The 57,671-nt window shown below is 71.4% G+C and carries 49 protein-coding genes (1 of these 49 running past the window's edge); 20 read left to right on the top strand and 29 right to left on the bottom strand.

Going from position 1 to position 57,671, the window contains the following annotated elements; all coding sequences use genetic code 11:
- Positions 1–22 carry the 3' portion of a hypothetical protein gene (locus BXA11_RS23090; RefSeq protein WP_076437755.1) on the top strand. Its footprint begins 1,454 nt before the window's first position, so the window shows 22 of its 1,476 coding nt (coding positions 1,455–1,476); the start codon falls outside the window, past its left edge; the stop codon is at positions 20–22.
- 22 nt (positions 23–44) lie between these two features.
- Here BXA11_RS23090 and BXA11_RS23085 read toward each other — a convergent pair whose 3' ends face one another.
- The 11 genes from BXA11_RS23085 to BXA11_RS23035 all read right to left on the bottom strand — a co-directional run bounded on the left by BXA11_RS23085 (position 45) and on the right by BXA11_RS23035 (position 12,927).
- Entirely contained in the window at positions 45–806 is a 762-nt protein-coding gene (locus BXA11_RS23085) for an HNH endonuclease family protein (protein WP_231513762.1), read from the bottom strand.
- A 213-nt stretch (positions 807–1,019) separates the two neighbouring features.
- The gene (locus BXA11_RS23080) at positions 1,020–1,970 is read right to left on the bottom strand and encodes an ABC transporter substrate-binding protein (protein WP_030506446.1); all 951 of its coding nucleotides are present in this window, start codon (positions 1,968–1,970) and stop codon (positions 1,020–1,022) included.
- 174 nt (positions 1,971–2,144) lie between these two features.
- The gene (locus tag BXA11_RS23075) at positions 2,145–3,125 is read right to left on the bottom strand and encodes an ABC transporter substrate-binding protein (protein ID WP_030506447.1); all 981 of its coding nucleotides are present in this window, start codon (positions 3,123–3,125) and stop codon (positions 2,145–2,147) included.
- Positions 3,122–5,059 (bottom strand): ABC transporter permease, encoded by a 1,938-nt coding sequence (locus BXA11_RS23070; RefSeq protein WP_076437753.1) that lies wholly within the window; start codon positions 5,057–5,059, stop codon positions 3,122–3,124. Before BXA11_RS23070 ends, BXA11_RS23075 begins: the two co-directional genes overlap by 4 nt.
- Positions 5,060–6,127, bottom strand: a complete 1,068-nt coding sequence (locus BXA11_RS23065) for a quaternary amine ABC transporter ATP-binding protein (protein ID WP_308441039.1) — start codon at positions 6,125–6,127, stop codon at positions 5,060–5,062.
- A 491-nt stretch (positions 6,128–6,618) separates the two neighbouring features.
- A complete protein-coding gene (locus BXA11_RS23060; RefSeq protein ID WP_239104948.1) occupies positions 6,619–7,380 on the bottom strand; it encodes an SDR family NAD(P)-dependent oxidoreductase in 762 nt (253 codons plus the stop codon).
- Positions 7,381–7,449: 69 nt separating this feature from the next.
- Positions 7,450–9,726 carry a tetratricopeptide repeat protein gene (locus BXA11_RS23055; RefSeq protein WP_076437750.1) on the bottom strand — a complete coding sequence of 759 codons (2,277 nt, stop codon included), beginning with the start codon at positions 9,724–9,726 and terminating at the stop codon, positions 7,450–7,452.
- Between the two features lie 66 nt (positions 9,727–9,792).
- Positions 9,793–10,560: an SCO6745 family protein gene (locus tag BXA11_RS23050; protein WP_076437747.1), complete on the bottom strand. Its 768-nt coding sequence runs from the start codon at positions 10,558–10,560 to the stop codon at positions 9,793–9,795.
- 72 nt (positions 10,561–10,632) lie between these two features.
- A complete protein-coding gene (dapF, locus tag BXA11_RS23045; RefSeq protein ID WP_076437745.1) occupies positions 10,633–11,445 on the bottom strand; it encodes a diaminopimelate epimerase in 813 nt (270 codons plus the stop codon).
- Positions 11,446–11,454: 9 nt separating this feature from the next.
- Entirely contained in the window at positions 11,455–12,366 is a 912-nt protein-coding gene (gene miaA / locus BXA11_RS23040) for a tRNA (adenosine(37)-N6)-dimethylallyltransferase MiaA (protein WP_076437743.1), read from the bottom strand.
- A gap of 27 nt (positions 12,367–12,393) precedes the next feature.
- Positions 12,394–12,927 carry a methylated-DNA--[protein]-cysteine S-methyltransferase gene (locus BXA11_RS23035; protein ID WP_076437741.1) on the bottom strand — a complete coding sequence of 178 codons (534 nt, stop codon included), beginning with the start codon at positions 12,925–12,927 and terminating at the stop codon, positions 12,394–12,396.
- 42 nt (positions 12,928–12,969) lie between these two features.
- Between BXA11_RS23035 and BXA11_RS23030 the strand changes: the two genes are divergently transcribed.
- A complete protein-coding gene (locus BXA11_RS23030; RefSeq protein WP_076437738.1) occupies positions 12,970–13,674 on the top strand; it encodes a class III extradiol ring-cleavage dioxygenase family protein in 705 nt (234 codons plus the stop codon).
- Here BXA11_RS23030 and BXA11_RS23025 read toward each other — a convergent pair.
- From BXA11_RS23025 to miaB, 3 genes are all read right to left on the bottom strand, one after another.
- Positions 13,647–14,597, bottom strand: coding sequence for a ribonuclease Z (locus BXA11_RS23025; RefSeq protein ID WP_076437736.1), 951 nt, complete (start codon positions 14,595–14,597; stop codon positions 13,647–13,649). The genes BXA11_RS23030 and BXA11_RS23025 overlap by 28 nt on opposite strands.
- A gap of 679 nt (positions 14,598–15,276) precedes the next feature.
- Positions 15,277–15,492, bottom strand: coding sequence for a hypothetical protein (locus BXA11_RS23020; protein ID WP_143734463.1), 216 nt, complete (start codon positions 15,490–15,492; stop codon positions 15,277–15,279).
- A gap of 176 nt (positions 15,493–15,668) precedes the next feature.
- Positions 15,669–17,117, bottom strand: a complete 1,449-nt coding sequence (miaB, locus tag BXA11_RS23015) for a tRNA (N6-isopentenyl adenosine(37)-C2)-methylthiotransferase MiaB (RefSeq protein ID WP_373320555.1) — start codon at positions 17,115–17,117, stop codon at positions 15,669–15,671.
- Between the two features lie 409 nt (positions 17,118–17,526).
- Here miaB and BXA11_RS23010 point away from each other — a divergent pair, with 409 nt between their 5' ends.
- The 3 genes from BXA11_RS23010 (at position 17,527) to BXA11_RS23000 (ending at position 21,844) form a co-directional block, all read left to right on the top strand.
- Complete coding sequence (locus BXA11_RS23010) at positions 17,527–18,885, top strand: sensor histidine kinase (protein ID WP_239104947.1); 1,359 nt, start codon at positions 17,527–17,529, stop codon at positions 18,883–18,885.
- A gap of 183 nt (positions 18,886–19,068) precedes the next feature.
- Positions 19,069–21,234, top strand: a complete 2,166-nt coding sequence (locus tag BXA11_RS23005) for a sensor histidine kinase (RefSeq protein WP_143734462.1) — start codon at positions 19,069–19,071, stop codon at positions 21,232–21,234.
- A complete protein-coding gene (locus tag BXA11_RS23000; RefSeq protein WP_076437723.1) occupies positions 21,206–21,844 on the top strand; it encodes a response regulator transcription factor in 639 nt (212 codons plus the stop codon). The genes BXA11_RS23005 and BXA11_RS23000 overlap by 29 nt, the downstream gene beginning before the upstream one ends.
- Positions 21,845–21,889: 45 nt before the next feature.
- Here the strand turns inward: BXA11_RS23000 and BXA11_RS22995 are convergent, their stop codons facing one another.
- Positions 21,890–22,534 (bottom strand): hypothetical protein, encoded by a 645-nt coding sequence (locus tag BXA11_RS22995; RefSeq protein ID WP_076437720.1) that lies wholly within the window; start codon positions 22,532–22,534, stop codon positions 21,890–21,892.
- A 172-nt stretch (positions 22,535–22,706) separates the two neighbouring features.
- Here BXA11_RS22995 and BXA11_RS22990 point away from each other — a divergent pair, with 172 nt between their 5' ends.
- The 6 genes from BXA11_RS22990 (at position 22,707) to BXA11_RS22965 (ending at position 28,868) form a co-directional block, all read left to right on the top strand.
- Positions 22,707–23,462: an amino acid ABC transporter ATP-binding protein gene (locus BXA11_RS22990; RefSeq protein ID WP_076437717.1), complete on the top strand. Its 756-nt coding sequence runs from the start codon at positions 22,707–22,709 to the stop codon at positions 23,460–23,462.
- Positions 23,463–23,507: 45 nt separating this feature from the next.
- A complete protein-coding gene (locus BXA11_RS22985) occupies positions 23,508–24,341 on the top strand; it encodes a glutamate ABC transporter substrate-binding protein (protein WP_030506465.1) in 834 nt (277 codons plus the stop codon).
- Positions 24,342–24,376: 35 nt separating this feature from the next.
- Entirely contained in the window at positions 24,377–25,048 is a 672-nt protein-coding gene (locus BXA11_RS22980) for an amino acid ABC transporter permease (RefSeq protein WP_076437714.1), read from the top strand.
- Entirely contained in the window at positions 25,045–25,923 is an 879-nt protein-coding gene (locus BXA11_RS22975; protein ID WP_076437712.1) for an amino acid ABC transporter permease, read from the top strand. Before BXA11_RS22980 ends, BXA11_RS22975 begins: the two co-directional genes overlap by 4 nt.
- 88 nt (positions 25,924–26,011) lie before the next feature.
- The gene (locus BXA11_RS22970) at positions 26,012–26,749 is read left to right on the top strand and encodes a transporter substrate-binding domain-containing protein (RefSeq protein ID WP_159454829.1); all 738 of its coding nucleotides are present in this window, start codon (positions 26,012–26,014) and stop codon (positions 26,747–26,749) included.
- A 52-nt stretch (positions 26,750–26,801) separates the two neighbouring features.
- A complete protein-coding gene (locus tag BXA11_RS22965; protein WP_083744509.1) occupies positions 26,802–28,868 on the top strand; it encodes a S9 family peptidase in 2,067 nt (688 codons plus the stop codon).
- Positions 28,869–28,877: 9 nt separating this feature from the next.
- Here the strand turns inward: BXA11_RS22965 and BXA11_RS22960 are convergent, their stop codons facing one another.
- Complete coding sequence (locus BXA11_RS22960) at positions 28,878–29,564, bottom strand: DUF305 domain-containing protein (protein WP_143734461.1); 687 nt, start codon at positions 29,562–29,564, stop codon at positions 28,878–28,880.
- A gap of 269 nt (positions 29,565–29,833) precedes the next feature.
- Between BXA11_RS22960 and BXA11_RS22955 the strand changes: the two genes are divergently transcribed.
- A complete protein-coding gene (locus BXA11_RS22955; protein WP_076437954.1) occupies positions 29,834–31,549 on the top strand; it encodes an LVIVD repeat-containing protein in 1,716 nt (571 codons plus the stop codon).
- Between the two features lie 470 nt (positions 31,550–32,019).
- Here the strand turns inward: BXA11_RS22955 and rny are convergent, their stop codons facing one another.
- The 3 genes from rny to recA form a co-directional block, all read right to left on the bottom strand.
- On the bottom strand, positions 32,020–33,642 hold the full coding sequence (gene rny, locus BXA11_RS22950; RefSeq protein WP_030506472.1) for a ribonuclease Y: 1,623 nt from the start codon (positions 33,640–33,642) through the stop codon (positions 32,020–32,022).
- A gap of 280 nt (positions 33,643–33,922) precedes the next feature.
- Positions 33,923–34,957, bottom strand: a complete 1,035-nt coding sequence (gene recX, locus BXA11_RS44740; RefSeq protein WP_083744507.1) for a recombination regulator RecX — start codon at positions 34,955–34,957, stop codon at positions 33,923–33,925.
- An 8-nt stretch (positions 34,958–34,965) separates the two neighbouring features.
- Entirely contained in the window at positions 34,966–36,066 is a 1,101-nt protein-coding gene (gene recA, locus BXA11_RS22940) for a recombinase RecA (RefSeq protein ID WP_030506474.1), read from the bottom strand.
- A 328-nt stretch (positions 36,067–36,394) separates the two neighbouring features.
- Here recA and BXA11_RS22935 point away from each other — a divergent pair, with 328 nt between their 5' ends.
- Positions 36,395–36,670 carry a hypothetical protein gene (locus BXA11_RS22935; protein WP_076437707.1) on the top strand — a complete coding sequence of 92 codons (276 nt, stop codon included), beginning with the start codon at positions 36,395–36,397 and terminating at the stop codon, positions 36,668–36,670.
- Positions 36,671–36,692: 22 nt separating this feature from the next.
- On the opposite strand, the gene BXA11_RS22930 is transcribed toward BXA11_RS22935, so the two are convergent.
- The 6 genes from BXA11_RS22930 to BXA11_RS22905 form a co-directional block, all read right to left on the bottom strand.
- Entirely contained in the window at positions 36,693–37,778 is a 1,086-nt protein-coding gene (locus BXA11_RS22930) for an ABC transporter permease (protein WP_076437705.1), read from the bottom strand.
- Positions 37,775–38,653, bottom strand: a complete 879-nt coding sequence (locus tag BXA11_RS22925) for an ABC transporter ATP-binding protein (RefSeq protein ID WP_030506477.1) — start codon at positions 38,651–38,653, stop codon at positions 37,775–37,777. Before BXA11_RS22925 ends, BXA11_RS22930 begins: the two co-directional genes overlap by 4 nt.
- Positions 38,646–38,954: a winged helix-turn-helix domain-containing protein gene (locus BXA11_RS22920; RefSeq protein ID WP_030506478.1), complete on the bottom strand. Its 309-nt coding sequence runs from the start codon at positions 38,952–38,954 to the stop codon at positions 38,646–38,648. Before BXA11_RS22920 ends, BXA11_RS22925 begins: the two co-directional genes overlap by 8 nt.
- Entirely contained in the window at positions 38,951–39,382 is a 432-nt protein-coding gene (locus tag BXA11_RS22915; protein ID WP_030506479.1) for a hypothetical protein, read from the bottom strand. Before BXA11_RS22915 ends, BXA11_RS22920 begins: the two co-directional genes overlap by 4 nt.
- Positions 39,383–39,591: 209 nt before the next feature.
- Complete coding sequence (locus tag BXA11_RS22910) at positions 39,592–39,786, bottom strand: DUF3046 domain-containing protein (protein WP_030506480.1); 195 nt, start codon at positions 39,784–39,786, stop codon at positions 39,592–39,594.
- Between the two features lie 81 nt (positions 39,787–39,867).
- The gene (locus tag BXA11_RS22905) at positions 39,868–40,356 is read right to left on the bottom strand and encodes a VOC family protein (protein ID WP_030506481.1); all 489 of its coding nucleotides are present in this window, start codon (positions 40,354–40,356) and stop codon (positions 39,868–39,870) included.
- Positions 40,357–40,550: 194 nt separating this feature from the next.
- Between BXA11_RS22905 and BXA11_RS22900 the strand changes: the two genes are divergently transcribed.
- Entirely contained in the window at positions 40,551–45,596 is a 5,046-nt protein-coding gene (locus tag BXA11_RS22900; RefSeq protein ID WP_076437703.1) for an Lhr family helicase, read from the top strand.
- Here BXA11_RS22900 and BXA11_RS22895 read toward each other — a convergent pair.
- A complete protein-coding gene (locus BXA11_RS22895; RefSeq protein ID WP_076437701.1) occupies positions 45,525–46,850 on the bottom strand; it encodes an MFS transporter in 1,326 nt (441 codons plus the stop codon). The two genes, BXA11_RS22900 and BXA11_RS22895, sit on opposite strands and share 72 nt — an antisense overlap.
- Positions 46,851–46,935: 85 nt before the next feature.
- Between BXA11_RS22895 and BXA11_RS22890 the strand changes: the two genes are divergently transcribed.
- Entirely contained in the window at positions 46,936–47,982 is a 1,047-nt protein-coding gene (locus tag BXA11_RS22890; protein WP_083744505.1) for a helix-turn-helix domain-containing protein, read from the top strand.
- 4 nt (positions 47,983–47,986) lie between these two features.
- Here BXA11_RS22890 and BXA11_RS22885 read toward each other — a convergent pair whose 3' ends face one another.
- Both BXA11_RS22885 and BXA11_RS22880 read right to left on the bottom strand, forming a co-directional pair.
- Complete coding sequence (locus BXA11_RS22885) at positions 47,987–48,670, bottom strand: M15 family metallopeptidase (RefSeq protein ID WP_076437697.1); 684 nt, start codon at positions 48,668–48,670, stop codon at positions 47,987–47,989.
- Between the two features lie 16 nt (positions 48,671–48,686).
- Positions 48,687–49,862, bottom strand: coding sequence for an ROK family transcriptional regulator (locus tag BXA11_RS22880; protein ID WP_076437695.1), 1,176 nt, complete (start codon positions 49,860–49,862; stop codon positions 48,687–48,689).
- Between the two features lie 215 nt (positions 49,863–50,077).
- Between BXA11_RS22880 and BXA11_RS22875 the strand changes: the two genes are divergently transcribed.
- The 4 genes from BXA11_RS22875 (at position 50,078) to BXA11_RS22860 (ending at position 54,926) form a co-directional block, all read left to right on the top strand.
- Positions 50,078–51,409 (top strand): sugar ABC transporter substrate-binding protein, encoded by a 1,332-nt coding sequence (locus BXA11_RS22875; RefSeq protein ID WP_030506487.1) that lies wholly within the window; start codon positions 50,078–50,080, stop codon positions 51,407–51,409.
- Positions 51,410–51,412: 3 nt separating this feature from the next.
- Positions 51,413–52,429 carry a carbohydrate ABC transporter permease gene (locus BXA11_RS22870; RefSeq protein WP_076437693.1) on the top strand — a complete coding sequence of 339 codons (1,017 nt, stop codon included), beginning with the start codon at positions 51,413–51,415 and terminating at the stop codon, positions 52,427–52,429.
- Positions 52,426–53,277, top strand: a complete 852-nt coding sequence (locus BXA11_RS22865; RefSeq protein ID WP_030506489.1) for a carbohydrate ABC transporter permease — start codon at positions 52,426–52,428, stop codon at positions 53,275–53,277. The genes BXA11_RS22870 and BXA11_RS22865 overlap by 4 nt, the downstream gene beginning before the upstream one ends.
- Before the next feature lie 122 nt (positions 53,278–53,399).
- Positions 53,400–54,926 (top strand): glycoside hydrolase family 3 protein, encoded by a 1,527-nt coding sequence (locus BXA11_RS22860; protein WP_076437691.1) that lies wholly within the window; start codon positions 53,400–53,402, stop codon positions 54,924–54,926.
- Between the two features lie 156 nt (positions 54,927–55,082).
- On the opposite strand, the gene BXA11_RS22855 is transcribed toward BXA11_RS22860, so the two are convergent.
- A complete protein-coding gene (locus BXA11_RS22855) occupies positions 55,083–56,372 on the bottom strand; it encodes an OmpL47-type beta-barrel domain-containing protein (protein WP_076437686.1) in 1,290 nt (429 codons plus the stop codon).
- A 797-nt stretch (positions 56,373–57,169) separates the two neighbouring features.
- Between BXA11_RS22855 and BXA11_RS22850 the strand changes: the two genes are divergently transcribed.
- Positions 57,170–57,671 (top strand): multicopper oxidase domain-containing protein (locus tag BXA11_RS22850; protein WP_208865572.1); only part of this gene is annotated, 502 nt, incomplete at its 3' end.

Raw genomic sequence — 57,671 nt, 5'->3', positions numbered from 1 at the left:
CAAGAAGGTCGTCTACCGGTGAGCGGACCCTCTATTTGCACCGCCTATTTGCACTGCTCCAGCATGGCCGCCTTGTCGGCGGAGGTCACCGGAAGCTCGTACTTGAGGGCGACCTGGGCGAACCGCACGACGTAGGAGCAGCGGATGTCGCGGCTGGGCGGCAGCCAGGTGGCCGGCCCCGAGTCGCCCTTGGAGCCGTTGGTGGAGCCGTCCACGGGGATCAGGTTGAGCGGATCGTTGGCGATCTGCTTGCGCTTGCTCTCGCTCCACCGCGACGCGCCCATCTGCCAGTCGTACGACAGGGGCATGACGTGGTCGATCTGGACCTCCGCCGCCTTCGACTTGGTCCAGTCGATCGTCTTGCCGGTGTACGGGTCGTACAGGGTCATGGAGACGATGACGCAGTTGGACCCGTCGCGATACTTGACGCCCCGGCCGTCCCGCTTGAGCAGGTCGTTGCGGGTGTCGCAGCCGTTGCGCCCCCAGGGGACGTCGTCCACGCTGTCGGCCCAGGCGTAGCCGAACTTGTCGCGGTCGTAGCCGGTCTTCGCCCCCCGGCCCTTCGTCGCCACCTTGTCGATCAGGTCACGGGCCTTCGCCCGGTCCTTGTCCGACGTGATCGCCTTGAGTCCGGGGCCGGTGCCGTCGGGGTTGTCGAGCGGGTTGACGCCCCGCTCCGTCCCCGAGTCGTCCTTCGCGCCACTGCTCGTGCCGCCGCCCTTGCCCGCGAGGTCGCCGTCGACTTCCGGCAGCGGCCCGCAACCCGCCAGTACGGCCATCGCCACCGAGATTCCAGTGATCGACACAGCGATCGACCGGGTACCACGCCCGCCCACAGCCACCCCTAGGTAATGAAATGTCCCCCTCAGATATAGCAAAGTGTAAAAAAGTGGCAAAGGAGGCGCGCACGAGCGCCGAGACATACGACGAGGGGCGTGGCACGCCGTGCGTGCCACGCCCCTCGATCGGACCCGGTGAAGGGCCCGGTAAATCAGATGCGGTGGATCGGATGCGGTGGATCAGGCGGGGATCCAGTCCTGCCAGACGATCTTGTTGGCCTCGATCCACTTGCGGGCGGCGTTCTCGGCGCTCATCTTGTTCACCGCCATGTCGTAGGCCACGGCGTTCTGGTCGTCGTTGGTCCAGACGAAGTTCTTGATCAGCTCGTACGCCTTACCGCCGGTCTTGGCGAACTTCACGCTGACGATCTTGTCGAGCAGGTACGGCGGGTAGTCGCACTTGATCGTCTTGACGTCGCTGTCGCACCCGATGGCGTACGGCGGAAGGTTGATCTTGACGAGCTTGAGCTGGTTGAACAGCCACTGGGGCTCGTAGAAGTACATCAGCAGCGGGGTCTCGTTCTCGGTGGCCTTGCGGGCCGCCGCGATCAGCGCGTCCTCACTGCCGGAGTAGACCACCTTGTAGGGCAGGTTCAGGTTCTTGATGAGCGCCTCGTCGTTGGTGACGAAGGACTTGTCGCCGGCGAGGAACTGACCCAGGCCCTCGCTCTTGTCGGTCTTGAACAGGTCCTTGTACTTGGGCAGGTTGTGCCAGTCCGTGATGTCCGGATATTTCTGGACCATCCACTCGGGGACGTACCACCCGATGACGCCCTTGTTGCCGTCCTCACCCGCGGTGATCGCGACCTTCTTGTCGTCGATGTATTCCTTCTTCAGCTCCGGGTGGCTCCAGTTCTCCAGGACGGCGTCGACCGTGCCCTTCTCGAAGCCCTTCCAGGAGTCCGCCTCGCCGCTCTCGACCGTCTCGACCTTGTAGCCGAGCTCGTGCTCGAGGAGATAGGCGACGACCGCGGCGCTGGCCTCGTAGCCGATCCAGGGGTTGATCGCGAGTCGTACGGTCTTCGTGCCGCCTCCGGCGCCTGCTCCGGCGGCGTCATCCGAACTCCCGCCACTGCAGGCGGTCATGGCCAGCGCGAGCGTCAGCACGCCGGCAAGGAGACGGATCCTCATATCTAGCCTCATCTGATGTCGTACGGGCGGGTCGTGCGGGCGCGGAGCGCGAGCGGCGGGACCGCGGCGACACCGGCAGAGTATTCCACAACACGCGGGGTCGGCCGCGATCGCGGGGATCGCGGCCGACGCGTGGTCAGCGCCCGAACTCGCGCACGGGCCACACGACCTGGATCACTTGGGCATCCAGGCCTGCCACTTGGCGGTGTTGGCCTCCACCCACTTCTTGGCCGCGTCCTCCGCCGACATCCCGTTGTTGGTGATGTCGTCGGCGACGGCGTTCTGGTCGTCGTTCGTCCACTGGAAGGCCTTGATCAGCTCGTAGGCCTTGCCGCCGGTGTCGGCGAACTTCTTGCTCACGATCTTGTCGAGGTCGTACGGCGGGTAGTCACAGGCGACCTTCTTGGGGTCGCTGTCGCAGCCCTCCGTGTACGCGGGGAGGTTGACCTTGACCAGCTTGACCTGGTTGAACAGCCACTGCGGCTCGTAGAAGTACATGAGCAGCGGCTTCTTCTGATCGGTCGCCTGCTTGGCGGCCTTGATCAGCGCGGCCTCGCTGCCCGCGTAGACCACCTTGTAGTCGAGCTTGAGGTTCTTGACCAGCGCCTCGTCGTTGGTGACGAAGGACGGGTCGCCGTCCAGCATCTGGCCCTTGCCGTCCGACTCGGAGGTCTTGAACAGGTCGGCGTACTTGTTCAGGTTCTTGTAGTCGGTGATGTCGGGGTACTTCTCCACCATCCACTCGGGCACGTACCAGCCGATGACGCCCTTGTTGCCGGTGCTGCCCGCCTCGACGGCGATCTGCTTCTCCTCGATGTACTTCTTCTTGAGGTCCGGGTGGCCCCAGTTCTCGAGGATGACGTCGACGTCGCCCGACTCCATGCCCTGCCAGGACGGCTCCTCGGCGAGCGTCACCTTCTCGACCTTGTAGCCGAGCTCGTGCTCCAGGAGGTACGACACCACGGCGGCGTCGGCCTCGTAGCCGACCCAGCCGTTGATGGCTATCTTGACCGTGCCCCCGGCGGACGCGGCCGCGGAGCCCGCGGCGCTCGCGCTGGGCGCCGCCGCGGAGTCGTCCTCTACCTTGGCGCCTCCGCAGGCGGCCGCGCTGAGGCCGAGAACGAGTACCCCTGCGATTAGGCGTAACTTCTTCATGCGTTCCTCTTCTTGTGGGGAGAGCGGCGCCCGTTGGCGCCTTGCGTGATCCGGTCGAGCATGACTCCGAGGAGGACCAGGGCGACGCCGGCGGCGAGCCCCTTTCCGTAGTCCTCCTGCTGCGCGAACCCGGCCACGACGTCGTATCCAAGAGCTCCGGCGCCGACCAGCGCGCCGATCACCACCATCGCCAGCGTCATGACGATGCCCTGGTTCGCCGCGAGCAGCAGCGAGCCGCGCGCCATCGGCAACTGGACCTTCCACAGCAGCTGCCGGTCGGTGGAGCCCGCGGACCGCGCCGCCTCCATGACGGTCCCGGGGACCGCGCGCAGGCCGTCCTCGACGAGGCGGGCGACCACCGGCACCGCGTAGATGAAGGAGGCCGTGATCGCGGTGAAGCGGCCGTTGCCGAACAGGGCCACGGCGGGCAGCAGGTAGGAGAACGACGGCATCGTCTGCGCGGCGTCCAGCACAGGACGAAGCCCGGCGGCGAACCACCGCGACCGCGCCGCCGCCACGCCGAGCGCGAGCCCGGCGGCGATGGTGATCACCGAGGCGACCAGCACCAACGTCAGCGTCTCCATGGCGTGCTCCCACAGTTGCAGCGCGGCGACGCACAGGAGGCAGACGGTGGCGACGAGACCGGCCGCCAACCCGCTCACCCGCCAGGCGAACACGAGCACCGCCGCGGTGACCAGCCACCAGGGCGCGCTGGTCAGCACGTCCTGCAGCGGGTTGAGCAGGCCGTACGCCACCACGTCGTTGAGGAAGCCGGTGAAGGTGTACCAGTGGGCCTCGATCCAGTCGACCACGTCGTTGATCGGCCGGACGATCTGCACCTGCCACTGCTCGGGGAACTCCTGCGCCATCGCGGGGACCAGGGCGAGCCCGGCCGCCGTCAGGACGGCGAACCCGCCCCAGCGCACGGCCCTCGCCCGGGTGCCGCTCTCGCGCCGCTGCGCCGCCGCCCGCGTCATGCGGTCGAGCACGATGGCGATCAGCACGATCGCGACGCCGGGCACCAGCGCGGCGCCCACGTTGACCCGGGCGAGCGCGCGGAGCAGGTCCTCGCCGAGCCCGGGCGCCGCGATCAGCGCCGTCAGCGGCACCATCGACAGCGCCGCGGCGATGGTCTGGTTGACGCCCAGCGTGATCGTGTTCAGCGCCAGCGGCAGACGGACCTTGCCCAGCGTCTGCCACCGGGTGGCGCCCAGCGACTCCGACGCCTCCACCGCCACACCGGAGACCCGCTGGATGGCCATCGCGGTGATCCTGATCGCGGGCGGCATCGCGTAGATCATCGTGGCGATCGTCGCCGACGCCGGGCCGATGAGGAACAGCAGCACCATGGGCGACAGGTACGAGAACGTCGGCATGATCTGCATGACGTCGAGCACCGGCGTCACGATCCGCCGTACGCGGTGCGAGCGGCCCGCCCAGATCCCCAGCGGGATGCCGAACAGCAGCGACAGCAGCACCGCGGACAGGGTCAGCGCGAGCGTCTCGACGCTCGCCTCCCAGAACCCGAGCACGCCGACGCCGGCGAAGCCGGCGAACGAGACGAGCGCGATCCGCCACCCGCCGGCCAGCCACCCGAGTCCGGCGGCCAGCCCGAGGAGACCGGGCCAGCCGAGCGCGACCAGGCCGGCCTGGAGCCCCTCGTAGACGCCGGCGGCGCCCAGGCGGAGGTAGTTGACGACGTACAGGAAGATCGGGCTGCTGTTGCGGTTTTCGTCGACCCAGTCGCGGGCGTCGTTGAGCCAGTGGAACAGGGTGGCGTCGTCGTCGTGCGGCAGCACGGCCTTGCCGCGGAAGGCCACGTAGAGGGCCACCACCGCGACCACTCCGGCGACCGGCGCGACCCACCGCGGCAGGCGGCGGACCCGCGCCGGGGCCTGCACGGGCGGCGCGACCTGCACAGGCGCACTCACCATCTACGCCTCCCCGGTCGCGCCGGCGGAAGCGGCGACCGCCACGGGCCCGGTCCCGGGCCGCACCGCGCCGAGGAGGTCGACGCGGCTCACCACGCCGACCAGTTCGCCGTCGGCGACGACCCGGATGGGCCGGTCGGACGCCATCGCGGCCGGGACCGCGTCGTGGATCACGGTGTCGGCGGGGAGCTCGGGACCGTCGAGCGGCTCGTCGGGCTCGGGGTCGCGGGAGATCCAGCGCAGCGACAGCACCTGCGCCCGGGGGACGTCCCGCACGAAGTCGGCCACGTAGTCGTCGGCGGGCGCGCCCACCAGCTCCTCGGGGGTGCCCACCTGCACGATCGCGCCCGCCCGCATGATCGCGATGCGCTCGCCGAGCTTGAGCGCCTCGGACAGGTCGTGGGTGATGAAGACCATGGTCTTGCCGACCTCGCGGTGCAGCCGGATGACCTCGGCCTGCATGTCGCGGCGGATCAGCGGGTCGAGCGCGCTGAACGGCTCGTCGAACAGCAGGACCTCGGGGTCGACGGCGAGCGCTCTGGCCAGCCCCACCCGCTGCTGCATGCCGCCCGACAGCTGCTCGGGGTAGGAGTCCTCATGGCCCTCCAGCCCGACCAGCGACAGGATGCGCCGGGCCTTCTCGTGCCGCTCGGCCCTTCCGACGCCCTGGATCTCCAGGCCGTAGCCGACGTTGTCCACGACCTTCCGGTGCGGCAGCAGCCCGAAGTGCTGGAAGACCATGCTCACACGGTGGCGGCGAAGCTCACGCAACTGCTTGGCCGACATGGCGCGCACGTCCTGGCCGTCGATGCGCAGTTCGCCCGCCGTCGGCTCGATCAGCCGGGTGAGACAGCGCACCAGCGTCGACTTGCCGCTGCCGGAAAGGCCCATGACGACGAAGACCTCGCCCGGGCGTACCTCGAAGCTGACGTCCCTGACGGCGGCGGTGCACCCCGTCTTCGCCCGCAGTTGCGCGGGCTCCAGATCTGCGTCGGGGCTGCCGATGATCCGGTCGGCCTTGGGACCGAAGATCTTCCAGAGCCCGCGAACCTCGATCGCGGCTGTGCCCACTCTGATTCCCCTCACTTGGCGCTCGCCCGCGAGGCGGCGTGGACGCCCGGAAACGCCAAAGCACGGCGCGAGGGCTGCCGCTCGAACGCCGTGAATGAAGAGCGGGGGGCCAACGACTCCTCAGGGCACACGCACAGGCGTTGCGCTAGGCGCAACACGGATCCTGTTTTGACAACAGGTCTGAGGCTAGGGCCCTGCTGCCCTTCATATGGTGAAAAATGCCACCTAATCTCCATATCGTGACCGTCCGGTGATCTTTCTCCCCACGGGCCGTACCCGGCAGTGAAGGCGCGGCGGCGCGGCGTGAGGACCCGCCCTGGGGAGGCGGCAGCGTCGTCGTGACGGGCTCAGGTGGCGAGAGCGCCGCCCGGCACGGCGGCACGCGTCATGACCGGCCCAGGTGGCGAGAACGCGGCCGCCGATGCGGTACGCGTCATGACCGGCTCGGGTCCGAGAACGCGCCCGCCGATGCGGCACGCGTCATGACCGGCTCAGGTGGCGAGGATGCCTCCGTCGACCGGGAGCACGGCCCCGGTGACGTACGAGCCGGCGTCGGAGGCGAGGAAGACGGCGGCGGCGACGAGCTCCCGCGGGTCGCCCGAGCGCTTCATCAGCACCCGCTGCTCCCGCATGCGGTCGAGGTAGCCGTCGGGATACTGCGCGGTCATCTCGGAGTCGAAGAAGCCCGGCTCCAGGCAGTTGACCCGGATGCCGCGGCGCGAGGTCCACTGCTGGGCGAGGTCGCGGGTGAGCCCGACGACGGCGGCCTTCGACGCGCTGTAGGCCGCCTGCGGCAGCCCGGCCGTGGTCTCACCGAGCACGCTGCCGATGTTGACGATCGACGAGCCCGGCCGCATGACGCGGGCGCAGGCCTGGGCCATCCAGTAGGTGCCGTTCACATTGACGTCGAGCACCCGGCGGAACTCTCCGGGTGTCTCCCGCAGGGCGGGCACGGCCGTGCCGACGCCCGCGTTGTTGATCAGCACGTCGACCCGGCCGAACTCGCCCATGGCCGCGTCGACGAGGGCCTGGCACTCCTCGGGGACCGACACGTCGGTGGGGACCGCGAGGCAGCGGCGGCCGGTCTCCTCGACCAGCCGCCGCGTCCGCTCCAGCCCTTCGGGACGGCGGGCCCCGATCACCACGTCGGCGCCCGCCTCCGCGAGGCCCCTGGCGAAGGCGACGCCGAGCCCCGACGAGGCTCCCGTCACGATGGCCACCTTGCCGTCCAGACGGAACCGGTCCAGGATCACGCCGCCTCCTCGCTCACGAATCGAATCCGACTCTAGAGCAAGGTTCCGCCAGGGTGGCGGGCAGGCGGATCAGAGGCCGTACTCCTTGGAGATCCGCTCGTGCCGCTCGGCCTCGATGCCGACCTCGCGGGCGAGGTCGAGCCACGCAAGCGGGTGGGACCACTGCTCGGTGACGTCGTCGAGGACGGCGTCGAGCTCCGCCGGCCCCACGGTGGGCGGGATCGCGATCCAGCCGAACACGCCGGGAAGCTGCTCGCCGGTGGCGGGGTGGGTGACGCGGTAGTTCTCGTCGCTGTAGACCCACATGGGCCAGCCGCGCTCGGCGAGGACCTCGTTGAACTCGGCCCACTCGTCCTCGGAGGGCGCCGCGCCGTCGAAGAACCAGCTCGTGTAGCCGCCCGGGCGCAACATCGTCACCCCGGCGAACGGGATGACGAAGCTCTCCCGCTCCTGCTCGTTCTCCGGGATCGGCTCCAGCGGCCGGGGGTCGATCACGACCACGTCGCCCGCGTTGTATTCCATGCCACGCGGCTGCGGGATCGCGAGGCGCGCGGTGGCCGGTCCGGTCCGTACGGCGAGCACCTCCCGCTGGCTGCCGTCGGGGGCGGGGAGGATCACCCGGACCAGGTGCCACTCCTCCTCGATCGGGCCCTCTCCCGGCTCGATCGGCATGCCGAGCTTGGCGCCCGCCGCGCGGACGGTCGCCCAGTCCTCCACGGCGGTGGACAGGACGATGAGCCGCCAGACGTCCTCCTCCTCGCCCTCACCGGAGTCGACGAGCGGCTTGATGATCTCGGCCGCCTTGGCGTTGTCGCCGAGCTGCTGCACGGCGCCCGACCACAGCCGGCGCGCCTCCAGCCCGCCCTCGTGGGCGACCGCCTGCTCGGCCTCGGCCGCCGTCTGCTCCCAGCGCTCGCGCGCGCGGTGGAGCCGGGCGAGCGCGAGGTGCGAACGGGTCTCCGGCAGCCGGGTCGCCAGGGTCTCCACCCGCTCGTCCTGCCCGGCCTCGATGAGCAGGCCGGTGAGGTAGGAGATGTCCTCGTCGCCGGCGGCGGCGGGGTCGCCGTCCTCGACGACCGTCTTCCAGTAGACATCGGCGCCCACCGGGGCGTAGCCGAGGAACCCGAGCGTCGTGGTGTGGCGCCGGGTGGCCTCGAGGTCGGTGCCCGACAGCGGCCACAGCCACCCCACCCACCGCTCGGGGTCGGCCGTGCGGCCGTCGGCGGCGTCGAAGTAGGCGACCAGCTCGTCGCGGGGGCCGGGCGCCGGAAGCTCCTTGGCGGCGTCGGCGGCGGCGCGCAGCTCGGCCACCCGCTCGGCCAGTCCCTCGGTGACGCGGAGGGCGGCGATCGCGGCCTCGGCGTAGTCGGCCAGCAGGCGGGCCTGCCACAGGCCCTGCCGGGCGACCGCCAGGTGCCCGGCCGTCAGCGCCAGCTCGAACCTGGCGCGGTGGCCGCCCACGCTCTCGAAGTAGGTGATCCACTGACGCAGGATGCGCCCGAGCTGCCAGGTGTTGGCGATGCCCTCGGTCAGCATGCGGACGGTGCGCGCCCACTCCACCCATTCGCGTGCGTGGTCGCCCACGACGTCGAGGTCGGGCAGCGCGTCAACGGCCTCCTGCACCCTGCCGAGGGTGGCCAGCACCTGCGACCTGAGCAGGGTCTCGCGGCGGCCCTTCGCGACCGGGTCGTCCGGCTTGAAGCCGGTCGAGGCGTCGAGCGCGGTCAGGGCGTCGTCCGGGCGTCCGGCCGCGAGCAGGGCGCGCGCGGAGGCGGCGCCCAGCTCCCAGCTCGCCTCGCGGCCCTCTCCGCGCAGGCGCTCAACCGCCGCCTCGGCGTACGCGACGGCCTCGGCCGCCTGGCCGGCGTCGATCAGCGCCGCGACGTACTGCGTGGCCAGGCCGGAGAAGGCGAGCGAGTCGGGGCCGACGCCGTCGAGGGCGGCGCCCAGGGCGGCGAGCCGGGTCTCGGCATAACCGGGGCCGTCGGTGTTCGCCTGGACCATCGCCAGGATCTCCACGGCGCCGGGGGCCGCGGGACAGTCGCGGACGTCGTCACGCTGGGCGAAGTCCGCCAGCGCGACGGCGTCGTCGAGCGCGGCCGCGCCGATCGCCCGGTCACCCACCCGGCCGAGCAGGTGCCAGTAGCGCGCGAAGAACTCCAGCCACGGCTTCTCCAGCGTCTCCGCGTGCTGCGCGATCGCCGGCGCCACGACGTCGAGCTGGGTGAAACGGCCCTCCAGCGCCTGCGCCGGCACGTCACCCAGCGCCATGGCCAGCCCCGTGTTGCCAGCCTCGTGCAGTTCACGCTGGGTGCCACCGACCCAGGCCCAGATGTCCACGTCCATGAGCAGTCAGTCTGCCAGGTCGCCGACCATGACCCAAACGAACGCGGCCTTCTGCTCACCGGCGCGTCAGCGCGCCCGGGCCGCCCCGGACGCCTCCCGGAGCAGGCCAGAGAGTTCGGCGAGCTCCGCCGGGCCGAGCGCCGCGTAGGCGCGGGCGACGAGATCGTCGGTCAGCTCCTCCGCCCTGGCCCTGCGCTCCGCCGCCTCCGCCGACGGCACGGGGTAGGGCTCGGGCCAGGCGAGGAATCGGGCGACGTCGGCGGTGCGGTCGTAAGGGATCGGAGTCCCGGTGCCGTCCGCACCCACGAGGGTGGCCTCCAGCGGGCCGAGTCCCTGCGCCACCACGGCCGTCGCGTGCCGGGCGCCGCGCAGCTCCCGCACGACGTGCAGCAGATGGGCCGCCAGGGCGGGCCCGCCGCCGGGCCGCGGCATGGCCCGCCATCCGGCGAACAGCGGCGCGCAGAACGCGTCCGCTCCGTCGGCGACGGCCGCGAGCAGCTCGGCCAGCCGGTCGGCGTTCCCGAGCCCGGCGAGCCTGCGCCGTCCCCAGTCGTGGCAGGCGCCGGCGTAGAGCGCGGCGGCCTCCTCGGCGGCGAGCTTGCGCCCGCCCTCCCACGACTCGCGGACGTGCCCCGCCGGGAAGAAGACGACCGCCGCGAGCACGACATCGGCGTCCACCTCGCCGAGGACGCCGCACCTGCCGCGGAAGTACATCTCCCGCGGGCCGAGGCCGTGACGCTCGCACAGCGCCTTGGCCTCCCTCGACAGCATGAAGCCCCCGCCGAGGGCCCCGATGGCCGCCTTCGTCTCCACCACCGCGTCACGCGGGTCCATGCGCCCTCCTCGGTCTGATCTCCAGACTCAGGGTGGCCGATCAGAACAAGGTTCTGCAAGTCCCTGAAACGGTCAGAGAACGGCGGGCCACTCGCCCGAGGCGACGAGGACGGCGGGCCCGGACAGGTAGCTCGTGTCCTCCTCCAGCGTGACGGTGACGGTGCCGCCGAGGATCCGTACCTCCCACGTGCCGGTGGTCTCGCCGGCGGCGTGGGCGGCGGCGACGGCCGTCGCGACCGCCCCGGTGCCGCACGAGCGCGTCTCCCCCGAGCCCCGCTCGTGCACCCGCATGGACACCCTGTGGTCGCCCACCATGTTGAAGATCTCGACGTTGACGCCCTCGGGGTAGACCCCGCGGTCGAAGCCGGGCTCGCGGCCGAGGTCGAACCCGGCCACCGGCTCCTCCACGGCGCACGCCAGGTGGGGGTTGCCCATGTTCACGTTCACGCCGCGGCACTCGCGCCCGTCGACGAGCGCGCGGCTGTCCCCCAGCACCCGCGGCATGCCCATGTCCACGGTCACGTCGCCCGTCGCCCCGAGCCGTACGCGCTTGACGCCTCCGCGGGTGGCGACGGCGAACTCGCCGGGCGCCGCGAGGCCCGCGTCCACGAGGTAGCGGGCGAAGACCCTGACGCCGTTGCCGCACATCTCGGGGATGCCGCCGTCCGCGTTGCGGTAGTCCATGAACCACTCGGCCTCGCCGGCCAGCCCGGCCGCCTCGGGGCAGAGCTTGGTGGGCACCACGCGCAGCACCCCGTCGGCGCCGATGCCCGCGCGCCGGTCGCACAGCGCCGCGACGTCCACCGGGGACAGGTCCAGCGTGGCGTCGGCGTCCGGCAGGATGACGAAGTCGTTCTCGGTGCCGTGGCCCTTCAGAAACCGCATGGCAGCAGTCTAGGAGGAGCCGGTGATCACGGCGATCGCGCGGTCGGCCAGATCAGGCGCGTCGAACGGCAGCCACACCACCCGGGGGTCGCGGCGGAACCACGACTCCTGCCGCCGGGCGAACCTGCGCGTCGCGCGCACCGTCTCCTCCCGCGCCTGCTCCTCGGTCCACTCCCCCGAAAGGAAGCGCAGCACCTGCGCGTATCCGAGCGCCCGGCTGGCGGTCCTGCCGTCCGCCAGGCCGCGCGCCGCGAGCGCGCGCACCTCGTCCACCAGCCCGGCCTCCCACATGAGGGCGACCCTGCGCTCGATCCGCTCGTCGAGGACCGGCCGCGGCACCTCGACCCCGATCTGCACGCTGTCGTAGACCGCGTCGTACGACGGCATCGTGGCGGAGAACGGCCGCCCGGACAGCTCGATGACCTCCAGCGCGCGGACGATCCTGCGGCCGTTGCTCGGCAGGATGTTGTCCGCGGCCACCGGGTCGAGACCCTTGAGCCGCTCGTACAGGGGCGCCGGGCCGGTCGCGGCGAGCTCCTTCTCCAGCCGGGCCCGCGCGTCCGGGTCGGTCCCCGGAAACTCCAGATCGTCGATCGCGGCGCGCACGTAGAGCCCGGAGCCGCCCGCCAGCACGGGCACCCGGCCGCGGGAGCGTAGATCATCCATCAGCGGGCGGACGAGCCGCTGATACTCGGCCACGCTGGCGGTCCGCGTCACCGGCCAGAGGTCCAGCAGATGATGGGGGACGCCGCGCCGCTCCTCCATGGAGAGCTTGGCCGTGCCGATGTCCATGCCCTCGTAGAGCTGCATGGAGTCGGTGTTGATCACCTCGCCGTGCAGACGGAGCGCCAGCTCGACGGCCAGGTCGGACTTGCCCGCCGCGGTCGCGCCCACGACGGCGATCACCGGTAGTTGCCCCACCCGTCCAGTGTCCCAGCGGCGGGGAGGTCAGATGTCCCAGTCGAGGGTGGGAGGCAGGTGGCCTTCGAGAGTGAGCAGCCACCGCTTGGACTCCACGCCCTCGCCGCCGCTGAAGCCGCCGAGCCCGTTGCTCGCCACGACCCGGTGGCACGGAACGATGATCGGGAGCGGGTTGGCGCCCATGATCGAGCCGATGGCCCGCGCCGGGACCCCCGTGCCGCTCCGCGCCGCCAGCTCCCCGTACGTCACCACCTCGCCGTACGGGACGGTCGCGAACAACGTGCCGAGGACCTGCCGCTGCAGCGGCGACATGAGCCGCCAGTCCACCGGCACGCGGAACTCCTTCAGCTCGCCCCGGAAGTACGCCGTCAGCTCCTGCCCCGCGGCGGCCGTACGGACCGGGTCGTCGGCGACGGCCATGCCGAGGCGGTCGGCGATCCGCTCCCTGAGCCGGGGGTCGTCCTGGAAGTGCGTCGCGGCGACCCCGTCCTCGGTGACGGCGGCGAGCACGTCGCCCAGCCTGGTCGGTACGGTCGCGAACGCCACCGTGCTGCTGTCCATACGTCCCATTCTGCGCGCGCCCGGGCGGGGTAGGGTGATCGGGTGCTGGTCGCCGCTGCCGTCTGCCCGCATCCTCCGCTGCTCGTCCCGCAGGTCGCCGGGGCCGCCGCACCCGAACTCGACGATCTGCGCGCCGCCTGCGCCGCGGCGGTCGGCTCGCTTCTGGACGCCCGCGCCGACGTGCTGGCCGTGGTCGGCGGCGCGGACGCCGCCGCGTCCTTCCCCGGGAACGCCGCGGGGACGCTGCGCCCGTGGGGCCCCGACGTCCGGGTCGGCCCGGGGGATCCCGTCCTGCCCCTGTCGCTCACGATCGGTCACTGGCTGCTGGAGCGGGCGCACGCCTCCGGAGGCGACCTGCCCGCGCTGCGGTTCGAGGCGGTCGGGTTCGACGCCTCGCCGGCCGAGTGCGCCGCGCTGGGCCGCCGCCTGGCGGACTCGGCGGGACGGGTGGCGCTGCTGGTCCTGGGCGACGGCTCGGCCAGGCGCACCGAGAAGGCGCCGGGTTACATCCATCCCGGCGCCGTGCCGTACGACGAGATGCTCGCCGGCGCGCTCGCCTCGGGCGACGCCGGTCGTCTGCTGGGCCTCGACCCGGACGAGGCGCGGGAGCTGTGGGCGGCGGGCCGCGCGGCCCTCCAGGTCCTCGGCGGCGCGGCGCGGGAAGCGCCCCCGCCCGCCGCGTCCGAGCTGCTGTACGACGACGCGCCGTACGGCGTGGGCTACTTCGCCGCCCGCTGGGCCTGGTAGTCCGCGCGCTTCGGCACGGGGACGCGCATGAGGTCGCGCGCCGTCACGACGTCCCCGGCGTAGGACGTGCGCACCTCGTCGACGAAGCGCGGCTCGTCCGCCGTCGCGTACCGCTCGGAGAAGTGGGTGAGCACCAGCCGCCGCACCCCGCAGTCCGCGGCGATACGGCCCGCCTGCGCCGCCGTCAGGTGCCCGTACTGCGCGGCCATCGCGCTCTCGGCCGACAGGAACGTCGACTCGATCACCAGCAGGTCGACGCCCTCGGCCAGGGCGAACGCCCCGTCGCACATCCGGGTGTCCATCACGAAGGCCGCGCTCTGTCCCGGCTTGGGGGCGCTGCACTGCTCCAGCGTGACCGTCGACCCGTCCGGCATGGTCAGCGAGCCGTGCCGCTGGAGCTCACCGATCATCGGCCCGCGCACGCCCCGTCTGGCCAGTTCCCCGGGCAGCATGCGGCGCCCGCCCGGCTCGTCCACGCGGTAGCCGTACGACTCGACGGGGTGCGACAGCGGCCGTGCGGTCAGCGTCACGGGTCCCGACGGCCACTCGGCCACCTCGCCGGAGACCGGGCGCGGCGCGATCACGTCGGTGTCGGCGAAGGCCGACGCGTTGCGCAGCCTGCGCCAGTACGTCTCGCCGCTCGCGGGGTAGGCCGCCCGCACCTCGTGGTCCACCTTGTCCCTGGCGATCCGCTGGACCACGCCGGGCACTCCGAGGCAGTGGTCGCCGTGGAAGTGCGTGACGCAGATCCAGGTGACGTCGTGCGCGCTCACCCCGGCGTGCAGCATCTGCCGCTGGGTGCCCTCCCCCGGGTCGAACAGGAATCCCTCGCCGTCCCAGCGGAGCAGGTAGCCGTTGTGGTTGCGGTGACGGGTGGGCACCGCGCTCGAGGTGCCGAGGACGACCAGTTCACGAACGGACACACGGCGATGCTAAGACGTGGCCGGCGGTAGGGCCCCCGCCGCGCCCCGGACGGGGACGCCGTCACGCGCGGCCTTCCGCCAGGAATGGCTCGACTCACCAATATTCAGGACATTCCTTGCGATAATGACCGGGCGGCGTATTTGGAGCCCCCGGAAATCGGCGGAACCGCCGCTGGAATTCGCATCCGGCGGGCACACTGAGAAATCGGAAACAACCGACCGCCGCATGGAAGAACACGATCATGCCGGATTTCTCCCCTGCCCCACGGCACCGGCGCGACGGTCATCCCGTCCTCGCCCTGACGGGCGTGATCGGCGTAACCGCCGTAGCCGGGCTCGGCGTCGTCCTGGCCGTCCTGCCTGCGCGGGACCCGGCGCCCTCCGCCGCCCGATCGGTGGCCGCCGGCATGAGCACTGCCGCCACATCCGCACGCCCGGCGCCCGGATTTCCCTCCGCCGGTCCCTTCTTCCCGTCGGCGACCGCTTCGCGGGAACCCGCGTCCGAGCGGCCGGAAACGGAGCCGGAACGCGTGCCCGAGCGCGGTGAGGAGACGGAAGAAGCGGCCACGCGTGACGGCGCGGAAAACAATCCGGGAAACGGCTTAGAAAAGGGACAACCGGCGAGAAAGCAACCGGTGCAAGAGCAGCGGGCGACTCGACACGGTGCACCGCCGCCCGATCACGAGATCGAAGCGTCGCGGTCGTCCCGGCGCCCTGACCGGACGGCGGCCCCCTCCTCCCGGTCCCGGCCGCCCTCGGCGGTCTCGTCGTCGAGGAGCGGCGGAAGCGACTCCACCGGTGCGGCGGGCCGCATCGGGACCGGGGAGGCCCAGCGGCCGCGAACCGCCGACGCCGCGGCGGCCGAGACCACGGCCGCCGAAAACACCAAGGGCACGGGAGCGTCCGGCACGGCCGTGCCTCGTGGCGGGGCGGACGCCGCGGGTCCCACCCAGATGCAGGACCCCTGCCTGCGGTTCGACGACGACCTGCAGCGCGCCTACTGCTACGAGGTCCTGCGCGCCCTCGGCCAGTGACCCGGCCAACGACCCGGCCGTCGCCGGGCTCGGCGCGTCAGACGGCCGAGCAGGCGGACGGCTCGGCGGGCATAGGAGCGGGACGGCCGATGGCGGGCATCCCCAGGTTGACCGCGCTGCCCCGCTGCGGGGCGGCCTGCCGCGCCTGCCACGCGTCGCCCGCGCGGGTCCGCCGTACGGACAGGACCTTGTCGGCCACCAGGTGGTGCGGCGCCGCGTAGGTCACCTCGACCGTCACCATGTCACCCGGGCGGGCATCGGCGGCGGCGACGTGGACGAGACGGTTGTCGGCCGCGCGGCCGGACAGGCGGCGGGTGGCGTCGTCCTTGCGGCCCTCGCCCTCGGCGACCAGCACCTCCAGGGTGCGGCCGACCTGCTTCTTGTTCTCCTCCCAGGAGATCTCCTCCTGGAGGGCGACCAGGCGCTCGTACCGCTCCTGGACGACGGCCTTGGGCACCTGGTCCTCCATGGTCGCCGCCGGGGTGCCGGGGCGGATGGAGTACTGGAACGTGAACGCGTTGGCGAAGCGCGACTGCCGCACGACGTCGAGGGTCTGCTGGAAGTCCTCCTCGGTCTCGCCGGGGAAGCCCACGATGATGTCGGTCGAGATCGCGGCGTCCGGCATCGCGGCCCGGACCCGCTCGATGATCCCGAGGTAGCGCTCGGACCGGTACGACCGGCGCATCGCCTTGAGGACGCGGTCGGAACCGGACTGCAGCGGCATGTGCAGCTGGTGCATCACGTTCGGCGTCTCGGCCATGGCGGCGATCACGTCGTCGGTGAAGGCGGCCGGGTGGGGCGAGGTGAAGCGGACCCGCTCCAGGCCCTCGACGTCTCCGCAGGCCCGCAGCAGCTTGCCGAACGCCAGCCGGTCGCCGAACTCCACGCCGTAGGTGTTGACGTTCTGGCCCAGCAGGGTGATCTCCAGGACACCCTGGTCGACCAGGGTGCGCACCTCGCCGAGGATGTCGCCGGGACGCCGGTCCTTCTCCTTGCCGCGCAGCGACGGCACGATGCAGAACGTGCAGGTGTTGTTGCACCCGACCGAGATCGCCACCCAGGCCGCGTAGGCCGACTCGCGGCGGCTCGGCAGCGTGGAGGGGAAGGTCTCCAGGGACTCCTTGATCTCGACCTGGGCCTCTTCGGCGATCCGGGCCCGCTCCAGGAGCACCGGCAGCGACCCGATGTTGTGGGTGCCGAAGACCACGTCCACCCAGGGGGCCTTGCGGACGATCTCGCCCTGGTCCTTCTGCGCCAGGCACCCGCCGACCGCGATCTGCATGCCCTTGCGGGCCATCTTGATCGGCCTCAGGTGGCCCAGGTTGCCGTAGAGCCGGTTGTCGGCGTTCTCGCGGACGGCGCAGGTGTTGAACACGACGACGTCCGGCGTGTCCCCTTCGGCCGCGCGGACGTATCCGGCGTCCTCCAGCAGCCCGGACAGCCGCTCCGAGTCGTGCACGTTCATCTGGCACCCGTAGGTCCGCACCTCGTAGGTCCGGGCCGCGCCTTCGGCGCCCTGGGTCGTCGCAGTGTGTGTGGTCGCAGTCATCGCACTACAAGGGTAGGCGCTTCCCCGCCCCCGCCCGTACCGGAGCAGCACACTCGGCGGCGACCGGGCGGCGACGACGGGCGGCGTCGCGACACCCCTGGACCCTGCCGGACCCTGCCGGACGCGGACCGGCTCGTGGGCGTGGAGCCGGTGTCATGACCAGGGCTCGCATCTGACATTACCCAGGCTTGTGAAAAGTGAAAGTTTCGTTTTATTGAACCATTCATATCTATGTGGTGGCCTGGTGAAGGCACCGGACCACACTCCCTCCACCGATTGGCCTGAACAGATGTCGAACTGGAACCGATCATCCGTTCTCGTCCGCAGGACGATTGGTTACTCCGCTGTGGCCGCACTGGTGTGCACCGGGGTCAGCCTGCTCTTCCTCGTCGTCGTGGGCAGCAAGGACGCCGACACGGCCCGGGCTCGGGCCACCGGGGCGTGGGACCGGACGGTGCCCCTCATCAGGGAGGGATACCTCCCTTCCATCCTGCCGGCGGGCCAGGACATCGCGATCCAGGTCCTTGACACGCGGCAGCAGGTCGTCGCGTCCACGCCGCAACTCGCCCACAAGCCCCCGATGGCCACCTTCCGCGCGACCAGCACGAGCGTGCACGCCGAACGGGTGCTGTGCCCTCCGGCCGGGCTGACGGGCTGCAAGACCGTCTTCTCGTACAAGGTCTATCAGCCGGACGGGCCGTGGATCCTTTACGTGGCGGCGCCCACGGTCCCCTGGTATGGGAACACGGCGGCGCTGTCCTTCGCGATCGGCATGTCCCTGCTCGCGACCGCGATGACGGCGGCCGGGACCTTCCATGTGGTCAAAAGGGATATGACCGCGGTGGACGCCATCCGCACGGAGCTGGCGGAGATCACCGCCAGTCATCTGCACCGCCGGGTACCCGTGGCGTGCAACAACCAGGAAGAGATCAAGCTCCTGGCCGGGACGGTGAACGACACCCTGGACCGGCTCGAAGGCGCGTACAAGCGACTGCGGCAGTTCACCTCGGACGCCTCCCACGACCTGCGCAACCCCCTCACCGCCATGCGGGCTCAGCTCGAGGACGCCCTCATGCATCCGCACGACACCGACTGGCCGAAGATGACCGGGGCGGTGCTCGCCGGAGTGGACCGGCTCCAGGCGATCGTGACCGACCTGCTGACCCTGGCCAGGCTGGACGCCCGCGCCCCACTCGACCTCAGCGCGACCGACCTCGGCCGGTTGGTCGGCGAGGAGCTCGACCGCCACGCCTACCGGATGGAGATCGTGCGCAATCTCCGGCAGAACGTGTTCGTCGACTGCGACCGCCTGCGGATCACCCGGCTGCTGGTGAATCTGCTCGACAACGCCGAACGGCACGCCAGCTCACGGATCACCGTAAGCGTGCGGGCCGACGGGCCGACGGCGACGCTGGAGGTCCTCGACGACGGCGCCGGCATCGCTCCGGAGCATCGGGAACGGGTCTTCGACCGCTTCACCCGGCTAGAGGCCTCACGCGACCGGGACTCGGGAGGGACCGGGTTGGGGCTGGCGATCGCACGGGAGATCGCAGAGGCACACCAGGGCACCTTGACCATCCAGGACAGCGAACGGGGAGCGCGGTTCGTCCTGCGCCTCCCCGTCCGTGAAGCGCCGCAGACCTCCGGCCGAAGCGAGCGCGGCACCGGGCACGCCGGCTTTTTCAGTTACCCCGTCTCACCGTGAGCCGCTCCCCGGGACCGCGGACTCCGACGATGACGCGGCCGGCGACGCGGTCCGCCGGACAGGTAGGTCCCGGCGCCGCGACGACCCGGACGTCCTGGGACATCGTCCTGTTCGTCTGGGCATATCGGTCGCTAGCCTGAGCCCGACTCGGCGGTCGCGCCCGAGGCGCGAAGGAGGCGGGCAGTGCGGCGTACGGCGTGGGCGGTCTGCATGCTCAGCCTGCTCCTGGTCGTCGCGGCCCTGGTGTTCGGACACGACAACGGCGCCGGGCTGTTTTCCCAGAGCCACCTCCTGTTCGTCGCCGTCTGCGCGCTGGTCGGCGGCCTGATCACCGCGGAACGCCCAGGCAACGCCGTCGGGTGGCTGATGGCGATCTGCGGCCTGTGCTTCGCGCTGCTGGACGCGACCGGGCACTATGCCCTGGCCGGGCTGCCGTTCGCGACGCCGATGTCCTGGCCGCAGACGTGGCTGTGGGTCCCCGCCAACCTGTCGGTCGCCGCGGTGCCCGCGTTCTTCCCGTCGGGGCGTCCGGCCTCGCCCGGATGGCGGGCGGCCCTGTGGGCGCTCGCCGCGGTCGCCGCCGTGACGACCGCGCTGAGCGCCCTGCTGCCCGGCCCCAGCCACCAGCTCGGGTGGGGCACACCGCTGCCCAACCCCCTCGGGGTGCCCGCGCTCGCCGTCGTCTCCCCGTTCGTCGAGCCGCTGACGACCGGGCTCATGGGCGCCCTGTTCGTGACGGGCGCGGCCGGGCTCGTACGCCGGGCCGGGCGCGGCGACGCCGACGAACGGGTCCAGCTCAAGTGGCTCGGGTACGCCGCGGGCCTCGCCGGGCTGATCGTGGCCGGACGGGTGGCCGCGGGGTTGTCGGACGGCGACCCGCGCTCCATCTGGCCCATCACCAGCCCGTTCTGGGAGGTTATGGGCACATTCGCGGCCTGCCTGCTTCCGGCCGCCGCCGCGGTGGCGGTGCTGCGGCACGGCCTGTTCGACATCGACCTCGTCATCAACCGCACGCTCGTCTACGTGCTGCTGTCGGCGTGCGTGTTCGGCGGTTACGTGCTCGTGGTCACCTATCTCGGCGCCGTGTTCCGCGCGGCGGACGGGTTGCCGGTGTCGGTGGCCGCCGCCGGGGTGGTGGCCCTCGTCTTCGCGCCGCTGCGCGAGCGGCTGCAACGCGCCGTCAACCTGGTCATGTACGGCAGGCGCGACGATCCGTACGCGGCGCTGGCCCTGCTGGGCCGGCGGTTGGAGGAGGCGGCGGAGCCGGGTGCGGTGCTGGCCGCGGCGGCGCGGTCGGTGGCGGAGGCGCTGCGCCTGCCGCACGTCGCGGTCGAGGTAGCCGGAGGGCCGACCCACGCGTACGGCGTGGCCTTTCCCGGCGCCCTGCGGCTGCCGCTCGTGCACCGGGGCGAGCCGGTGGGCGACCTGGTCCTGTCTCCGCGCCCGGGCGAGACCGGGCTCGGCGCGAGAGACCGCCGGGTCCTCGCCGACCTCGCCCGGCAGACGGGCATCGCCGTGCACGCGGTGCGGCTGTCGGCGGACCTGCAGCGCTCGCGTGAACGGCTGGTGACGGCCCGCGAGGAGGAGCGGCGGCGGCTGCGGCGCGACCTGCACGACGGCCTCGGGCCGACGCTGGCCGCGCTGACCATGCGGGCGGAGGCGGTGCAGGACATGCTGCAGGACATGGGGCGGGACCCGGACGCTCTGGAGATGCTCGAGGAGATCATGACGGACGCCCGCACGGCGATGGCCGACGTACGGACGCTGGTGGAGGGGCTGCGGCCACCGGCGCTCGACACGCTGGGCCTGGCCGGGGCGATCAGGTCGCACGCGGCCCGGCTGCCCGGCGTCGAGATCGACGTCGTGATCGACGGATCACTCCCGGCGCTGCCCGCGGCCGTCGAGGTGGCGGCGTACCGGATAGCGGCCGAGGCGCTGGCGAACGCGCGCCGCCACGCCGGGGCAGGGCGGGTGCGCGTCCGGCTCGGCATGACCGGCGGGGCTCACGCGGGTGCGCTCGAAGTGGAGGTCGCCGACGAGGGCGGCCGGCCGCACGCGGACGGCGAGCCGCACGCGGACGGCGGCGGGAGCGGGGTCGGCACGGCGTCGATGCGCGAGCGGGCGGCCGAGCTCGGCGGCACCTGCATGATCGGCCCGCGCCCCGGTGGCGGGACGCGAGTGCTGGCCCGCCTCCCGGCGCGGACCACAGCGCAGGACACAGCGCAGGACACAGCCCCGGACACAGCCCCGGACGCAATGCGGGGCACAGCCCCGGACACAACGCCGGACACAACGCCGGACACGAGACGGGAGGCGGGCGATGGAGCCGATCCGCGTGCTGCTGGTTGACGACCACGCGGCCTTCCGGGCGGGGCTGCGCGCACTCCTGCGGCCGGTGGAGGAGATGGAGGTCGCCGACGAGGCGGCAAGCGGCGAGCAGGCCCTCGCCCTCCTCCCCCGCGTGCAGCCCGACGTCGTGCTGATGGACCTCGCCATGCCCGGCATGGGCGGGGTGGCCGCGACCGAGCTCATCACGAGGGACAACCCGCACGTGCGGGTCCTGGTGCTCAGCATGGCGGACGACGACGACGCGGTCTTCGCGGCACTGCGGGCGGGGGCGCGCGGATACGTGCTCAAGGGCGCGCGGCGGGCCGATCTCGTGCGGGCGATCCGGGCCGTGGCCGAGGGCGAGGCGATCTTCGGCCCCGCCCTCGCCGGGCGGCTGATGGGCTACTTCTCCGATCTCGGCCGGAAGCCGGAGCCGAGCTTTCCCGAGCTCACCCCGCGGGAACACGAGATCCTGGGCCTGGTCGCCGGCCATCTGACGAACGTCCAGATCGCGGCCCGCCTCGGGCTGAGCCAGAAGACCGTGCGCAACCACGTGTCCAGCATCTTCACGAAGCTGCGCGTGGCCGATCGGGCCGAGGCGATCATGCGGGTCAGGGAGTCGGGCCCATAAAGGGAGTCGGGCCCATCAGCGGACGGACGGACGAGCCGCGGACGCTCAGGCGGCCCGCCAGTCGTCCACGGGCATCCGCAGGACCTTCAGCGCGACCGTGCCGAACGCCGCGAGGTGGAACAGCGACCCGATGGCCTGCACCGCCGGCGGCTGCCCCATCGTGAGGAACGGCCCGCAGGTCCCCGCGAGCGCCGCCACCGGGACCCACCACGGCGCCCGCCGCACCGCCGCCAGGCCCGCCAGGAGCACCAGCAGGCCCACGTGGAGGAGGAAGCCCGGCAGGAGGATGCCGTACACGAAGCCGCCGAGCGCGCCGGCCACCTCGGTCACCCGGGCCGCCTGGGCGTCCGGAAGGGTGAGCGCCAGCGCCAGGTCGTAGAAGTCGGTCATGAACAGGCTGGTGGCGGTGACCGCGCCGGTCAGGGCGACGGCCGCCCCGATGTTGCCGGTGCGCGGCGCCCGGGCGCGGAGGAGGTGGGCGAGCCCGAGGATCACCGGCACCAGGCAGGCGGTCGCCCACAGGAACAGCAGCGCGCTGGCCTGCACCTGCACCGGGCCGGCGCGGAACACCGCGGGATCGTGCTCGGTGCCCGGCGGCGAGGTCAGGAAGGCCAGGCCGAGCAGGACCGGCCACGCCAGCATGGCCGCCGCCGCGACGGTCTTCCGAAACAGATCCGGATTTTTCAGCATCGTGCTCCTACACGTGAGAGGTCGGCAGGAGCCAACCGGGACCGCGTCCCGGGCCGCATGGGGCGGGCCGTGCGGACAAACCGGGAGTGATGTCCTGAGCAGCCGGGATGTGATCTATTCGGTACCGGCCCGTTAGTGACTCGGCAGCATTGACCCCCCTACGTTGTTGACCATGACGGAGATCAGTGGTTCCGACCCGCTTGTCAGGCTGGAGGGAGTCAACAAGCATTTCGGTCCCCTGCACGTGCTCAGGGACATCGACCTGAGCGTGGGCCGGGGCGAGGTGGTCGTCGTCATCGGCCCCTCCGGCAGCGGCAAGTCCACGCTGTGCCGGGTGATCAACCGGCTGGAGACGATCGACACCGGGACCATCGTCTTCGACGGGCGGGAGCTGCCCGCGGAGGGCCGTGCTCTGGCCCGTCTGCGGTCCGAGGTCGGGATGGTGTTCCAGTCCTTCAACCTCTTCTCGCACAAGACGATCCTGGAGAACGTCACGCTCGGCCCGACCAGGGTGCGGAAGGTCTCCCGGCAGCAGGCCGAGCAGCGGGGCATGGAACTGCTCGAACGGGTCGGCATCGCCACGCAGGCGGGGAAGTATCCCGCCCAGTTGTCCGGCGGCCAGCAGCAGCGCGCCGCCATCGCCCGCGCGCTGGCCATGGACCCCAAAATGATCCTTTTCGACGAGCCCACCTCGGCCCTCGACCCCGAGATGGTCCAGGAGGTGCTCGACGTGATGACCGGCCTGGCCAGGGACGGCATGACGATGGTGGTCGTCACCCACGAGATGGGCTTCGCCCGCCGGGCGGCCAACCGCATCGTCTTCATGGCCGACGGACAGGTCGTCGAGGAGGGGTCGCCCTCGGAGTTCTTCACCCAGCCGAGCACCGAGCGCGCCCGCGACTTCCTCTCCAAGATCCTCACTCACTGATCCCAGCTCACAACGAAGCTCCACAAGAAGCGAAAGGTGACGCGGATGCGATTCGGAGCCGGCCTGCTCGCGCTGGCCGCCCTGGCCACCGGCCTGACTGCCTGCGGCAACTCCGGTGCGGACTCGATCGTCGACAAGGCCAAGAACGACAAGAAGCTCGTGATCGGCGTCAAGATCGACCAGCCGGGCTGGGGGCTGAAGAAGCCCGACGGCAGCTACGGCGGGTTCGACGTCGACGTGGCGAGGTACGTCGCCAAGGAACTCGGCGTGCCGGAGAGCGGGATCACGTTCAAGGAGGCCCAGTCGGCCAACCGTGAGCCGTTCATCCAGCAGGGCCAGGTGGACATGGTCGTGGCGACCTACTCCATCACCGACGAGCGCAAGAAGAAAATCTCCTTCGCCGGGCCCTACCTGATCACCGGGCAGGACATCCTCGTCCGCACCGACGACACCTCGATCACCGGGGTCGACTCCCTCAAGGACAAGAAGGTCTGCGGCGCGCAGGGCTCGTCGTCGCCGAAGCGCCTCGCCGACAAGTTCGGGCCCGAGTGGGAGTCCAAGAACCTCACCCAGCAGCAGGGGTACGGCGCGTGCCTGCCGCTGCTGGAGAACAAGCAGGTCGACGCGATCTCCACGGACGCGACGATCCTCGCGGGGTTCGCCGCCCAGTTCCCCGGCAAGTTCAAGCTGATCGGCCAGCCTTTCAGCGAGGAGAAGTACGGCATCGGCATCAAGATGGACGACAAGGCCGGCCGTGACGCGATCAACAACGCCATCGAGAAGTTCTTCAACGACGGCAGCTGGCGCAAGGCCCTCGACGCCAACCTCGGCGAGTTCGGCAAGTACTTCACCACGCCGCCGTCCGTCGAGCGGTACTAGGACGGCGCGGAAGCGGCACTGAGAGGAGGCCGGCGATGGAGGCCGTCGTCGACGAGCTTCCCGTCATCCTCGGCGCGTTCTGGCTGACGGTGAAGCTCACGGTGGTCAGCGGGGTGATCTCGCTGATCTGGGGGATCGTGCTGGCGGCCATGCGCGTCAGTCCGCTGCCGGTGCTGCGAGGGGCGGGCGCGGTGTACGTCAACGTGCTCCGCAACACGCCCCTCACACTGATCATCGTGTTCTGCGGTCTCGGCCTGGGCACGGTGATGAGCGTCCAGTTCTCCCGGGACGACCTGTCGCTCAACAGCTTCTGGCTGTCGATCATCGGGTTGTCCGCCTACACCTCCGCCTTCGTGTGCGAGGTCGTGAGGTCCGGGATCAACACCGTGCCGCTCGGGCAGGCCGAGGCGGCCCGGGCGATCGGGCTGACGTTCCTGCAGACGCTCCGCCTGGTGATCCTTCCCCAGGCGGTGCGCACGGTCATCGCGCCGCTCGGGAGCCTGCTGAACGCGCTGGTCAAGAACACGACGGTCGCGGCCGCGATCGGCGTCATGGAGGCGGCGCTGCGGATGAAGAACCTGTTCGACGCCCACGGAGACGCGATCATTCCCATCTTCCTCGGCTTCGCCGCCGGGTTCGTCGTGCTGACCCTTCCCCTGAACCTGCTGTCCGGCCGGCTGGCCCGGCGCCTGGCGGTGGTCCGATGACCGAGCGCGGCGCCTCCGTCCTCTACGACGTCCCGGGCCCGGGCGCCCGCCTGCGCAACAACGCGCTGACCCTCGCGTTCGGCGTCGTGCTGCTGCTGGTGGCGTACTTCGTCTGGACGAAGTTCGACGAGAAGGGCCAGTGGGACGGCAAGCTGTGGCAGCCGTTCCTGCGGGCCGACACCTGGACCGAGCTGATCCTGCCCGGGCTGCTCAACACGCTGGTCGCCGCCGCGGTCGCCGCGGTGCTCGCGCTGCTGTTCGGGGCCGTCTTCGGCATCGCCCGCCTGTCGGACCACCGCTGGGTGCGGATCCCGGCCGCGGTGGTCGTCGAGGCCTTCCGCGCGGTCCCGGTGCTCATGCTGATCTTCTTCGCCCAGTACGGCGGGAGCCTGGCCGGGCTGGTCGTGACCGAGTTCGCGGCCGTGGTCTTCGGCCTCACGGTCTACAACGGGTCGGTCCTCGCGGAGATCGTGCGCGCCGGCATCCTCGCCGTGCCGCGCGGCCAGGCCGAGGCGGGATCCGCGATCGGCCTGCGCAAGAACCAGGTGATGCGGCTGATCCTGCTGCCGCAGGCGGTGACCGCGATGATGCCCGCGATCGTCAGCCAGCTCGTGGTGCTGCTCAAGGACACCGCGCTCGGGTTCGTCGTGGCGTACGCCGACCTGCTGAACGCGGGCGCCCGCGTGGTGCCGGCCAACTACGCCAACCTGATCCCCTCGGTCATCGTCATCGCGGCGGTCTACATCGCGATCAACCTGGCGCTGGGCTACCTCGCCAACTGGCTGGAACGGCGCAGCAGGCGCAGCCGCAAGGTCGCGGCCGACCCGGCCGCCGCCGAGGCGGCGGCGGGCGGCGAGGTCGCGCTGATGCGCTGACCTGCAGGGGCCTCGGGTAGCGCGGGTAAAGGGAGCTTTGCCGTGTCGCTGCTGGCGAGGGGACGGGCGCGACCTCGATATTGAGCGCGTGTGGCGTGGCGTTGCCGTGGTCGGCGTCCTGGCGGCCGCGTTCCTGTCCGGTGGATGCGGGAACGCCGGCACGCTGGTGGTCGGCGTGCGACCCGGGCAGCCGGGCCTGGTCACCCGGCTCCCCGACGGGCGCTACAGCGGCTTCGACATCGAGGTCGCGCAGTACGTCGCCCGCGCGCTCGGCTACCGCGACGACCAGGTCGTCTACACGCTCGACACCGCACGGGCCGACCTCGTCGTCGGCGCGACCGGCCCGCCGGGCTCCCGGTACGTCGCCGGCCCCTACCTCGTCACCAGCACCGACGTCCTCGTCCGGGCCGGCGACCTGTCCATCCGCCGCCCCCGCGACCTCGCGCGCAAACGCGTCTGCGCCACCCGCGAGTCCGCCGAGCCGCTCGTGAAGCGGTTCGGCACCCGCTGGCGGCAGGTGTTCCTCGCCGAGGCGAACCTGCCCGCGGCCTGCGCGCCGCTGCTGGCCTCCGGCAGGACCGACGCGATCGTGGCCGACGCCCCCGTGCTCGCCGGGCTGTCGGCGCAGTATCCCGGCAGGTTCCGCTTCAGCGGCAGGTCCCTGGCCACCGAGAAGTACCGCATCGCCACCGGGACGGCCGCGCTGCGCGACCAGGTCGAGGAGGCGCTGCGCCGGATGTTCGAGGACGGCACCTGGAAGCGGACGGTCATCGACCAGCTCGGCGCGCTCGCCACCCGCTACACCACTCCCCCGTCCCTCGACTGATCGTTGCAGCATTTGCACCCCCAGGAGCGGGCCCGTCCGGCAGGATGCGGTCATGCCCCCCGCGCCCGGCCCGAGGCCGTTCTCGCCACGGCCGTCGTCCATCTCCACCGCCGACGTGGCACGCGCCGGTCTGCGGCTCGGCTTCCCGACCGTGCTGGGCGGGGAGACGTGGTGGGAGGAGGACCGCCCCGCCGAGGGCGGCCGCCGTACGGTCGTCCACCGGGCCGCCGACGGCTCCCTCACCGACCTGCTTCCCGCGCCCTGGGACGCCCGTACGCGCGTCCACGAGTACGGCGGCCGGTCCTATGCCGTCGTCCCCGGCCACGGGATCGTCTTCGCGCACCACACCGACCAGCGGCTCTATCTCGCCCGGCCTCCCGCCGGCGGCGAGCCGGACCCGTACGCGGAACGGCCCCGTCCGGTCACGCCGGAGCCCGACGAGCCGGGCGCGCTGCGCTACGCCGACCTGCGGGTCCAGGACGGCGCGGGTGGTACGGGCGGCCCGCGGGTGTGGTGCGTCCGGGAACGCCACCACCAGGACGCCAAGGTCACCCGTTCGATCGTGGCCGTGGAGCCGACCGGGACCGGCGAGGTCGCCGAGGTGATCACCGGCTGCGACTTCTACGCCTCTCCCACGCCGTCCCCCGACGGCCGGCATCTCGCCTACATCTGCTGGAACCACCCGCACATGCCCTGGACCCGCACCGAGCTGCGGGTCACGCGGCTGTCCGACGGCGCCACGCGGACGGTGCTGGGCGGGCCCGCCGAGTCGGTCCTCGCGCCGCTGTGGTGCGACGAGCGGCGCCTGTACGCGGTCTCCGACCGGTCGGGCTGGTGGAACCTCTACCGGGCCGACATCTCCGGATCGTCGTGCGAGGCCCTCTGGCCGGCGGAGGAGGAGTTCGCCGGCCCGCTGTGGCAGCTCGGCGGCCTGCCGTACGCGGTGCTGGGCGACGGGCGGCTCGCCGTGCTGCGCGGGCGCGGCGACCTGCGCCTGGGCGTCCTCGACCCGGAGACGCGCACGCTGGCCGACCTCGACGTCCCCTTCCAGGGGTGGGCGCCGGTGCTGCACGCGGACGGCGACGTGCTCGTCGGCCTCGGCTACCGGTCGGGCGCGCCGCGTTCGGTCGTCAGGATCGACACCGCCGGCGGCCCCGATGACCCAAGTGATGCGGGTGACGCGCATGAAGAGGGTGCCCGAGAGGGCGCCGGTGGCGCCGCTCAGGCCGCTCGCGCCGGTGGCGCCGCTCGTGCCCCTCGTGCCGGTCTGGCCGGTGGCGCCGGTCTGGCCGGTCGTGCCGCTCTGGCCGGTCGGGCCGAGGAACTGCGCCGGGAGATCGACGATGTTCCCGCCGGCGTCCTGCCCGCGCCCCGTGTCGTGGAGTTCGTGGCCGGGCCCGACGTCCGCGTCCACGCGTACCTGTATCCGCCGGAACAGCCGGACGAGGGCGGCGTGCCCTACGTCGTCTTCGTGCACGGCGGGCCGACCGGGCACGCGACGAGCGAGCTCAGCCTGGAGAAGGCGTTCTTCACCAGCCGCGGCATCGGCGTGATCGACGTCAACTACGGCGGATCCAGCGGGTACGGCCGGGCCTACCGGGAGCGCCTGCACGGCCGGTGGGGCGTGACCGACGTGGAGGACGTGATCGCCGCGGCCAAGTGGCTGGTCGCCGAGGGCCTCGCCGACCCCGCCAGGATCGCCGTACGCGGCGCGAGCGCGGGCGGGTGGACGGTCATGGCCGCCTGCGGCGCGTCGGACGTCTTCGCGGGCGGCGTCTCGGTGGCGGGCGTCAGCGCGCTCGGGCCGCTCGTCGCGGCCACCCACGACTTCGAGTCGCGGTATGTGGAGTGGCTGGTCGGCCCCGAGGACCGGTACGGCGAGCGCGAGCCGCTGGCCCGGGCCGACCGGGTGAACTGCCCCATGCTGCTCATGCAGGGGCTCGCCGACCCGGTCGTGCCGCCGGCCCAGTCACGGGCGTTCGCCGAGCGCCTGCTGGCGCGCGGCGTGCCCTGCACCTATCTCACGTTCGAGGGCGAGGCCCACGGGTTCCGGCGGCTGGAGACCAAGGCGGCGGCGCTCGCCGCCGAGCTGTCGTTCTACCTGCAGATCTTCCGATGAGCGGGCCGATCACCCGTTCGTCTCGGCGAGAAGCGTGCGCATCCGGTCGATCTCGATGCGCTGGTCCGCGTCGACATGGGTGACGAACTGGTTGATCTCTGACTCCTCGCCTCCTCCGTCGCCGAAGAGCCGCTCCACCATGGTCAGCGCTCCCAGGTGGTGCTGGATCATGTCTTCGTAGAAGAGCCGGTCGAACCGCTCCCCCGTGGCCTGCTCCAGTTCGGCGAACTGCGCCTCACTGAGCATGCCGGGCATGAGCTCCCCGCCGCCGTGGTCGTGCCCCCCGCCGGAGCCCACGCTCGGCACCTGCTGGAGCCGGGCCCTGAGCCAGCGCACCATCTGGTCGATCTCGTCCTGCTGGGAGATCTCGATCCGCTTGGCGAAGCGCGGGAGGTCACTGCTCTCGCTGCGCCCGGTGACGAGCGCGGTCATGCGCAGGGCCTGGGAGTGATGCCGGATCATCCCCTGCATGAACCGCACGTCGGCGTCGGTGTACTCCCTGTCGTCGGAGCTCGGCACCTGGTCGGCCGGCAGGACCTTGCTGCCCTGTCCCGGCGCGCCCGGCTGCACGACGTTCACCTTGGGGGGCGGGGCGGTCTCGGCCGTGCAGGCGCTGATCGCGGCGGCGGCGGCGAGCGCGAGCGCGAGAAGCTGCCGTGAGGAGGTGGAGGAGATCATGTCCTGCGCTCGCTTCATTGGCGGTTGGGGGGACACCGGCCAAACCGGAGGATGTGAAGGGGTATAGCACATTCGCCCCATATTCAGTTACTGTCCCCCAAACGCCGCGTAGATCTTTTGGGTCGGGCCGGGCCCCGGGATCTGTCGCACGCGCATCGGGTCACGCCGGAAAGACCAGAAAAGGAGGGGTGCGACCCTTGAGGATCAGCCGTGCGACAGCACGTTGGGGGCGTGCTGGATTAAGGAAGATCGGAGTCGTCGCCGTAGGGGCGGTCCTGGTGGGCCTCATGCCCGCCACGGCCATGGCGGACGACGCCGATCCGCGAGCCGGGCTGGGAGCGGGATGGCTTGATGCCCAGCAGGCGAGCCAGGGGCTGGAGCTCCTGGCCCACCGGGACAAGCCTGAGGGCTTCTACCAGGCCTCGAACCCTGGCAACTCGTCGTACGCGAACTCGGACATGGCCTTCAGCGGCAAGTACGCGTTCGTCGGCAACTTCACCGGTTTCAACATCTACGACGTCTCGACACCCTCCAACCCGGTCCTGGCCACGTCCGTGGTGTGCCCGGGCGGCCAGGGCGACCTGTCGGTGTACGGCAACCTGCTGTTCATGTCGGTCGAGGAGACCCGAGGCCGGATCGACTGCGGCACGCAGGGCGCGAGCGGCACGGTGAACCCGGACCGCTTCCGCGGCGTCCGGGTCTTCGACGTGAGCGACATCAGCAAGCCGGTCCAGGTGGCGGCCGTGCAAACCTGCCGCGGCTCGCACACGCACACTCTGGTGACCAGCAAGAACGATCCGGACAACGTGTACGTCTACGTGCAGGGCACGGCGAGCGTCCGTTCGGGTTCCGAGCTCGCGGGCTGCGCCAACACCGCGGCGACCGACCCGAACACGGCCCAGTGGCGTATCGAGGTCATCAAGGTGCCGGTGGCGGCCCCGCAGAACGCGGCGATCGTCTCCACACCGCGCCTGTTCACCGACCCGGAGACCGGAGCGATCAATGGTCTCCAGAACGCCCCGCAGGCCCCGCGGCACCCGTCCGGCTCGTCCTGGTCGCCGTCGCCCGTCACCACCCACTGCCACGACATCACGGCCTACCCGGAGATCGGCCTCGCGGCCGGGGCGTGCGCGGGCAACGGACTCCTGATCGACATCTCCGACCCGGCCAACCCCAAGCGGCTCGACGCGGTGACGGACCCGAACTTCGCCTACTGGCACTCGGCCACGTTCAACAACGACGGGACCAAGGTCATCTTCACGGACGAGTGGGGCGGCGGCAGTGGGGCGCGCTGTCGCGTCACCGACGAGCCGTCGTGGGGCGCGGACGCCATCTTCGACATCGTCGACGGCAAGCTGAAGTTCCGCAGCTACTACAAGCTGCCCGTACCGCAGACGAACCAGGAGAACTGCGTCGCGCACAACGGGTCGCTCGTTCCGGTGCCCGGACGGGACATCATGGTCCAGGCCTGGTATCAGGGCGGCGTCTCGGTGTTCGACTTCACCGACTCGGCCAACCCGCAGGAGATCGCGTACTTCGACCGGGGCCCGGTGAGCGACAGCTCTCTTCTCCTCGGCGGTTTCTGGTCCGCGTACTACTACAACGGCCACGTCTACGGCAGCGAGATCGCCCGCGGGTTCGACGCGTTCACGCTGACTCCGAGCGAACACCTGGACCAGGCCGAGATCGACGCCGCGGCCACAGCCACCTTCGACCGGTTCAACACCCAGCAGCAGCCTCGGGTGACGTGGCCGGCGAGCTTCCCGCTGGTGCGCGCCTACTATGCGCAGGCACTGCGCACCGGCACCCTGAAGAAGGCCACGGCCGACAACGTGCGGAAGTTCGTCGACCGGGCCGAGCGGTTCGCGGACGGGCCGCAGAAGAACGCCGCAGTGGCGCAGCTTCGGGCCGTCTCCCACCAGCTCGACACCTCCGTCGGCGCGCAGGCGACGCTGGCGAAGGCGCTCAACGACCTCGCCGACGCGCTCAGCCTCAAGGCCTGAGCTGATCGGGGGCGCCTCACAGGAGCATCCCAGGGGGCGCCTCACAGGAGCATCCCAGGGGGCGCCTCACAGGAGCATCCCAGGGGGCGCCTCACAGGAGCATCCCAGGGGGCGTCTCTGGGGGCGTCCCTGGGGGGCGTCCCTGGGGCGTCCCCACACGACCGGGGCCCCCGCCCAGCAGTGGGCGGGGGCCCTTCGTCATGAGGAGCCGCGGCCCTCGGGGTGTGAGACGTGCGGGCCGAGGCTATGCGGGGTGACGCTTACCGGGCGGGTTGCACCGGGCGGCTTACCGGATGGGGCTTCACCAGCGACGCTTACCGCACGGGGTCTCACCAGCGAGGCCTGCCGGGTGGCTTTGGCCGAGCGAGGCTTACCGAGCGATGGGCTTCACGAGCGGCGCCTACCGGATGGGGCTTCACCAGCGACGCTTGCCGGTTGGCTTTGGCCGGGCGAGGCTTGCCGGATGAGGCTTACCGGGCGAACTCCGTGGCGCGGGACTCGCGGACCACAGTGATCCGGATCTGGCCGGGGTAGGTCAGCTCCTCCTCGACCTGCTTGGCGACGTCCCTGGCGATGACCTGGGCCTGGATGTCGTCCACGTTCTCGGGCCGGACCATCACCCGGATCTCCCGGCCCGCCTGCATGGCGAAGACCTTGTCCACGCCGTCGTACGACTGGGCGATCTCCTCCAGGCGCTCCAGCCGCTTGACGTACGCCTCCAGAGACTCGCGCCGGGCGCCGGGGCGGCTGCCGCTGATCGCGTCCGCGGCCTGGGTGAGCACCGCCTCGACGGTCTTGACCTCCACCTCGTTGTGGTGCGCCTCGATGGCGTGGACGACGTCCTCGTGCTCGCCGTACCGCCGGGCGATCTCCGCGCCGATCATCGCGTGGCTGCCCTCGACCTCGTGGGTGAGCGCCTTGCCGATGTCGTGCAGAAGCGCGCACCGCTTGACGAGGTCACGGTCGAGCCGCAGCTCGGAGGCCATTATTCCGGCGATGTGCGCCGACTCGATCAGGTGCTTGAGCACGTTCTGGCCGTAGGAGGTGCGATAGCGGAGCTGGCCAAGCAGCGTGACCAGCTCGGGGTGCATCTCGGTGATGCCCAGCTCGACCAGGGCGTCCTCTCCCGCCCGCACGCACAGGTCCCGCACCTCGGCCTTGCTGCGCTCGTACGCCTCCTCGATGCGCTGGGGATGGATCCGGCCGTCGAGGACCAGCTTCTCCAGCGTCAGCCTGGCCGTCTCCCGCCGGACGGGGTCGAAACACGACAGCAGCACCGCCTCCGGTGTGTCGTCGATGATCAGGTTGACCCCGGTGGTGGACTCGAAGGCCCTGATGTTGCGGCCCTCCCGGCCGATGATGCGGCCCTTCATCTCGTCGCCGGGCAGATGGAGGACGCTCACCACCGACTCGGCCGTCTGCTCGGTGGCGACGCGCTGCACGGCCAGCGTCACGATCTTGCAGGCGCGCTTCTCGCCCTCCTTCCGGGCCTCGCCCTCGATCTCCCGGACGATCAGCGCGGCCTCGCGCTTGGCCTGGTTCTCGATCTCCTTGACCAGCTCCGACTTGGCCTGCTCGGCCGTCAGGCCGGCGACCCGCTCCAGGATCTCCTGCCGCCGCTCGGCCACCCGCTCCAGCTCCTCGCGGCGGTCGGCCAGCTCGGTCTCGGTCTCGGCCAGCTTGCGGGCCCGCTCAGTCTGCCTGCGTGCCTCCTCGTCGAGCCGCTGCTCGCGCTCGGCCAGCCGGTTCTCGCGGCGTTCGAGGTCGGAGCGCAACTCCTTGAGCTCCGTCTTGAGGATCCGCGACTCCTCCTCGACCTCCTTGCGCATCAGCGCTGCGCTCTCGGCGAATGTCTCCGACTTCTTGAGGATCTCCCCCGCGTCACGCTCCGCCTTCGTGCGGATCTCCTCGGCCTCACGTCTGGCCCGTTCGAGTTCCTCGTTGACCTCGGCCTTCACCTCTGCGAGCTGCTCGGGCGAGGGGCCGGACGGTGCAACGACGCCGGTACGGCGCATGACTATGACGAGGGCGGCGATCATCACGAGAGCCAGCAGCACTACCGCAACCGCAAGAACGATCACGATCGTGTCCATGCGCGCTCACCCCTCACGACAACTTTTGGCAGGGGTCACACGCGCAGCACGGCAGCGCCCGGTGGCGTCACCAGGACAAATATCGTCGCAATGCCCGGACGCCCCGAGGGGCGGCCGATATGGCCCGAAGGCCGGTCAATGTCTCTCGTCCGTCGTGGTACACCGTTATGGCAATCCGCGCTGCGCGGAGTAACTCCTCACTGCGGTCGAGATTAAGCGTCAGAGAGGTAACGAGCAAGCAAAGATGCCCTGTCAAGTGACTTTTGCGTGGTGCTATAGCTCACTCGAAGGTGTCCGGAAGCCCATCTGACGGGCTGCCTTCGGCCTCGATCGCCTCTCGGACCACGCGGAAGGCAAGCCCCGGCGAATAGCCCTTGCGGGCCAGCATGCCGACCAGTCTCCGCATGCGCGCCTGCGGCTCCACCCCGCGGGTGGCGGCCAGCTTCCGATCCACGAGCCTGCGAGCGGTCTCGGCCTCCTCGTCCGGATCGAGCCGCCCGACGGCGTCCTTGACCGTCTCCTCGGCAACGCCGCGCTGCCGCAGTTCCTGGGCGAGCGCGCGGCGGGCCAGCCCGCGACCCGTGTGCCGTGAGCTCACCCACGCGGCGGCGAACGCCTCGTCGTCGATGAGCCCGACCTCGGAGAACCGCTCAAGCACGGCGTTCGCCGCCTCCTCGGGCACCTCCCGCTTGCGCAGGGCGTCCGCGAGCTGGGCCCGGGTCTTGGGCGCCATCGTCAGCAGTCGCAGGCAGATGGCTCTGGCCACCGCCTCGGGGTCGGCCGGCGGCCCCTCGCTCGCCGCGGTGCCCTCCTCCGGCCCGTCGGGAAGCCACCCGCCGGACCTCTTGCGCTTCCCCCGGCGTCTCGGCGAGCCCGGTTCTCCCGAGCCTGCCCAGTCCCCCAGCCCGCCCGGTTCCCCCGCACCTGCCCGATCTCCCGGACCTGCCCGTTCTCCCGAGCCTGCCCGATCTCCCGGCGCGCCCGGTTCCCCCGAGCCTGCCCAATCTCCCAGCGCCGCGGGTTCCCCCAGGCGTGCCCGGTCTCCGCGCCTGCTGCCACGTCCCTGGCGTCGGCGGCCGGCGCGGCCGACCTGCTGACCCGCCTCCGCCCGCGCTGTCTCCTCGCGGCCGATGTCCGCATGCCCGGTCTCCGCACGCCGGAGTTCCGCACGCCGGATCTCCTCGCGCAGGGCGGCGATCGTCGCGGAGGCGTCCTCAGCCGGCCTGTGCGGCTCCTCGGCCGGCCCCCAGGGTCCCGAGTTCCAGTCCCCCGGCCCGATCCCGCCGTCCGGGCCGAGGGGCTCCTCGCGCCTCATGCCTGCGCTCAGACGTCACCCGGCTTGGGCGCACTGGCCGCCTTGCTGCCCCGGCCGGACGTCGGGGCGGGCGGCGCCGCCGGAGCGGCGGGGGGCTCGCTCGGGGAGTCGAGCCGCGGCCCGACACCGAGCTTCTCCTTGATCTTCTTCTCGATCTCGTTGGCGATGTCGGGGTTGTTCTTGAGGAAGTTGCGGGCGTTCTCCTTGCCCTGCCCGAGCTGGTCGCCCTCGTACGTGTACCAGGCGCCGGCCTTGCGCACGAACCCGTGCTCGACGCCCATGTCGATCAGCCCGCCCTCACGGGAGATGCCGATGCCGTACAGGATGTCGAAGTCGGCCTGGCGGAAGGGCGGGGCCATCTTGTTCTTGACGACCTTCACCCGGGTCCGGTTGCCGACCGGCTCGGTGCCGTCCTTGAGTGTCTCGATCCTGCGCGCGTCCAGCCGCACCGACGCGTAGAACTTCAGCGCCTTGCCACCCGTGGTGGTCTCGGGGCTTCCGAACATGACGCCGATCTTCTCGCGGAGCTGGTTGATGAAGATGGCGGTGGTCCGGGTCTGGTTCAGCGCACCGGCGATCTTGCGCAGGGCCTGCGACATGAGGCGGGCCTGGAGACCGACGTGGCTGTCGCCCATCTCGCCCTCGATCTCGGCCTTCGGCACGAGGGCCGCCACGGAGTCGATCACGATGATGTCGACGGCGCCGGAACGGATCAGCATGTCCGCGATCTCCAGCGCCTGCTCACCGGTGTCCGGCTGGGAGACGAGCAACGCGTCGACGTCGACGCCCAGCTTCTTGGCGTACTCGGGGTCGAGGGCGTGCTCGGCGTCGATGAACGCGGCGATGCCGCCGCCCTTCTGGGCGTTGGCCACGGCGTGCAGGGCGACCGTGGTCTTACCGGAGGACTCGGGGCCGTACACCTCGACGATCCGGCCGCGGGGATAGCCGCCGATGCCGAGGGCGACGTCGAGAGCGATCGAACCGGTGGGGATGACCTCGATCGGGGCACGCGCGTCGTCTCCGAGGCGCATGACGCTGCCCTTGCCGAACTGCCGCTCGATCTGCGCGAGGGCGGTCTCAAGGGCCTTCTCGCGGTCGTTGATTGCCATTGGGTGCCCCCTGAAGGGTGTCGTCTGCTCGGTCACCGAAAAGCTACGGGGTGCCACCGACATTTTCCGGAGCTTCCCGCACACCGCCCCGAGAGGTGGGCCGGGAGCCTGTCGCGCCCCGGCGACCTGACGGCGCGCACCCCGGCGGCGACCAGTCCAATATAGCCGAACGACTGTTCGATCACATGCCGGAACGCCACCGAGCCCGGGAACGAACGGCGTCCCAACCGTGCCGTTACATTCCCGGGCGTTACTCTGCCGTGGTTGTCAGCGCTCTGACCTGGGACGATCCTTGTAGCAAAGCTGGATCTCCCCGCTGGAGGGCCACGTGACGGGCACCGGCGACTACAGCCGACAGCGTCTGGCCCGCCTTGGGGCGCTCGCCGCGCGACTCCCCGGGCTCGGTCTCTCCGCGCGACTGCTCGGCACGGACGATCCGGTCCTGTCCGTCTGGCACCCGGGCACCGGCAGGCAGACGATCGTCTTCGCGACGCCCACCAAGGAAGGATGGATGTTCCTGTGGGCTCCGGGCGGCCAGGAGAGCGCCGACGACCCCGGCCGCGCGGCCGAGCTGATCGGTCAGACCCTCTCCCGGCCCCCCTGATCCTCCGCGCCTGCGTCCGCCGTCAGCGGACGACCTCGCCCAGTTTGACCCGGGCGCCGGTGCGGAGCACCGCCCGCCGGTAGACGCGGGCCGCGCCCAGCAGGACGGCGACCACGGCCACGACCATGAGCACTCCGGCGACGAGGATCTCCACCAGCGGCACGTCGACGGCCGCCGTACGCACGGGCATGACCATCGACGAGAACGGCGGCACGAACGACAGCACGCGCGCGACCGTGCCCGCCGGCTCGACGGCGGCGAAGTAGGCCGTCAGGTAGGTGAACATCATGAGCATGGTCATCGGCGTCAGGACGGTGTTGAGCTCTTCCTGCCGCGACACCAGCGAGCCGAAGGCGGCGGCGAGCGCCGAGAAGAAGGCGTAGCCCAGCACGAACCAGACGACCGCGCTGACCACGATTCCCCCCATCCCCGGCGGGAAGTCGGCGGTGAAGCCGGTCGCGGACGACGCCGCCAGACCGGCGACGATGACCACGACGAGGTTGACCAGCCCCAGCGCGCCCAGCCCGACGATCTTTCCGCCCAGGAGCTGCCAGGGACGCACCGAGGTGAGCAGGATCTCCACGATGCGACTGCCCTTCTCCTCCACCACGCCCATCGCGACGAACATCGAGGAGTAGATGAGCAGGAAGAACAGCACCATCACGATCAAGGTGGCGATGCCGGTGCGCACGCCCTGGTAGCGGGCGTCCGCGCCGACCGACTCCACCGTCAGCGGCGTGATCGTGAGACCGGCCGCCGAGATCTGCGCGTCGCGGTGGACGCTCTCCAGGATCAGACCCAGCCGCTGGTCGAGCTCGCCGTCCGCGAGGACCTTGTCCCCGTTGATCAGGGCCGCGTCGACGTCCCCGTCGACCACGGCCTTCCGCGCGGCCGCCTCGTCCGGCAGCCGGGAGTAGGCGAGCTGGGCGGCGGGCGGGGGCGCCTGTCCCACCACGCCGACGTCGTAGGTGTCGTCGCCGCCCAGGACCCTGGGCAGGAACGCGAGCGCGGCCACCAGGATCGCGCTGACCGCGAGACTGATCAGGTATGACTTCGTCCTGATGCGCGTGCGGATCTCCCGCTGGGCCACCAGCCACAGGCCGTTCATGCCACCGCCTCCCTGAAGATCTCGGCCAGCGTCGGCTGCCTGCGGCCGAAGTGCTCCACCTTGCCCGCCCCGATCGCCGTACGCAGGATGTCCTGGTCGTCGCCCTCCTCGCACAGCAGGACGTCGCGGTCGCCCTCGCGGGTGAGCGCGCCGGGCAGGCGGTCGGCCCAGCCGGGCGCGGCGTCCCTGACCACGACCCGCAGCACCCCGCGGCCCTCCCGCTCGCGCAGGTCGCCGACCGGCCCGTACGCCACCATCCGGCCCGCCGAGATGATGCCGACCGAGTCGCAGAGCTGTTCGACCAGGTCGAGCTGGTGGCTGGAGAAGATCACCGGCACACCCGCGGCGGCGCGGTCCTTGAGCACCTCCGCGAGCGCGTCGACCGCCAGCGGGTCGAGGCCCGAGAACGGCTCGTCGAGGATCAGGACCGCCGGCTCGTGGACGAGCGCGACCGCGAGCTGCACCCGCTGCTGGTTGCCGAGCGACAGCGCCTCCACGGCGTCGTCGCGCCGCTCGGCAAGGCCCAGCCGTTCGATCAGGGCGGCGGTGGCCGAGCGCGCGGCGGCCGGGGCGAGCCCGTGGAGCCTGCCGAAGTATTCGATCTGCTCGGCGACCTTCATCTTCTGGTAGAGGCCGCGCTCCTCCGGCATGTAGCCGAACGTGCGGCGGTCGTCGTACGTCAGGGGGCGCCCGTCGAGGCGCACCTCGCCGGAGTCGGCGTCGAGCACGCCCATGACGATCCGCATCGTCGTCGTCTTGCCCGCGCCGTTGGCCCCGACGAACCCGAACATCTCGCCGGGCCGTACGGCGAAGCCCACCCCGTCGAGGGCGGTCTTGTCTCCATAGCGTTTGCGCAGGCCGTCGATCTCAAGCACGGGGGGTTGCCTCCACAATTCGTCGCAGAACGTCCATGTAGGTCTCGAAGGCCGCACGCCCCTGATCGGTCAGCGAGAGCCAGGTGCGCGCCCGCTTGCCGACGAAGGCCTTGTCCACCCGGATGTAGCCGGCCTCTTCGAGCGTGAGGATGTGCTTGCTGAGCAGCGAGTCGCTGACCTCGATGGTGTCGCGGAGGAAGCGGAAGTCGGCCTTGTCCGCCGCCGCCAGGGCCGCCATGATCGACAGCCGCACCGGCGCGTGGATGATCTCGTCGAGCTCGTGGCGCGGATGGGCCGTCATCGATTCCTCATCAGGCGGAGTCCGCCGTACACCAGGGGCAGCCCGGCGAGCACCGACAGAGCGACGAGCACCGCCGTCCAGCCCGCCGTGGGCCGGTCGGGACGCAGCCAGACGCCCACGACGAACGGCACCATCATCGTCACCACGTACGCGGCCGAGACCGGCCCGTTTATTCGCTTCAGCAGCCGGTTGTGCACCCGCAGCCGGGCCCAGTACACGCACAGTGCGACTGTCAGGACGATCCACCCGGCCCCGGCGAGCAACGGCAAGGGATAGCCGCCGAGGAACATCGCCGGCCAGTAGACCATCGTGGCCAGTCCCACGAACAGGTACGCCCGTCCGGGCCCGCGCGAGGAACTCCCGACCCGCTGCCCCACGCGCCCGATCTCCTGGAGAGCCTCATCGGGAGTGAAGTGATCTCCGGTCATACGCTTCCTCCGTGTTCATCTGCTCAACACGCTAGCAAGCACTCAACTGTCATTCAAGTAGTTGCCATGGACGACGGAGGACATGGGTCATGGAGGGATCCGCGCGCGACGGGATCACACGGCCGCGGTCACGGAGTTGAGTGGAGTGTGCGGGGACGTCGCAGCGCGGCAGCCGCCTGTGCGGCCCGCCGCTCAGGCGGAGAGGGGGATCAGCGCAGCCTGGGATCCACTTCGACCTCCTGGCAGACGGCCTGCCAGACCTGCTTGGCCGCTACGCCCTCCGCGAGGGCCTGCTCGACCGTGCGACCGCCGAGCCCGGAGATCACGTAGTCCTTCGCCCACGACTCCGCGTACGCCTCCCCGAAGTGGCGGCGCATCCTGTTCCAGAAGTCTGTGAGGCGCATGCGTTCAGTATGACGCCGCGGCCCGGATGTCCCGTCCGGGCCGCGGCGCCGCGATCACTTCCCGCGCCTGCGGGCGACGGCTCACATGACGCGGGTGCCGTACATCTCGCCGAGCGGATCGGCGAGCAGTTCGAGGCGGGCGCCGTCCGGGTCCTGGAAGTAGATCGAGCTGCCGCTCTCCACCTGGTAGGGCACACCGGCGGCGTCGAGCTTGCCGCGCAGGCGCTCCCACGTCGCCCGCTCCACGGAGATCGCGATGTGGTGGAGCCCGCCGAGGACCTCCTTGTACGGCTCCAGGTCGAGGCCGGGGAGGTCGAAGAACGCCAGCAGGTTGCCGTTGCCGATGTCGAAGAAGAAGTGGTTGGACCCGCGGTAGTCGCGGTTCTCGAAGATCTCGGTCAGCGGGAACTCGAGGAGTTCGTGATAGAAGCGGATCGTCCGCTCGACGTCGGACGAGATCAGTGCGAAATGGTGCAGGCCCCTCGCGCTGCTGGGGGCACGGCGCTCACTCAGGTAGCGCTCGCGGATCCGCGCGCGCTCCGACTCGATGGCCGCATAGTCGATTTCCATACTCACGAGGAACGCCCCGGCAGCGGCATCTCATACCAGACGGGATCAGGGGAACGAGCGTCTTCGCCGACTCACGCGTTCGTTCGTAGCGCCTCGTATCGCACCTGGCGGGCCTGGTGGTGTCCGGCGGTCTGGTCCCGCACGTGCCCGTCACCCCGCGGGACGCCGGTGCGGCGTTTTCTGTCGGTGGGGCGATGCATGATGGGCAGGTGGGTGCGCTCGACGGCTTCAGCCCGGTGACCAGGGAGTGGTTCACCGGCGCCTTCGCGACGCCGACCGCCGCGCAGGAGGGCGCGTGGTCGTCGATCGCGCGGGGCGAGAACACACTCGTGGTCGCTCCCACCGGGTCGGGCAAGACGCTCGCGGCCTTCCTCTGGGCCGTCGATCGCCTCGCCGTCGAGCACACGACGGGCCCGGCCTCACCGGGAGCCGAGGTGGGGCGGCCCGGCGGCCGCCGCGGCGCGCGACGCGGCCGGAACGATGAGGCGAAGCCGCCCCGGCCCTGCCGGGTCGTGTACGTCTCCCCTCTGAAGGCTCTCGCGGTGGACGTCGAGCGAAACCTGCGAGCCCCGATCACGGGCATCCGGCAGACCGCGCTGCGGATGGGCCTGCCCGCCCCCGACATCTCGGTGGCGATCCGCTCAGGAGACACCGCTGCCGAGGACCGGCGCCGTTTCGCCGCCCGGCCCTCCGACATCCTGATCACGACGCCCGAGTCCCTGTTCCTGATCCTCACCTCGCAGGCGCGCGAGGCGCTGCGCGGCGTCGAGACCGTGATCGTGGACGAGGTCCACGCCGTCGCGGGGACCAAGCGCGGGGCGCACCTCGCGCTGACCCTGGAGCGGCTTGACGCCCTGCTGCCCGCTCCGGCCCAGCGCATCGGGCTGTCGGCGACCGTACGGCCGGTCGAGGAGGTGGCGACGTTCCTCGGCGGGTCCCGCCCGGCCACGGTGGTGCAGCCGCCCTCCGAGAAGGTCATCGAGGTCGACGTCGTGGTGCCGGTGGAGGACATGACCGAGCTGGCGCCGCCTCCGCCCGGCGTCGACGGCGAGTCGCCGGAGCACCGCAGGAGCATCTGGCCGCATGTCGAGGAGCACCTTCTCGATCTGATCGAGGCCCATCGGTCCACGATCGTCTTCGCCAACTCGCGGCGCCTGTCGGAGCGCCTGTGCACCCGGCTCAACGAGCTCGCCTGGGAACGCCGGACCGCGCCCGCCCCGGAAGAGTGCCCGAGCCCGGGTCCGGGAGATCCGGCCCACTGGTCGGATGCCTTCGAGGAGTTGCACGCGCGATGGTCCGACCTGCGCGAAGACCCTGACGCTCGCCCCGCGGACACCGGGCGCGGGGACACTGGGCGCGGGGACACCGGGCGGGCCGTGCCGTCGGAGCTGATGGCCCAGGCGGGGGCCTCGGGCGGCGCGATTCCCGAGGTGGTGCGCGCGCATCACGGCTCCGTCTCGAAGGAGGAGCGGTCCCAGATCGAGGAGGCGCTGAAGTCGGGCCGTCTGCCCGCGGTGGTCGCCACCTCCAGCCTGGAGCTGGGCATCGACATGGGGTCGGTCGACCTGGTGGCCTGTGTCGAGGCGCCGCCCAGTGTGGCGAGCGGCCTGCAGCGCATCGGCCGCGCCGGGCACCAGGTCGGGGCGGTGTCCCGCGGCGTGATCTTCCCCAAGTATCGGGGCGACCTGGTCCAGACGGCCGTCGTGGCCGAGCGCATGCGCACGGGGCAGATCGAGGAGATCCGCTATCCGCGCAACCCTCTCGACGTGCTGGCCCAGCAGATCGTCGCGATGACCGCGCTCGACGAGTGGACGGTCGACTCGGTGGAGACGCTGGTGCGCCGGGCCGCGCCGTACGCCACGCTGCCGCGCAGCGCGCTGGAGGCGACGCTCGACATGCTCGCCGGGCGCTACCCCAGCGAGGAGTTCGCCGAGCTGCGGCCGCGCATCGTCTGGGACAGGGTGACGGGCACCCTCCAGGGCCGTCCCGGGGCTCAGCGCCTGGCGGTCACGAACGGGGGCACCATCCCCGACCGCGGGCTGTTCGGCGTGTTCCTGGTGGGCGACAAGGCGTCGCGCGTGGGCGAGCTGGACGAGGAGATGGTCTACGAGTCCCGCGTCGGCGACGTGTTCGTGCTGGGCGCGACCTCGTGGCGGATCGAGGACATCACCGCCGACCGGGTGCTGGTCTCCCCCGCTCCCGGGCAACCGGGCAAGCTGCCGTTCTGGCACGGAGACGCGCCGGGCCGGCCCGCCGAGCTCGGCCGGGCGATCGGCGCGTTCCTCCGCGAGCTGGCGGCGGCCGGGGCGGGCGGCCGGGGCGACCCGACGTCGGCGCGCGAGCGGATCCGCGCGGCGGGGCTCGACGACTACGCCGTCGGCAACCTGCTCGCCTACCTGGCCGAGCAGCGGGAGGCGACGGGATACGTGCCCGACGACCGCACGCTCCTGGTCGAGCGGTTCCGCGACGAGCTGGGCGACTGGCGTGTGGTGATCCACTCCCCCTTCGGCGCGCGGGTCCACGCCCCCTGGGCACTCGCCGTCGGGCGGCGGCTGCGCGAGCGGTACGGCGTCGACGTCCAGGCCGTCCACTCCGACGACGGCATCGTGCTGCGCGTGCCCGACACCTTCGAGGACGCGCCGACCGACGTCGCGGTGTTCGACGCCGAGGAGATCGAGGAGGTCGTGATCGAGGAGCTGGGGGGTTCGGCCCTGTTCGCCTCCCGGTTCCGGGAATGCGCCGGACGCGCCCTCCTGCTGCCCCGCCGCTCGCCCGGCAGGCGCAGCCCCCTGTGGCAGCAGCGCCAGCGCGCGGCCCACCTACTCGGCGTCGCGAGCAAGTACGCCGGGTTCCCGGTGGTGCTGGAGACGATGCGCGAGTGCCTGCAGGACGTCTTCGACGTGCCGGGCCTGGTGGAGCTCATGCGGGACGTGGCCGCCCGCCGGGTGCGGGTGGTCGAGGTGGAGACCTCCCAGGCGTCCCCGTTCGCGGCGTCGCTGCTGTTCAACTACATCGGCGCGTTCATGTACGAGGGTGACGCGCCGCTGGCCGAGCGGCGGGCGCAGGCGCTCGCCCTCGACACCGCGCTCCTCGCCGAGCTCATGGGACAGGCCGACCTGCGGGAGCTGCTCGACCCGGATGTCGTCGCCGAGACCGAGCGCGAGCTGGCGCGGCTGGACAGGCCGCTGCGCGACGCCGAGGACCTCGCCGACCTGCTGCGCTCACACGGCCCGCTGCTCGCCCAGGACGTCTCGATCCGCGAGGGAGACCCCGGCTGGCTCGCCGACCTGGAACGGGCGCGCCGGGCCATCCGGGTGCGCGTGGCGGGCCACGAGCAATGGGCCGCGGTGGAGGACGCCTGGCGCCTGCGCGACGCGCTCGGGGCGCCCTTGCCGGTGGGCGTTCCGCACGAGTTCCTCGAAGCGCCCCTCGCCGGCGGGGCGGGCCGGGCCGCCGCCCCCGATCCGCTCGGCGACCTGGTCGCGCGCCACGCCCGCACCCGTGGGCCGTTCGCCTCCGGCACGGCCGCCGCGCGCTTCGGCGTGGGCGTCGCGGTGGTGGACGAGGCGCTGCGCCGCCTCGCGGCGGCGGGCAGGGTGGTCGCGGGCGAGTTCCGCCCCGGGGGCCGGGGCGAGGAGTGGTGCGACGCCGGGGTGCTGCGGTTGCTGCGGCGGCGGTCGCTGGCGCGGCTCCGCAAAGAGGTCGAACCGGTCCCTCCGGAGACGCTGGCGGCGTTCCTGCCCGCCTGGCACGGCATCGTCCCGCAGAGCGGCGCGCCGACCGGCACCGGGCAGGGCGGGACGGGGCAGGGCGGGACCGGCGGCCGGACCGGGCTCGCGGAACCCGGCGCCCAGAACGGCCAGGGCCACGGCTCAGCGCGGGCCATGGACGCGCTGATCACCGCGATCGAACGGTTGCAGGGGGCGGCCGTTCCCGCCTCCGCGCTGGAGTCGCTGGTGCTCCCCGCGCGAGTGCCCGGATACTCCCCCGCCCTGCTCGACGAACTGACCTCGTCGGGGGAGGTCGTCTGGGTGGGTCAGGGGTCCCTGCCCGGCGGCGACGGGTGGGTCGGTCTCTACTTCGCCGACACCGCGCCCCTGCTGCTCCCCGAGCCGTCGGAGATCACCATGACTCCGCTGCACGAGCAGATCCTGGAGATCCTGAACGGGGGCGGCGCGCTGTTCTTCCGTGAGTTGTCCAACCGGATCGCGACGGCCACGCTCGGCGACGGGGCGCCACCCCTGCCCGGCCCCGACGCCGCCTCGGCCCGCCGGGCCAGAATCCTCGGCCGCACCGGCACCCCGGGGCCGGGCACCGGCGGGCCGGACAGGGCGGCGGGTGTCGCGCCCGCGAGCGCGGCGCCTGACGACACGACGCTCGCGGCGGCCCTGTGGGACCTCGTCTGGGCCGGACGGATCACCGGCGACACGCTCGCCCCGCTTCGCTCGACGCTGGGCACCGGGCGGCCCGCCCACCGGCCGCCGGCGACCAGACGCCGCCGCGCGGTGCTGCCGACGAGAAGCGGCCCGCCGACCGTGAGCGGCCGATGGTGGCTGCTGCCCGCGCCGTCGGCCGACGCCACCCAGCGTGCCCACGCGCAGGCCGAAGTCCTGCTGGAGCGGCACGGCGTGCTGACGCGGGGCGGCATCGCGCCCGAGCGCCTGCCCGGTGGCTTCTCCGCGGTCTACCAGGTGCTGCGCGCGTTCGAGGAGAGCGGGCGGTGCCGCCGGGGCTACTTCGTCGAAGGTCTGGGCGGCGCCCAGTTCGCCCTGCCGGGCGCGGTTGACCGCATGCGCGCCATGTCCTCCACACGGTCCTCCACGCGCCCCGCCCCGGCCGAGGACCTGTGGTCGATCCCCGCCCCGCCGCCGCCCCGCCGTGCGGTCGTGCTCGCTGCGACCGACCCGGCCAACCCGTACGGCGCGGCCCTGCCCTGGCCGGACCGCGCCGACGACGTGACCCACAAGCCGGGCCGCAAGGCCGGCGCGCTGGTGGTGCTGGTGGAGGGCGCGCTGATCCTCTACGTGGAACGCGGCGGGAAGACCCTGCTCTCCTTCGGGCCCGAGGAGGACCTGCGGCAGGCTGTGCAGGCCCTGGCCGTCGCCGTGAAGCGGGGGGCCCTGGGCAAGCTGACGGTCGAGCGGGCGGACGGCGCCGCCATCGCCGACTCACCTCTGGCGGAGGCCCTGGAAGCCGCCGGGTTCCACCCCACTCCCCGTGGCCTGCGAATCCGCAGCTGACCCGGGCCCGGCCGGCGTGGTCACGCCCGCGGCCCGCGTCGCACGGTGCCGGGCACGCTGCCACGCCACGGCCGACAGCAGGGTCCCCACGGAGACGACGACGATGCCCGCACCGAAGATCTGGAACGTCGCCACCGCTCCCATCCGCCGCACCGCGAATCCCGCGGCGACGGCGGGCAGTGAGATCGCGGCGTAGGCGACGATGTAGAAGGCGGCCATGACCTGAGCCCGGCCGTCCGGCGGCGCGGCGGCGCCGACGGTGCGCAGTGCGCCGAACATCGCGAAACCGACGCCGACGCCGATCACCACGCTGGCCGCGACGAACGACACCGCACTGTCGGCGGACAGCGACCACGCCATCGACGCGACGCCGCCGATGAGCGCGAGCGTCCCCCAGGCGATCTGGACGGCCGGGGGCAGCGCCCGCGCGACCAGGGGCGGCACCGCCGACGCGCCCCCCAGTGCCAGGATGGCCAGACCGGCCGCGAGCGGGCTCGCGGTGTGGAGCAGAGCGGGAGCCAGCGTACCCGCGAGTCCCAGGTAGATGCCGATGATCGACCAGGCGCAGGTGATCGCGAGGCCCGCGAGGACGAACGGGGCGCGGATCTGCCGTGGCACGCCCGGTGCCGCGATCCGGACTCCGGAGCGCGACTCCCGTGGCACGGTCTCGGGGACCGCCGTCATGCCCAGGAGCAGAACGAGGATCAGCACGGCGAGCACGACGAACGGGGTGACCAGTGGTCCCGGCGCGAACTGCAGGAGCACCGCGCCGAGCAGGCCACCGGCTCCGACGCCCAGGGCGCTGGCGACGACGTTGAAGAGACTGGCAGTGGCCGGATCGCGGCCCTGGCGCAACTCCAGCAGGGCCGCGCCGGACGCGCTGATCGCGATGCCGGTGGCCAGCCCCTGGACCGCGCGGGCGGCGAACAACCAGGCCGCGCCGGACGCGTACACGAACAGGCCCATCGAGGCGAGCAGGCCGGCCAGGCCCGTCATGATGACCGGCCGGCGGCCCCAGGTGTCGGAGACCCGGCCGAAGACCAGCAGCGAGACCAGCACCCCCAGGCAGTACGTGGCGTAGATCAGGGTCACGGTGGAGGTCGGCAGATGCCATCGGACCGTGTACAGCCTGTACAGCGGAGACGGCACGGCCGACGCGGCGAGGCAGAGCCCGATGACCCCGGCCGTCAGAGCGAACGCCGGCCCCGGCGTCGGCCGTCGCGCGGACGGAGCAGTGGAAGTCGCGTTGTTCACACGTGTCAGCCTGACCGGGGCGCCGCGCGCGGACGAGTGGCAGAACTGCCGCTGTCCGTCAAAATCCTGCCGCTATGGTGAGCGCATGAGAGCCGTTCCCGGCGTCGTGGCCCTCGCCGTCACCTCGGACATGCCGATGTTCGAGCTGTCCATCGCCTGTGAGATCTTCGGAACCGACCGCAGCGAACTCGCCGATCCCTGGTACGAGCTGCGGCTGTGCGCCGCCCAACCCGGGACGACACGTACGCAGAACGGGTTCGCGCTGCACACGCCCTACGACTTCCATGCCCTCACCACCGCAGACACCGTGGTGGTCCCCGCGATCCCGGCCGACGCCGTGCTCGCGGGCGACACGGCCCGCATGAACGTCTCGGGGCTGCCAGAGGCGCTGCGGGCGGCGCACGCGAACGGCGCCCGGATCGTCTCGCTGTGCACGGGCGCCTTCGTTCTGGCCGCGGCGGGGCTCCTCGACGAGCGGCGGGCCACCACGCACTGGATGTACACCGGCATCCTCGGCGCGCGTCATCCCCGGGTGCGGGTCGACCCCGCCGTCCTCTACGTGGACGAGGGCGACGTGCTCACCAGCGCGGGACGCAGCGCGGGGATCGACCTGTGCCTGCACCTCGTCCGGACCGACCTCGGCGCCGAGGTCGCCAATCAGGTCGCCCGGCGCATGGTCACACCCGCTCATCGGCCCGGCGGGCAGGCGCAGTACATCGAGGCTCCGGTGCCCCGTTGCGGCGATGACGGGCTGGCCCCCGTCCTCCAATGGGCGCTCGAACACCTGCATCGGCAGCTCACCGTCGCGCAGATGGCCGCGTGGGCATCGGTCAGCACACGCACGCTGGTCCGGAGGTTCCACGCGGCCACCGGCACCACCCCGCTGCAATGGCTGCACGCCCAGCGTCTCGCGCGGGCCCGGCACCTCCTGGAGACGACCGATCTGCCGATCGAGCAGGTCAGCCGGTTGTGCGGCATGGGCACGGCCGGGAACCTGCGGCACCATTTCACCAGGTCGGCCGGCGTGGCCCCGATGGACTACCGCCGGGCGTTTCACGGCCGGCCCGCGCGCACCGTGTCCGCGGACTCGCTCGCCCCGCCGCGCCGCGCGGACGCGGACTGCGGGGGGTGAATCCCTACAGCTCGACGGGGCCGTAGATGGCGGCGGGGGCGCTGCGGGTCATGGCCCAGTAGCGGTCGCCGTACGACCAGTGCCACCACTCGGTCGGATAGTTGACCAGCCCGGCCGCCTCCAGGGCGGCGCCCAGCACGTCGCGGTTGCGCCGCGCCTCGGCCCCCACCGGGGCGGCGGTGTAGCACGCGCCGCCGCTCTGCTCGGGGGTGGCGTTGACCGCCGTGCCCATGTCGAGCTCCACCCCGTCGTCGTCGTAGAGCGTGAGGTCGACGGCCGCGCCCGCCGTGTGCGGGGCCACCTCGATCGGCGAGACGTACCGGCTCGCGGCGACGTGCAGCTCCGCAGCCGACATCCCGGGGAACGCCGCCCGCAGTTCGTCCTTGTACTCCTCGAAATACTTGGTCTGCAGCGCCGGCGGGCGGTAGCCCTCGACCACCACCAGGTGGCACCCGGCGGGCAGGCGCTCCTGGGCCTCCTCCAGACGGGCGAGCAGGCCCTCGCGCAGGTGGGCGTAGGCCCCGGCGGGGTCGGCGAGCCGCCCGTCCACCCGCAGCCGCCCGCGTACGTCGCTCAATTTCTCCCCGCACTCGTTCACGCCGATCGAGGTCACGCGGGGGTCGGAGATGAGCACCGGACCCTCGGCGAGGGCGGGCGCGGTTGAGCGATCACGGGGGAAGTCGGGCATGAGGATCAACCTACCGTCAGACAGTGTCCGAAAAGACCTCTTCACGCGCTCTGTCCAATGCAGCGACGATCGCCCCCATGAGAACGGGATTGCCCTCCACTTCGGTGGCCACCACCGTGGGACGGCTCGGACACACCCGGGCCACCGCCTCCTCCACGCGCTCCGCGAGGTGACCGCCGCCGGCCCTGCCCACGTCACCGCCGAGCACGACGAGTCCCGGGTCGAGGACCACGGAGACCGCCGCGACCCCGACCGCGAGCCGTCCTGCCAGATCCTCGACGAAGTCGTCGTTGCCGGTGTCGATGGCCGTACGGACCAGGTCGGCCACCTCCGCTCCCCGCGCGTCCGGGGCGGGGAGGCCGTGCGCGCGGGCCAGGTTCCACAGCGCCTCTCCTCCGACGAGGCGCTGGAAGGAGCCGGTCTGCGGCGCGGTGACCGCGCTGGGCAGGGGTTCGCCGGGGACGGGCAGCCAGCCGATCTCACCCGCGCCGCCCGTGATGCCCCGGTGCAGCCGGCCGCCGAGCATGACGCCGAGGCCCTGGCCGACGCCGGTCCACAGGATCACGAAGTCGTCGGCGCCGTGCGCCGCGCCGTACATCTGCTCGGCGAGGGCCGCCAGGTTGACGTCGTTCTCGATGATCACGCATTCGCCGAGCAGGGTGCGCAGCCCGGCCAGGATGCCGACGTGCCAGGTGGGCAGGTCGACCGAGTAGCGCACGTCGCCGGTGAGCGGATCGACCACGCCGCGCGTGCCGATCACGAAGCAGCGCAGCCGGGCGAGTTCTATCCCGGCCGTCCCGCAGGCCCGCTGCACGGCCTCGTGGACGAGGCCCACCGGGTCGCGGGCCTCGCTCGGGTCCACGGTCACCTGGGCGACGACGGTGCCGGCGATGTCGGCGACGGCGGCCGTGACACTGTCCGGCAGCACCTCCAGCCCCGCGACGTACGCGCTGGACGGGTTGACGCCGTACAGCGCGGCGTTGGGACCGCGCCCGCCTGGGCGCTCCCCCGCCGCCGTGACCAGCCCGCGCGCCTCCAGCCGGGCCAGGAGCTGGCCGGATGTGACCTTGGACAGCCCGGTAAGCTCTCCCAACTCGGCCCTGGTCAGCGGGCCTCTGGAGATGAGGAGTTCCAGTGCCGCGCGGTCGTTCATCTGCCGGAGCAGGCGAGGCGTACCCGGTCGTTGAGCCACCGGCTGGTTCCCCTCTCGTCACGATCCGCTAACGCGGTCTTTTTTATAAGAAAGTTTCTTGTTAGTTTATCGCCAGCCAGCCCGGAGGCAACCGATCAGCCTCGGGACGCCAGAGCGCCGACCGAAAGGAGAGCGCCTTCCAGCAGGTGAGCGGCCCGCCGACACCCCCCACGAGGCGCACCCCCGACGCGAAGCCGGGAAGGGAGAGACCAATCGTGAAGATCGTGAAGCTCGCGGTCGCGACTACCGCGACCGCTGCCCTGGCCCTGGGACTCGCCGCTTGCGGAAGCGACGACTCCGGAAGCACGACCGCCCCGTCGGCCTCCGCCGCCGCGAGCGGTCCGAAGTTCGCCGGCCAGACTCTTACCGTGTGGCGACTCGGTGCCCCCACCGACGTCTTCACCAAATACATGGACGACCTGAACGCCAAGTTCAAGGAGCAGACGGGCGCCGAGGCGAAGGTCCAGTGGATCCCCTGGCCGGACGCGCAGAAGAAGTGGACCACCGCGCTCGCCGGCGGCGAGGGCCCGGACGTCACCGAGTTCGGCAACGACCAGGTCGCCGCCTGGGTGGCGCAGGACGCGCTCGCCGACATCACCGACTCCGTCAAGGGCGACGCCGAGCTCCAGCAGATCCCGCAGAACCTGTGGAGCTACGAGACGATCGACGGCAAGGTCTACGCCGTGCCGTGGGGCGGCGGCACCCGCGCCGTGCTCTACCGCAAGGACTGGTTCGACAAGCTCGGCATCGAGGTCCCCAAGACCTGGGACGACCTGGTCGCCGCGGCCAAGAAGATCGTTGACAAGCAGGGCAAGGACGTCGACGGCTTCGCCTTCAACGGCGGCTCCGACGCGAACATGTCGCTGTCGCCGTTCGTCTGGTCGGCCGGCGGCGACTTCGCCAAGTTCGAGGGCGGCAAGTGGGTGGGCCAGCTCACCCAGCCGGGCTTCAAGGAGGGCTTCCAGTTCTACACGGACCTGGTCGCCAAGGACGGCGTGTCCGGCAAGGGCCGCCTGACGCAGAACTCCGTCGACATCGCCCAGCGCTTCGCCGCCGGCAAGGTCGGCATGTACGTCACCGGCGGCTGGGACATCGCGGCCATCAAGGAGCAGAGCAAGGGCAAGGTCGACGAGTCGAAGATGGGCTTCTTCTCGCTGCCCGCCAAGGACGGGTCCGGCCCGGCCCCGGCCTTCCAGGGCGGCAACGACATCGCTGTCTGGAAGGACGCCAAGAACCCCGAGCTCGCCCTCGAGTACGTCAAGCTCGCCGCGGGCAAGGAGTTCGGCGTCCGGTACGCCAAGGAGGGCGGCCTGCTCCCGCTCTACCCCGACGCGCTCGCGGAGATGGGCAGCGACCCCGCCCAGAAGCCGTTCACGGACACCTTCCAGGTCGCCAAGGGCTTCCCGGCCAGCCCCAACTGGGCGGAGGCCAACGACACCAAGGCCGTGCTGCAGAACGCGGCGCGTGAGGTGATCGAGGGCAAGAAGAACGTCGACCAGGCTCTGACGGACGCGAACTCCGAGCTTGAGACGATCCTCAACCAGTAGATCATGACCGACACGTCAACCCTCGCCCGGGGCGGAGCCGACGCCTCCGCCCCGTCGCGGCGCAGTCGCAAGCGGGAGCGCGGACCGGGGCTGTCCCCGAAGGCCGTCCCGTACGTCCTGCTCCTGCCCGGCTTACTGGTCATCGCGGTGCTGCTGCTCTACCCGCTGTACCAGATGGTCGAGATGTCCTTCCACAAGGTCGGGCTCCGGCAGATCAAGGCCGTCAACCCCGCGCCCGCCGACTTCGTCGGCTGGGACAACTACACGCAGATCCTCGGCTCGGACCTGTTCTGGTCGTCGCTGCGCAACACCGTGCTGTTCGCCGTCGTCACCGTCGCGCTGACACTCATCCTCGGCACCCTCGTCGGCCTGCTGCTCAACAAGCTCGGCCCGAAGATGTCGACCTTCGTGGTCGTCGGCATCATGGCCGCCTGGGCCACCCCGCCCACCGCTCAGGCGATCGTGTGGAAGTGGCTGTTCGACTCCGACTCGGGCATCGTCAACTGGGCGCTGAACCTCCTGCCCGACTGGCTGTCGAACCTGCTGTTCGGCCACGCCGACTGGAGCGGTTACCCCTGGTTCAACGACACGCTCACGCTCTACTTCGTGCTGATCGTGGCCGTGGTGTGGGCGTCGTTCCCGTTCATCGCGGTGTCGGTGCTCGCGGGGCTCAAGAGCATCCCCTCCGAGCTGTACGAGGCGGCGAAGATGGACGGCTCCAGCGCGGTCCACACGTTCAGGAGGATCACTTTCCCGCTGCTCAGGCCGGTGTTCTCGGTGCTGGTCGTCCTGTCGATCATCTGGGACTTCAAGGTCTTCACCCAGCTCTACCTGCTGGCCGGCGGCACGGTGAACCGCGACGCGTTCAACCTGTCGCTGTGGAGCTACGCCGAGGCGTTCAGCAGCCCGCCGAAGATGGGCCTGGGCGCCGCCATCGCGGTCGTGCTGACCGTGATCCTGCTGCTGATCACCTTCGTGTACGTGCGTCAGATCGTGAAGACGGAGGACGACATCCGATGAGCCCGCTCGCCCGCAGGAGGCTCGGACGGGCCGCGCTGAACGCGGCCGGGGTCGTGGTGTTCCTCTTCGCGGTCTTCCCCGTCTACTGGATGGTCACCACGGCCTTCAAGCCGAACGACCAGATCTTCACCACGAGCTTCATCCCGTTCCCCAGCCCGCCCTCGATGGACCACATCTCGCGGGTCTTCACGAAGGGCGTCGCCGGCCACTCCATCTGGCAGTACCTGTTCAACAGCACGCTCGTCGCGCTCAGCGCCGTCGTGCTCGGCGCGGTGTTCGCGCTGCTCGCGGCGACCGCGGTGGCCAGGTTCCGCTTCCGGTTCCGCACCTCGTTCCTGATCCTGCTGCTGATCGTGCAGATGGTGCCGGCCGAGGCGCTGCTGATCCCGCTGTTCACCATGGTCAAGCGGCTCGGCCTGTACGACCAGCTGCTCGGCCTGATCATCATCAACGTCGGCCTGACGCTGCCGTTCTCCGTCTGGATGCTGCGGACGTTCGTCGCGGCCGTCCCCAAGGAACTGGAGGAGGCCTCCTGGATCGACGGCGCGGGCCGGTTCACCACGTTCTGGCGGGTGCTGTTCCCGCTCGTCGCGCCCGGTCTCGTCGCGACCAGCATCTTCGCGTTCATCACCACCTGGAACGAGTTCGTCTACGCGCTGACCCTCATCGGCGACCAGGGCAAATACACGATGCCGGTCGCGCTGCAGTTCTTCGTCGGTCAGAGGTCGACCGACTGGGGCGGCATCATGGCCGCCTCCACCCTGATGACCATCCCGGTCCTCATCTTCTTCCTGCTGGTCCAGCGGCGGATGGTCTCCGGCCTCGTCGCGGGCGCGGTCAAGGGGTAACCCCTCCGCCACCCGGCATCCCACTCTTCTGAAGACCGCTGGTACGGCCACCGGACCCGGTGGCCGTACGGGCCCTGCCCGCGCGCCTTCACACCCACTGTCACCAAAGGAGCCGAGACACCATGTCCGCCACCCGCGACCCCCTGGCGGGGGCCGCCGACCTGTCCACGCGTACCGGCGACCCGGGCCTGCACCGGCTCGCGGCGAGCGCACTGCTGATCTCGTTCCAGGGCACGACCGCGCCGGACTGGGTCCTGCGCGGCCTGGAGGACGGTCTGGGCGGCGTCTGCCTCTTCGGGTTCAACGTCGCGGACGGCGAGCAGGTCGCGGCGCTCAGCGCCCGCCTGAACGAGGCGGGCCGCCCGGTCGTCTCGCTGGACGAGGAGGGCGGGGACGTCACCCGGCTGGCCTACCACACCGGGAGCGCCTACCCGGGCAACGCGGCGCTCGGCGCCGTGGACGACGTCGCCCTGACCGAGCGGGTCTACCAGGCGATGGCCGCCGACCTGGCGCGGTGCGGGGTGAACCTCGACATGGGCCCGGTGGCCGACGTCAACACCGCCGACGACAACCCGATCATCGGCACCCGGTCGTTCGGCTCGTCGCCGGACCTCGTGGCCCGGCACACGGTCGCCGCCGTACGCGGCCTGCAGTCGGCGGGGATCGCCGCCTGCGTCAAGCACTTCCCCGGCCACGGCGCCACCCATCAGGACTCCCACCTGGAGATCCCGCTGGTGGACGCCTCCCTCGACGTGCTCAGGGAGCGCGAACTCGTTCCGTTCCTCGCGGCGATCCGGGCCGGGGCGAAGTCGATCATGACGGCGCACGTGGCGGTGCCCGAGCTGACCGGGGACCTGCCCGCCACGCTCAGCGCGCAGGCGCTCACCCGGCTGCTGCGCCGTGAGCTGGGCTACGACGGCGTCGTGCTCACCGACGCCCTCGACATGCACGCGATCAGCAGGACCGTGGGGCTCGCGGAGGGCGCGGTGCGGGCCCTGGCCGCGGGCGCCGACCTGCTGTGCCTCGGGCCGCTGCCCACCGCGGAGGACGTACGGGGCATGGTGGACCACATCGTGGACGCCGTGGCCGAGGGCAGGCTCGCGGCCGAGCGGCTGGAAGAGGCCACCGCCCGGGTGGAGCGGCTGCGCGACTGGTTCGCCGGCGCACACCTGCCGTCAGGACACCCGTCGAGGAACGCCGCGGACGGCGAGGTCGTCGGCCTGGACGCCGCCCGGCGCGCCGTGTCGCTGACGGGCCCGGCGGGGCCGCTGGCCGATCCGTTCGTGGTCGAGATCGACACACCGCCGACGATCGCGGTGGGCGAGGTGCCCTGGGGGATCGCCCCGTGGCTGCCGGAGGCCGAGATCGTCCGGGTCAAGCCGTCGGAGGCCGACGCCGGGGGGCTGCTCGGCCGGGCCCGCGAGCGTTCGCTGATCGTGGTCGTCAAGGACGCCCACCGCCACCCGGACAGCCGCGAACTGATCTCCGAACTGCTCGCCGCGCGCCCGGACGCCGTCGTGATGGAGATGGGCCTGCCGATCTGGCGGCCCGGCGCGGGGGCCTACATCGCGACGTACGGCGCGGCCCGCGCCAACGCCCAGGCCGCGGTGGAGCTGCTGAACGGCGGTCCCTCGGCGGCGGGACTGTAAAGGCCGGGGTTGTAAAAGGCCGGGGTTGTAAAAGGCCGGGGTTGTAAAAGGCGGGGCTGTAAAAGGCAGGAGCCGACCGGCCCATCGGCCGGTCGGCTCCTGTTTCACTGCGGTGGCGTCCCCGGTGCGTACACCGTGACCGTCACGCCGGCCCGGTCAGCCGCAGCTGATCGCGCTGTAGGCGGCCTCGTAGGGCGTGGTGACCTTCTCGCCGTCGATGGACGACGTGCCGGTCACGGTGACCTCGCCCGCGCCGATCTGCGTGGCCCGCGCGTTGAAGGACTGGTACGCCTGCTTGCCCGGGGCCACGTCCGCCACGGTCTTGGTGCCGTACGGGGTGGTCAGCGCCACGGTCGCCGGCACGTCGCCGTCGTTGACGGCCGTGACCGCGACGTACACCGACGTGCCCAGGCAGCGGGACGAGGCGGTAACGGTCAGCGGCGTCTCGGCGGGCGGCGGCGCCGCGACGACCGTGAAGCCGGTCGTGGCGACGTCGGAGGTGTTGCCGGCCTTGTCGGTCGCCCGGTATCGCACAGTGTGCTCGCCGACCTGGTTCACCGGCACCGGAGCCGTGTAGGCCTGGAACTCGCCACCGTCCAGGGCGTACTCCACCGTGTCCACCCCGGACTCGGCGTCGGTCGCGGAGATGGTCACCGTGGCGGACTCCACGTAGTCGCCGTCGGTGTCCTTCGTGCCGGACACATCGGCCGACACCGTCGGCGGGGTGGTGTCCTTCGGCTGCGGGGCCACCACCGTGAACGTCACCGACTGCACCTCAGAGGTGTTGCCGGCCTTGTCGGCGGCCCGGTATCGCACAGTGTGCTCGCCGACCTGGTTCACCGGCACCGGAGCCGTGTAGGCCTGGAACTCGCCACCGTCCAGGGCGTACTCCACCGTGTCCACCCCGGACTCGGCGTCGGTGGCCGAAACGGTCACCGACGCGGAACTGACGTAGTCGCCGTCGGCGTTCTGCTCACCCGACACCGACGCCGACACCTGCGGCGGCGTCGTGTCGGTGGGTTCGGGGCTGGTGACCACGAGCTCGCCGACCATTCCCGCGTGACCGGGGATCTCGCAGTAGTAGCGGTACGTTCCGGGGGTGAGGTTCACCTGAACCTCGTGCCTGCCCCCGCTCGTATCGAAGGGGCTGGCCATGATGTTGATGTTGACGTCGTGGTTGTAGCCCGGGCTGTCGTCGTCGAACGTCAGCGTGTGCGTCATCCCGAAGGTGTTGCCGGTCGACGCGTTGGTCTCGAAGACGATCGTCACGAGGCCGGCCGTCGCCGTGGTCGGCGCGGACTTGTACGCCGTGTAGCTGTTGTCCGCGGTCCAGACAAGCGTCTGCTCCGCCGCCTGGCCCGCCTGCTGGCCCTGGTCCTGTGCCGCGGCCCCGACTCCCGACAGCCACACCGTCGGCAGTGCCACTGCCACCATCACCAGGGCCATGCGTCCGAATGTGGCAGGACTTCTGAGCGCCTTCCGCACATAGCTGAGGAAGCCCGAGAAAGAACTGATGCGCATTTACCGTGTACCTCTCATGATCTGATGCCTCGGCCGTCGGACATCGCGCTTCGGCCGACGTCACTCCGAGCCGTGCCGGGCGGGAGAGCTCGCGCACACGGGCGTCGCGGAACTCGGCCAGGCGATGCCGGCCCCGGAGCGGTGGTAGGTCGGGCGGCCATGACGGGCGGCGTTGCCACGCCCAGAGTCAGGGCGACGTCTCCCTTATGATCACGACGCGGTGCCAGGCGGGTGGCCGGGGTGTGCGAAGAGGTCTCTTCGGCCCATCGTCCGCTCCTTCGGTTGTAGGGGGGCAACAGCAACCTTCGGAAGAACTACTGATCAGCAGCAGTGGTCACCGGGCTCGCCGGTGTCGGACGTGGCGCCGACCTTGTCGATCTCCTCGTCCCTGCGCCGATCGATCGTTTCAGGTGGACGGCAGCGGTGCCGTGACGTCCTACATCCCTTCAGAGACTGGTGGCCACTTCTCAGACGCTTGGAAACGTAACAGTCCGGCCGCATTTAGTCCACAACTATGACAAAGTTAACTCGTTCGTTACCATACTTACTGAAGAAACCAGCTAAAGACCCCTACGCATCGACGGAAGTGCCCTCACACCTGTACAAAGTCCTCCGGATCGGCATGGCCGGCTCGCCGCCGGCATCACGGACCACCCCCCAGCTCGCCGCCCCCGGGCGAGCGCCGTCACCGATTGGGAACCATGACCGAGAAAAGCAGTGATGTGACGCGACGCCTGCTCTCCCGGCGCGCCTTCACCACCACCGCGGCCGCAGCCGCCGCGATCGCCCCCTTCGCCGTGGCGAGCCAGGCCACCGCAGAACCCAGCGGCACCACCACCGGCACCACCGGCAAAACCGCGGGCGAGCCCGGCGACCTGCGCCGCATCACCCTCTACGTGGACAAGCTGCCCGACGGCCAGATGGGCTACGGCCTGGAGCCCGGCAAACCCACGATCCCCGGCCCCCTGATCGAGATGATCGAGGGCGAAACCCTCGAAATCGAACTGGTCAACAACTCCAACGTGACCGCCAGCCTGCACGTACACGGAGTCGACTACGAAACGACCAGCGACGGCACCCGAATGAACGACAGCGTGGTGGAACCCGGAGGCCGCTACGTCTACACCTGGCGCACCCACACCCCCACCACCCGCCCGGACGGCACCATCGCCCCCGGCAGCGCCGGCTACTGGCACTACCACGACCACGTCGTCGGCACCGACC

The sequence above is a fragment of the Microbispora rosea genome (genome assembly GCF_900156315.1).
In the GTDB taxonomy this organism is placed as follows: domain Bacteria; phylum Actinomycetota; class Actinomycetes; order Streptosporangiales; family Streptosporangiaceae; genus Microbispora; species Microbispora rosea.
The sequence above is the reverse complement of the archived record's forward strand: the minus strand, read 5'-3'. Positions and strand labels throughout refer to the sequence as shown.

Excerpts from the sequence above, each read along its gene's own strand:
- BXA11_RS22900 (WP_076437703.1), top strand. The coding sequence starts at position 40,551 with ATGCATGATGGGCAGGTGGGTGCGCTCGACGGCTTCAGCCCGGTGACC.
- rny (WP_030506472.1), bottom strand. The coding sequence starts at position 33,642 with ATGGACACGATCGTGATCGTTCTTGCGGTTGCGGTAGTGCTGCTGGCT.
- BXA11_RS22870 (WP_076437693.1), top strand. The coding sequence starts at position 51,413 with ATGACCGACACGTCAACCCTCGCCCGGGGCGGAGCCGACGCCTCCGCC.
- BXA11_RS22905 (WP_030506481.1), bottom strand. The coding sequence starts at position 40,356 with ATGGAAATCGACTATGCGGCCATCGAGTCGGAGCGCGCGCGGATCCGC.
- BXA11_RS22960 (WP_143734461.1), bottom strand. The coding sequence starts at position 29,564 with ATGAAGCGAGCGCAGGACATGATCTCCTCCACCTCCTCACGGCAGCTT.
- BXA11_RS22985 (WP_030506465.1), top strand. The coding sequence starts at position 23,508 with ATGCGATTCGGAGCCGGCCTGCTCGCGCTGGCCGCCCTGGCCACCGGC.
- BXA11_RS23075 (WP_030506447.1), bottom strand. The coding sequence starts at position 3,125 with ATGAAGAAGTTACGCCTAATCGCAGGGGTACTCGTTCTCGGCCTCAGC.
- BXA11_RS22980 (WP_076437714.1), top strand. The coding sequence starts at position 24,377 with ATGGAGGCCGTCGTCGACGAGCTTCCCGTCATCCTCGGCGCGTTCTGG.
- BXA11_RS22965 (WP_083744509.1), top strand. The coding sequence starts at position 26,802 with ATGCCCCCCGCGCCCGGCCCGAGGCCGTTCTCGCCACGGCCGTCGTCC.
- BXA11_RS23070 (WP_076437753.1), bottom strand. The coding sequence starts at position 5,059 with ATGGTGAGTGCGCCTGTGCAGGTCGCGCCGCCCGTGCAGGCCCCGGCG.
- BXA11_RS22855 (WP_076437686.1), bottom strand. The coding sequence starts at position 56,372 with ATGGCCCTGGTGATGGTGGCAGTGGCACTGCCGACGGTGTGGCTGTCG.
- BXA11_RS22865 (WP_030506489.1), top strand. The coding sequence starts at position 52,426 with ATGAGCCCGCTCGCCCGCAGGAGGCTCGGACGGGCCGCGCTGAACGCG.
- BXA11_RS23080 (WP_030506446.1), bottom strand. The coding sequence starts at position 1,970 with ATGAGGATCCGTCTCCTTGCCGGCGTGCTGACGCTCGCGCTGGCCATG.
- BXA11_RS22930 (WP_076437705.1), bottom strand. The coding sequence starts at position 37,778 with ATGAACGGCCTGTGGCTGGTGGCCCAGCGGGAGATCCGCACGCGCATC.
- BXA11_RS22860 (WP_076437691.1), top strand. The coding sequence starts at position 53,400 with ATGTCCGCCACCCGCGACCCCCTGGCGGGGGCCGCCGACCTGTCCACG.
- dapF (WP_076437745.1), bottom strand. The coding sequence starts at position 11,445 with ATGCGGTTTCTGAAGGGCCACGGCACCGAGAACGACTTCGTCATCCTG.
- BXA11_RS22955 (WP_076437954.1), top strand. The coding sequence starts at position 29,834 with ATGCCCGCCACGGCCATGGCGGACGACGCCGATCCGCGAGCCGGGCTG.
- BXA11_RS23000 (WP_076437723.1), top strand. The coding sequence starts at position 21,206 with ATGGAGCCGATCCGCGTGCTGCTGGTTGACGACCACGCGGCCTTCCGG.
- BXA11_RS22990 (WP_076437717.1), top strand. The coding sequence starts at position 22,707 with ATGACGGAGATCAGTGGTTCCGACCCGCTTGTCAGGCTGGAGGGAGTC.
- BXA11_RS22910 (WP_030506480.1), bottom strand. The coding sequence starts at position 39,786 with ATGCGCCTCACAGACTTCTGGAACAGGATGCGCCGCCACTTCGGGGAG.
- BXA11_RS22920 (WP_030506478.1), bottom strand. The coding sequence starts at position 38,954 with ATGACGGCCCATCCGCGCCACGAGCTCGACGAGATCATCCACGCGCCG.
- BXA11_RS23055 (WP_076437750.1), bottom strand. The coding sequence starts at position 9,726 with ATGGACGTGGACATCTGGGCCTGGGTCGGTGGCACCCAGCGTGAACTG.
- BXA11_RS22885 (WP_076437697.1), bottom strand. The coding sequence starts at position 48,670 with ATGCCCGACTTCCCCCGTGATCGCTCAACCGCGCCCGCCCTCGCCGAG.
- BXA11_RS22995 (WP_076437720.1), bottom strand. The coding sequence starts at position 22,534 with ATGCTGAAAAATCCGGATCTGTTTCGGAAGACCGTCGCGGCGGCGGCC.
- BXA11_RS23050 (WP_076437747.1), bottom strand. The coding sequence starts at position 10,560 with ATGGACCCGCGTGACGCGGTGGTGGAGACGAAGGCGGCCATCGGGGCC.
- BXA11_RS22915 (WP_030506479.1), bottom strand. The coding sequence starts at position 39,382 with ATGACCGGAGATCACTTCACTCCCGATGAGGCTCTCCAGGAGATCGGG.
- recX (WP_083744507.1), bottom strand. The coding sequence starts at position 34,957 with ATGAGGCGCGAGGAGCCCCTCGGCCCGGACGGCGGGATCGGGCCGGGG.
- BXA11_RS23035 (WP_076437741.1), bottom strand. The coding sequence starts at position 12,927 with ATGGACAGCAGCACGGTGGCGTTCGCGACCGTACCGACCAGGCTGGGC.
- BXA11_RS22975 (WP_076437712.1), top strand. The coding sequence starts at position 25,045 with ATGACCGAGCGCGGCGCCTCCGTCCTCTACGACGTCCCGGGCCCGGGC.
- recA (WP_030506474.1), bottom strand. The coding sequence starts at position 36,066 with ATGGCAATCAACGACCGCGAGAAGGCCCTTGAGACCGCCCTCGCGCAG.
- BXA11_RS22890 (WP_083744505.1), top strand. The coding sequence starts at position 46,936 with ATGAGAGCCGTTCCCGGCGTCGTGGCCCTCGCCGTCACCTCGGACATG.